The sequence below is a fragment of the Kribbella albertanoniae genome (assembly GCF_004348455.1).
Classification (GTDB): Bacteria; Actinomycetota; Actinomycetes; order Propionibacteriales; family Kribbellaceae; genus Kribbella; species Kribbella albertanoniae.
Genome location: NZ_SMKA01000006.1, coordinates 55,410 through 104,822 on the forward strand (window position 1 = coordinate 55,410; position 49,413 = coordinate 104,822).

The window sequence follows — 49,413 nt, forward strand, 5'->3', positions numbered from 1 at the left end:
AGTTCCAGGCCGGCCGTGATGAACTGCTCTGCATCCGCCGCCCGGAACTGATCGAGCAGGTTCCAGGCGATGTTGACATAGATCCGGCAGGCATCCTCCTTGGCGCCTACATCGAGGGCGACCTGCAGTCCTTCTTCCAGGGTCTGCATCGAGTCCGGCATTCCCAGCTGCCACAGGGAGGCGCCCAGGTTTGTGAGCGCGTGTGCCAGGGTTGCGGGGTCCTCGGTCTGCCTGGACATGGCAACGGCACGCTCAGCGGTCGGCATCGCCTTGGTCGGGTTGTAGGCGAGGATGTCCAGCTGAGCTTGGTTGCTGTAGGCCCGGGCCAGTGATCGGGACGGTCCCAGCGGCTCAAGGACTCCGATCGCCTCTTCCGCCACTTGTTCAGCGGTCAGCCGATCTCCTCCCCACCAGTGCATTCGCGAGAGCCAACGCAGCCCTTCGCCGACGGCGACGTGATCTCCGAGCGATCTGCGCAGGTCGATCGCGCGCCGCTGTGCGGCTACCGCCTCGTCGCTCGCACCGATGGTGTACGACTCGATGGCGTACTCCTGCAACAGTTGAGAACGCTCGATGGGAGGGAACGCATCGGCGTACAGGAGGGCCGCTTGATAGTGGGCGACGGCCTGTCTGTGCGCACCACCGCTAGCCGCATCTCGAGCGGCTGCTGGGGCGAAGCGGACGATCGCCTGTTGATCGCCCGCGGCGACCGCGTGGTGGACGATTCGCGCGACATCGGCATCGCTGCGAGCGACCAGCGCGGTGAGAACGTTCTGATTGAGTTCCATGTAACGCACGACTGGTAGCGAATCCGCAATGGCCCGCCGGGTGAGCTCATGCCGGAAGGAAACTCGTCGCGGTGTCACCTCGAGTAGTCCAGCCTCCTCAGCATCCGCAAGCGCCCTGATGCCGCCAACCACGATTTCGTCCAGCAGCCAACGGTCGATGACCGTCGGTACGACGGCAAGCTGCTGGACGGCGGAATGGACTTCAGGCGACAGCCTTTGCAGCCGGTCCCGTACGGAGTCAACGACTGTGCTTGGTACTTCAGTAGCGGTGCCTGATGCGAGTACCTCGCTGACAAAGAACGGATTGCCGGCTGTCGCGGCAAAGACGGCCGCCGCATCGAGTGAACTGTTCGCCGCGAGTTCGGCGACGCCGTCGGGTGTCAGCCGGTTGAGGGGTAGCCGTCGGCAAACGTCGCTCCCGCCGGTCACCCCCAAGAAATGCAGCAGAGGGCCGAGGGACAGGTCGTCGTCGCGATAGGTGAGCATGAGCACCACGGGCAGTTGTTCGATTCGCCGTACCAGGTATCGCAAGACATCCAGTGTGGCTTCGTCGGCCCAATGGATGTCTTCAACAGCGAGCAGGGTGGGGCGGCGGCTGTCTCGAAGCTCCGCCAGGAGCGCGGTCAGGAGCCGATCCCGGTCGGTGCCGATTTCCAGCTCAGTGGCCAGACCTGCGCTCACCTTGTCGGCCAGGTCACGGAACGGACCGAGAGTCCGCGCGGTCTGCAGATCGTCGCAGTGACCAACCAGTGTCCGCCCTTCCGGGGGCATCCACGCAGCCATCGCTTCTACCAGCCTTGACTTGCCGATCCCCGCCTCGCCCGAGATGAGCACCACGGATCCGCTGCCGGACGCGGCCAGGCGGACCGCGGCGGTGAGCTCATCAAGCTCACGCTCACGCTCGACGATCCGGCGATTCACCTGCCGATGATCTCACGCCGAACAGTGTCAGGACCGCAGGTTCCCTCCGGCGACATCTGTACGTTCCGCTCCCTGGCACTGGATGGAACGCCACATCTGAGGAAAGGTTGCGTCGATGTTCTTGGAGGAGTTATGTCTCGTACCTCACGTCGAGGCACTCGGACTTGCCTCGCGCTTGCGGCCGCAGTGTTCGCGGGGGTAGTGGTCGCCGCGCCGGCCTCGGCTGCACCGTCGTCCGTCGAGGTGGAGGTCCACACCGACATCGCCTATGCACCGGCGCAGCCCAGTACCAGCCGAGGTCATCTGCTGGATCTCTATGTGCCTGGCAAGTACGGCGGGACGAAGCGGCCGCTGCTCATCTTCACGGGTGGTAGCGGTTGGCTCGAGGACGATGGAAAGGAAGTTGCCCAGGACATCGCGCCGTACTTCAATGCTGCCGGGTACGTCGTGGCGGGGGTATCGACTCGATCGAGTGTGCAGGCCACGTTCCCTGCGCAGGTGCATGACATCAAGGCCGCCATTCGCTGGTTGCGAGCGAATGCTCTCACGTACGGGATCGACTCTTCGCGCTTTGCGGTGATGGGGGACTCGTCCGGAGGCTGGACAGCTGCGATGGCGGGGGTTACCGGCGACGTGCGGCATTTGGAGGGCACTGTGGGGGTAACCGGTGTGTCGAGCAAAGTTCAGGCCGTCGTGGATTTGTACGGTCCCGCCGATTTCCTCCAGATGGACGAGCGCATGCTGCCGGGTGCATGCGCCGCGTTCAATCAGATCTTCGGCTTGAGCAATTGCCACAACGACCCGCGGTCGCCGGAGTCGCTGCTCGTTGGGTGCGCCATTCAAGAGTGCCCTGACCGCGTCCGCGCGGCCAACCCGATCGCCTACGTCTCTCGCAACGATCCACCGTTCCTCATCGCACATGGCCAAGATGACACGATCGTTCCGCACCACCAGAGTGAACTGCTGTTCCGGGCGCTGAAAGGCGCCTGCGTCTCGGCGACGTTCTACTCCGTGCCCGGCGTCGGCCATAGCCCAGAAATCGTCTCTCCGGACAACCAGCCTGCCGCGGTTACTTCGACGCGAAACTGCCGTGTCGTTGATCCGCACAGGCAGCCGAGCCAGCCGACGTTCGACACAATCCGTGCGTTCCTCGACCGGGCACTCGGCTGACTCCTCGCCTGTTCACTGCGCCGCTGATCACAAATTTGAGTAGCCGTTACTCAGGCGGACCTCGGCCAGAATCGGCACGGTGGAACCTCGACCGGAGAGCAGGAGTGGCTCGGGGAACGTAGTGGAGATGGTGATGGCTGCTGGCCTGACTGACGACCTGACGGCGATGCTCGCAAGAGGCTTCGACGCCCTTGTGTCCGAGGGGGATCTGCTGATCAGCAGACGACTCTTCGAGGCGGCGTACCAGACCGCGCTGACGACCGGTGACCATCAGGCGATTGGGTTGGCAGCCATAGGCGGAAGTGGGCTGTGGGGCAACGAAGTTCGGGACGCACAGGGCTCGGCGAAGGTCCGGGCCAGGCTACGCAGGGCGCTCTCGATGGTTGATCCGCAGTCAACGCTCGGCTTGAGGCTGAGAGCAAGACTCGCCGGTGAGGATGACTATCGGACCGGCGACAGCGCGAAGGTTCTGGCCGTCCTCGACGAGGCTCGGCACCGGCCGGATTCGGAGGCGTTGGCGGACATTCTCAACGTCGCACACCATTGTCTGCTGGGACCTGATCACCGAGTCTTGCGGCGAGAGCTCGCTGCCGAGCTTCTCGAGCAGAGTAGCCACACCATGCGCCGCGGAGACCTACTGATGGGCATGCTGTGGAAGACGGTCGACTTGTTCCTGGATGGTGATCTACGGGCCGAGCGCAACCTCCTGGAAGTGCGACACCTTCTGGAGCAGAGGGGCCACCTGGCTATCGGCTTTGTGCTGGACGCGATGGACTGCATGCTTGCGATCCGGAGCGGCGATCTGGACCACGCCGAGAATCTGGCTCAGGTCTGTGCGCAGCGTGGCAGGGATGCCGGCGATGCGGACGCAACGGGTTGGTTCGCCGCGCAGATGGTGGCGATCAGGTGGTATCAGGGTCGCATCGCAGAGTTGCTGCCGATGTTGCAGGAGGTGGTGCATTCACCGACCCTCAGCGTCACTGATCATTCGTTGTTCGCTGCCGTTGCTGTGTCGGCGGCAGCCGCCGGTGATGTCTCCAGCGCAGAATCTGCGCTGGCAAAACTGACTGGCCGCGATCTTGCGGATCTGCCACGCTCCAGCAGTTGGCTGGTGATGATGAACGGTGTTGTCGAGGCGGCGCACCTACTGAAGGACAGCCGAACCTCAGCGCGTGCGTACGAGCTGCTCAGCCCTTTCGCGGATCTCCCGATGGTGGCCAGTCTCGGAGTCGCCTGTTTCGGATCGGTCCATCACGCCCTCGGTGTCGCCGCACTCACGATGGGCGACGTGGACAAGGCGATTGCTCACTTCGCGACGGCCGCCGAGCAGAACCTTGCCCTGGCGCACTGGCCGGCCGTAGCCGCGTCACGACAGCGGCATGCTCTTGCGAAAGCGACAGCAGACGTCGAGGGCAGCCAGATCTCCGATCTCACCTGTATCAGATACGGGCAGGCATGGAAGATCGAGTCGGGTGATCGAAGCATCCTCCTCGCCCACAGTGTTGGCATGCTGCATCTGGCAGTTCTGATTGCCAACCCGGGCCGGGAGATCTACTCCGCTGATCTCGTCGCTGGGTTGTCTGAGCTCAGTCGGGCCGATGCCGGTACGGCGCTCTCGTCACAGCCGTTCCTTGACCGAGTGGCTGTTCAGAACTACCGGACGAGGCTGGCGGATCTGCGGATCGAGATCGAACAGCTTGAGTCGAAGAACGAGTTCGACGAAGTGGCGCGGGTGAAAGCCGAGCAGGCCTGGATCATGAGCGAGCTGTCTGCTGTTACAGGGATCGGTGGAGCTGTACGCCGCTTTCCCGACGGTCACGAGCGGGCTCGTATCGCCGTAGGCAAGGCCATTCGCCGGGCGCTGGCCCGGGTGACCGAGTCGGATGCGGAGATCGGTGCCTACCTGCGCCGGACCATTCATACCGGAGTCCGCTGCTCCTACCGGCCGACCTGATGCTGCGGGTTAATATTCAACGAAAGGTTCCGGATCCACCGGGGCGGCTCACCTGATCGGCGGCAGGCGCAGTGGAAACTGCTGTGGTGCGTAAGACGCTTACGACACCATGAGTGGACACGGCCCGCAATTGGGGTTCAGGATCCTCGGGCCGCTCGAGGTCCTGCGTGACGGCATGCGCGTGGAACCGCGCGGCGCCAAACTGCGCACGCTCCTCATCGACCTGCTGCTGCACCGAAAGCAGTACCGAACTGGTCCACAACTGATCGACGATCTCTGGGCCGGACACCCGCCGGCCACCGCGCCCGGGATCTTGCGGAACTACTTGTCGCAACTGCGGGAACTGCTCGGGCCGGAAGTGCTGATCCGGCGTGGGGCCGGGTACGGCGTCGACATTCGCGCCGAGGAACTGGACAGCGAGCATTTCGAGCAGCTCTCGGTGCGGGCGCGAATCGCGGATCGCGATGGCGACCTCGCCGCGGTCCTCGACTCGACGACGGCAGCGCTGGCTTTGTGGCGTGGTCAGGCGCTGAGCGACGTCGTCGCTACAGAGTTCGCTCAGCCGCATATCGCTCGGCTGGAAGAGCTACGGCAAGCGACAACCGAGCTGCACCTGGAAGCGACGATCGCGACGGGTCGACCGCAGGAGGCGATCGCTCCGCTGGAGGAATTGGTGGTCGTCGAACCGATGCGCGAGCGGCTCTGGTGGCTGCTGATGCTTGCGCAGTACCGGTGCGGCCGACAGACGGACGCCCTACGCTCCTACCAGCGTGCACGGGCCGAGCTGGCAGCCCAGCTCGGCGTCGATCCCGGTCATGAGCTCCGCCAACTCGAAGTGGCGATCCTCAACCAGCGCCCTGAGCTCGACGACCTGCTCCGCCGCACCCCGGCACCGGCCGTCGTCTCGGGGTTACCGATCTCCGGTGTGCGTCCACTCCATCGCTACCGAAGTGCGCTGGTAGGACGGCAGGCCGAGTTGGACATCCTGGCCGTCCGTGTCGAGGCCGGAGCGGTGCTGACCCTGACCGGGATCGGGGGCGCAGGCAAGACGCGGCTAGCCATCGAGCTGGCGGAACGGCTGCGTCGCCTCTGGCCCGATGGGGTGGCGTTTGTGGATCTCGCGCCCGTGATCGACGAGGGGATGGTTGCCGCTGCCGCGCTGCTCGCTTTGGGGCTTGACGAGGAGCCGATCCGGCCTCCGCTCGACACCGTTGTCCGTGCGCTGCGGGATCGCAGGTTGTTGCTCGTGGTTGACAATTGCGAGCATCTGAGTGACGCGGTCGGGCGGCTCACCGGCGCCGTGGTCGACGCTGCACCAGGCTGCGCGGTGCTGGCCACCAGCCGCACGCCGCTAGGAATCCCCGGTGAGCGGATCTGGCCTGTGAGGCCGCTGGAGACCGACAACGAGCGGTCAGACGCGGTGCAACTGCTGGTGGAGCGCGCCGTTGCGGTGAATCCAGCTTTTCGCAGCGACGATCACACCGTCGAACTGGCTCGGCGGCTTGGTGGCCTGCCCTTGGCGATCGAGATGGTCGCGCCGTGGACTCGCACGCTGTCGACGCTCGATATAGCGGATCGGCTCGAACAGTTGGTCGCGATCGGTGATCACACCAGACCGGAACGACAGCAGCGGATGGCGGCGGTCTTCGAGTGGAGCGACCGCCGCCTGGATGCGGACACCCGTCGGGTCTACCACCGGCTCGGCGTGTTCGTCGGCGACTTCGACCTCGCTGCCGCCGAAGCAGTCGTCCCGGCCGACGACGCAGGGCGGCCGGCCGTACTGGTGTCGCTCGGCCAACTGGTCGATCACTCGTTGGTCATGGCGGAGACGTCGAGCGGACGGGCCCGATACCGGCTGCTGGAGCCGGTCCGGCAGTTCGCGGCAGACAGACTCGTCGATGACGGAGACGACCTTGCCGTTCGTGATCGCCACCTGCGGTACTACCGGTCGGTCGCGCTCGGGGTCGGCAAACACGCAGCCGGGCCGGAGGCAACGACCTGGCTCGGCCGCGCCGACCAGGAGATCGCCAATCTGCGCGCCGCGCACGACCATGCGCTACGGACAAGGCGCGCAGACGATGCCACGATCATGGCCGGTGGGTTGTATTGGTACTGGTGGATCCGGGCTTCTAGCACCGAAGGGATTGACCGCCTGCGACGTTCCCTCGAACTTCGGCCTGGCCCCGGCCCGCGTGCTCGCGCCCGAATCGGCCTGGCGTCGTTGCTCATCCAGGCCGACCGGCACGATGAAGCTGCGGAACAAGCCGAGGCGGCGCTCGAGGACGCACGCCTCATCAATGACCCGCGGCTCGAGGCACTCGCGGTCGGCACCGTCGGTCGGATCGCGGCCGATCGCGGTCAGTACGACGTGGCTGAGACAATGCTGCGGAGTGCCCAGATCCAATTCGAGGCATTGGGCCACCGTGGGGGAACGGCATGGTGCCTGTTCGTCCGTTACGTCGCCGCCGCATCGCCCGTTGCCCGTGCCCAAAAGCTACCCGGTCTGCGACGGGCCCATCGGATCTATACCGAGGACGGCATGCGGTGGGGCCAAACGTGGACGAGAAGCATGCTGGGCCTGGCCGCGATCCGGGAGGAACGGCTCGACGATGCGGCCCTCGAGCTGACTGCGGCGAATCGCCTCATCGACGAGGACGGTCTGCGCGACGAGCTCGCGGTCTACGCGAAATCCTTTCTGGGCGTGGTCAGCGCCAGGTCGGGACAGTTGCGGCTCACCGCCGATCTCCTCGCACAGTCCTTGACGATCGCGGAGGGATTTCCCGACCGGAGGCCGTTCGCTGCCTGGCGCTGGGCACTTGCTGAGGCCGCCGCTGCCGCTGGGGCCTCTGAGTTGGTCGCGCGCTCGCTCGGTGCCGGACACCGTCGTACCGATCCAACCGGGAACATGGTCGACGCTGTGCGACTCGCCGCTCTTCGCGCAGCGGTGGTCTCGGCGTTGGGCGAAGAACGCGCTGAAGTGCTGGCCAGTAGCGGGGCCCACGAGCAAGATCACCACCTGCTGGCTGCGCTCGAAGCCGCGCTGAGCAGCCGCTGAACAACGACTGAACGGTTCGCGGGCACGCTGATCACTGTGACTGCTGGACGCCGTGGGGTGGCACTGACCCCAATGGAAACCCGCGAAGACATCATCAGGCGCACTGCTGTGCTGGCAGACGACCTGGGCTACGAGGCGTTCGCCCTGCCGGAGGCATGGGGCATCGACTCAACCGTCCTGCTCACCCAGATCGGTCTGCAGACCCGACGGATCACGCTGGTGGCCGGTGTCCTGTCCGTTTGGGGCCGTACGCCAGCCACGCTCGCAATGACCGCGACCACGCTCTACCGCGCGAGTGACGGCCGATTCGTGCTGGGGCTAGGAACCAGCACAGCCCCGCTGGTCGAAGGATTCCATCGCATCCCGTTCGAGCATCCCGCTGCGCGGCTGCGCGAGGTCACCAGCGAGGTACGCCGCCTCGTCAACGGAGGACGCGCCCAGCACAACCCCGAACTGACGGCTCGCCCGCTCGCACTGGGTGTTCCGGCGATCCCCGACCTACCGATCTGGATCGCCGCAATCGGCGAACGCACCATCGAGGTGGCAGCGGACCTTGCCGACGGCTGGTTCCCGCTCTTCCAAACCCGTGCAAGCATCGCTGATCGGGCTGCACGATTCACCCGCCCGGTCACCGTGGCGGCCGGTCCGTTGACCGTCGCCGCGGCCGACCCTGAAGCCGCGCGGTCCGCAGTCGCCAGCGGCCTCGCCTGGTACCTGTGCGCGATGGGATCCGACTACGCCGCATCCGCAACCAGGCAAGGCCACGGTGCAGCGGTGCAAGCTGTGATGGCTGCGAACCCGAGGCCCAGCGTCCTTGGAGGCGTCGTCCCGCTGCAGGCCCAGGCGTTGCTCGACGAGTTCGGCGTCTGGGGAACTCCGGACAACGTCCGATTGGCGCTCGCGGACTGGGACGAGGCCGCCGACATTGTCATGCTCGGGCTGCCGCCAGGCCTGCCCTGGGCGCAGATCGAGGCGACCCTGCACGCGGCGGCACCAGGCAGTCACGAGCGGTCAGCTCGACTACTGGATCAGTCGGCCGGGGCCGCCTTGCCGGCGGAGAGCCCGTGACTGTGCAGGAGGGGCGCCATACGTCGGCACTGGAGTTTCTGGATGATGGCCCGACCTCCGAGCGGGATCGTCCGTTGCTCGAGCGGGTGTATGAACTTGCCGTACTGGCCGAGTCAGCGCGGCAAGCAATGACTGGTCGTGGCCAAGTGGTCCTGGTGTCGGGTGAAGCAGGGATCGGCAAGTCGAGACTGGTTGAGGCTGCCCGCGAGCAGCTCTCCGGTCGGTGGCAGGTGCTGATCGGACACTGCGATGACCTGGCGATCGCGCGTGTCCTCGGTCCGTTTCATGACTTGGTGGGCAGCGTTGGGTCCGAGCTGACCAATGCACTTCGAGCTGGGGCGGATCGCGATGAGGTTCTTTCCGCTCTCAGAGCTGAGCTGAGCTGGAGCGGACGGCCGACCCTGCTGGTGATCGAGGATGTGCAATGGGCTGATGACGCGTCGATCGATGCGCTGCAGTATCTGGTGCGCAGACTAGGTGATCTTCCGGTTGTCCTCGTACTGACGTATCGCGACGGGGAACTCGCCGCCGGTCATCCGGTACGGCGATTGGTCGGGTCTGCATCCGGTGTCGAAGGCACCCGGCATCTGCCACTCCGTGCGCTGAGCATTGCCGCCATACGTGAACTCTGCAGATCGAGCGTGCTCGATGCACGACAGGTGTATGACCTGACCGGCGGCAACCCGTTCTACGTCAGCGAGGTGTTGGCGGCCGGGTCGACGAGTGGGGTGCCACGGAGAGTCGCGGACACTGTGCTGTCCCGGATTCGGGATCTCGACAGAGTCAGCCGAGAGGTTATCGAGCAGTTGGCGTTGGTTCCCGCAGCCCTGGACAAGCAACTCGCCGATCGGTTGGTTGGTGACACAGCTGCGCTGATGGCCGCGGAGGAGCGAGGACTTCTTGAGGTGACGGCGAGCACCATCTCGTTTCCCTACGAGCTGGTGCGCCGCGCGATCGCCGACAGCATTCCTGCAGTACGTCGCTCGCGTCTCCACGGTGAGGTACTCAAGGCACTTCTCGAGCGTACGGACGCAGACCTACAACAGATCATGTATCACGCACGGGAGTCCGGCGACGGAGATGTCATCCTGCGGTATGGCGGATCTGCGGCGCAGGCAGCTACCCACCGAGAAGCGGCCGGCCATTACGGCCTGATGCTCGAGTACGCATCAGCGCTCCCGGCGGCTGCGCTGGCCGGCTTGCTCGAGTCGTATGCAAACGAGTGTTACATCGTCGGTGACGGACAACCGGGGATCGAAGCCATCCGGCGGGCAATCGACCTGCGACAGGAACTTGATGACCCAACAGCCGTGGGCGAAGACCTCTGGTTGTTGTCGCGGCTGTACCGGTCGTACGGAGTCTTCCAGGCGGCGACATCATCGGCTGTCAGTGCGGTCGCAGTTCTCGAACCGCTCGGAGCGTCGCGGTCACTGGCCCGCGGCTATGCCAATCTCGCAGGCATGCACCTGGCGAGCCTTCAGCCGTCAGACGCATTGCGGTTCGCCGAACGGGCGGTCGCGATGGCGCGTTTGACGGTTGACGAAGCCGTCCTGCCCGAGGCGTTGAACGCACTTGGATCTGTTGCCTGGGATCTGCCTGACGTCGATGCGCAATCGCTCTTGAAGGAGGGGCTCGAGGTCGCCGTTGCGACCGGCCATGTCGATGCCGCATGCCATGCATTCGCCATTCTCGGGCGGGGCCTGGCCGACAGATTCAGGCTCGACGAAGCGGAGTCGTATGTTCATGCCGGCCTGGAACTCGCGCAGGTCTCGGGCCATCTCGGCTGGCTGGCTCCGCTGCGCACGGAGCTTGCGATGATCGAGGCCAGCGGCGGCGCGTGGGACAACGCGGTGAGTCTGGCTGAGGAGATTTCGGCGGATCAGCCGGCCCAGCAGCGGTCCGCACTGACCGTGCTGGGGCGTGTCGCCGCCAGGCGCGGAAGTCGGGACAGCATCGAATTGCTCGCCTCGGCGGCTCGATCGGCACGTGACCTGGGGGACATGCGCAGCGTTGCTTCCGTGGCTGCTGCTGAGGCGGAAGCCGCGTGGCTCCGGGGTGATACCGCCGAAGTAGTGAGGATCGCCAGTACGCCGTTCCAGCAGGCTGTCGAGGAGCAGGCCGCCACGGTATGGCCCGAACTGGGGTACTGGCTGACGTGTGCCGGACGACAGGTGGAGATGCCAGCATCGGACAACCCGTATGCGCTCCTGGCCAGCGGTCGTTGGCAAGAAGCAGCAGGTATCTGGCTGGCCGGCGGGTGCCGATACGAGTACGCCATGGCGCTGTGCGAGAGCTCGGAAGCCAAGCAGTTGCTGCTGGCGCTCGATGACTTGACCTCGCTAGGCGGCAGACCGTTGGCAGCGATCGCTCGCCGCCGCCTACGGGATCTTGGAGTGTCACAGATTCCACGTGGGCGGCCGTCCTCAACGCGAGACAATCCGGCGGGTCTTACGTCGCGTCAACTCGAGGTCTTGCAGCTATTGGTTGACGGGCTGGCCGACCAGGAGATCGCCGAGCAGTTGGTGATCTCCGTACGCACGGCCAGCAACCACGTCGCCGCCGTACTGGACAAGCTCGGAGTCCACAGCAGATCAGAGGCAGCAAGGCTCGGAGTACCGCTCCTCCTGACGCCAACCGCCCGCTCACGCTAACGATCGGGGCCGAACTCGTCGTCGAGTCCGGCCCTTAGCCCTGCAACAACCTTGGCCCGGGCCCGCAGCTTCGTGGCCGTGTGGGCGGCGCGGTCGAGTGCTGCCAAGTGCCTTGCGACGGCCAGCGCGTCGTCGGCGAGGTTGGCTGGTTGCGCGACGCGATCAAGGATGCCGGCCGCGACTGCGAGATCCGGTGAGTAGGACTCGGCCAGGTTCACGACGCGGTCGAAGTGCGGTGGTGGCAGGCGGTATCGGCAGATCTCGACCGCGGCAAGGGGCAGAGTCAGGCCGATCGCGACCTCGTTGGCGGTCAGTTTGAACGGTCCCTGCGCGCCCACTCGGTAGTCGCCGCTGAGCGCGAGGAACAGCCCCATCGCGATGGCATGTCCGCTCACGGCGATCACCACAGGAGCGGGAAAGGTCAGCAGCCGCTCCGCCACTGTGAACCCTGCGCGGAGCATGGTCACGGCATCGGCTCCGCCACTACCGAGCGTCCTGAGATCGAAGCCGGCCGAAAAGTAGCCGCCGGTGCCCGTGAGCACCACGGTGGCCTCATCTGTTCGAGCCCGGTCCAGTGCCTCGTCGAGCTCTGCCAGCATCGTCGAGGACAGGGCATTCACCTTGCCGTCGTTCATCGTGATCGTCGCAACAGCATCGTGGAGCCGATAGCTGACGGCTGACCCGCTCGTCATGGGTATCCCTTCAGCGGATCGGTGCGTTGGGGACTGTGATGGCGAGGGAGTTGCTGAGATCTGAAACGCGGCCGGCGGAATCGATCGCGGCGATGGTGATGGCATGAGTGCTGCCGGGTTCCAGGACGCAGTCCAGGTTGACCAGGTCCCAGATCCGGAGGCTGGTTGCGCCGGTCAACGTGAACAAGCCGAGATTCGACGAATAGACCTTGTAGACAACCGCTTGAGTGTGAACGCTCGGCGTCCACTCGAGGCTGTGCAGCACGCCATTGACGAACACTGGGCGGAGATTGGCCGGTGCAGTTGGAGACGGCCCCGGCACCGAGGCTGTGGTGACGTTCAGGCGGACATCCGGAGCGCGGTTGCCCCGCGCGTCGAAGGTGGACAGGGTCGCGAGGTACGTCGTACCCGGGCGAAGGTCCTGGAAGACATGCGTCGTGCGGCTACCTGTGTCGTCGGAGTGGTGCGGCGTGTCCAGCGAGACGTGATAGCCCACCCCGCCGAAGTTGTCGTGAGCCGCGTCCCAGGCCAGGGACAGCGTATTTGCGGATGACGATGTCACCCGAAGATTGGCAGGCGTCGATGGCGGCTGGGTATCGCCTGCAGCGACTGCGGTGGCTGACGTGGCGAAGGCAAAACACAGAAGTGAGGCGAGTACGGCGATCAGAGAACGCGGGCGGATGAGCATGAGACGGACCTCCTCGTGAGCGGGGATTCCGCACCCAGTATCCGCACGCTGCTGGGAAGACGCTGGGAGGAATTCCGGACGCACCGGCGCACCCGGATTCGTTCGGAGGCAGGCCGGGCTCATTCGAATTCAGCAGTCGGGAAAGGTGTGCGTTTGCTCTGTGTGCGGAGACGGCGGTAGAAGTCATCCATAGTGATGGAAGTCGCGGCGTGCCGATCGATGATCCTGGCCATTTCAGGCGACACGCCATCGGGCTTCCGGCCCGGGATCCAGTCGCTGAGGAAGGTGTCGTGCTCGGATTCGCTCCGGATGCCGTCGGGCAAGTGGTAGCGGAGCAGATGGGCCGCGGCGTAGACGCGGTCGTAGCAGAGGTGTCGTGAGAGGAACTCGGACTCGGCTGCCGACAGGTCGAAGCCGCGGTACAGGGCAAGGCCGAAGTCAGCGAAGTACAGCTCCTGACCATCGGTGAGAAGATTGTTGAAGTGGGCATCGAAGTGGACCAGACCCTGGGCGCTCATGAAGTCGGCGCCGCTCATAAGGGCATTGTCCAGCCACTCGTACGACGCAGGGTCTGGGTGCTTGTTCAGCCAGCCGTCGAGTGTCGATGGTACGAACTCCAAGAAGACGACCAAGTTGTGCGAGGACCCGCCGATTGCCTCCAACCGTCGACGGACAGCCTCTGAGCCCTCCCAGTGCGCGACCATCGGATCGATGCCGCCGAACCCATCGGCGAAACCTTCCGGCGCCGAATCGGGCTGGATCCGCCAGTGATACATCAAGGGGAAGCCCGTGAACTCGTTCGCGAGCACCCAGTTGGTGGTCATGGTGTGCACGGCCAGTTCACGCCACGCCCCGAACCCGGCCGAGCCCACGCCGTACTGGTAAAACAGCGGAAGCTCGAACAGATTCGCCGTCGACCGTACGTTGCCCGGTTGTAACTCCAGATCCGTCAGCGGGATCCGTTTGACGAAGACTCGTGTCCCGTCGACATCCACCTCCGCCAACCTACCGCCGATGCCGGACTCCAGCGGATGTCCGGCGGCAACGACAGACCTGAGTTGCTGATCGCTCAGTAGCGACAGCTTCGTGGACACGGCGGCGTAAGCGGCACGTCGTGCTGCAAGACGGGGCGTCACCGGTCGAAGAGCTGGGCGGCTCGGCTGACGGCGTCGGCGCGGTTGCGGACGGCCAGTTTGTCCAGTACCGCGGCCACGTGATTGTTGGCCGTGCGCACGGAGATCGCCAGTCGTGAGGCGATTTCGGCGTCCGTCAATCCCTCCACGAGCAGTTGCAGGACCTCGAATTGACGTGGCGTCAGGCCTGCGGGATTCTGTCGCGGTGTCCGGGCCGAATCATGACGGATGCCCAGAGCACGCAGCCGTTGCCGCACAATTCTGGCAAGTGGCTTCGCTCCCAGGGTATCCAATTCCTCCACTGCTGCGACTAGCTGCTCGGGACTCCCACTCTCTGACAGAGCCAGCGCCGTTTCGTAGCGGCACCCGGCTCCTTGCCAGAGAGTGGCCGCCTCCAGCCAGTTGCCTACAGCAAGCAGTTGGTACGGGCCTCCGGTCTCGCTCATCTCGACCGGATGACCTGACTTTGTCAGCCAATAGCCAAGCTCCGGCCAGACGGTCCAGAGGTCCTCGTGGTAGGCCTTGCTGAAGGTGTCCCGCACGAGATCAGGCACGGCAACCCCTCTCAACCAGGCGGACTCAGCGGCTATCCCTGCCGCCCAACCCAAGTATCGTAGGTCCCCGATCTGGCGGCTGAGCACAAGGGCCGCGTCCGCGTGTTCGATGGCCGTGCTGTCGCCGCGTCTGTTGCCCACTCGCCCCAGAACGCCCAGCGCCATGCACCGATTCAGGCGCGAACTGGCCGGCATGATGGTCTTCGCTACCTGGACGGCACTGTCCCACGCTCCCCGACTGAGTTCGATCTTCGCCCGATGAACCCGCAAAGCGTTCAGCCATCCGTTCGCATCCGCCTTTGCTGCCAGCTTCAGCCCAGCCAGAACATGATGCTCGGCGTCATCGAACCGGAATCTGTCGATCAGCCGGGCTGCAATGTTGTCGTAGGCGCGGCAGGCAGCATCGGCCTCGCCTGCTTCGAGTGCCAGTTGCAGGCTGATCTCCATCAGCTTCTGGCCGTCGTCGTCGCCGAGCCCCCACCTGCACTCACCCAGATTGTTGAGAGCGAACGACAACGTGGACTTGTCTCCGCTGGCATGGGCCAGTTCAACGGCACGCTCAGCAGCCGGTACGGCGCTGGCCCAGCGATGAGCGAGCGTGTCGAGCTGTGCTTGGTGGCTGTAGGCAAGGGCGAGCAGGCGGGCCTCACTCAGCGGCTCGAGAACAGCTACTGCTTCTCGGGCCGAGACCTCGGCTGCCCGGCGGTCCCCATGCTGCCAGTGCATCCGGGACAACCAGCGCAGACCAGCACCGACGGCAGGTTCGTCCTTCAGCGTCCGGCGAAGGTCGATCGCTTGCTGTTGGGCCACCACAGCCGCCACCCCGGCATCGATCGTGTAGCACTCGATCGCGTACTCCTCGAGCAGTCCGGCGCGCTCGACCGACGGGACCAGGTCGGCGTGCTCGAGTACCAATCGATAATGACCGACCGCCTCTCGGTGTGCCCCGTCAGATGCAGCATCTCGTGCCGCAGCTGATCCGTATTTGATGGCCGCGGTATGGTCGCCGGCCGCGGAAGCGTGATAGGCGATCTGACCCGCATCGGCGCCGTCGCACCGTACCAAGGCGCCGAGTGCTCGTTCGTTGAGCATGAGCCGTCGCGAGCCGGGTAGCGCGCCGGCGATTGCCTGGCGAGTCAACTCATGCCGAAACGACACCCCGGCTGGGGTTACCGTCAGCAAGCCTCGCTCCTCAGCCTCGGCCAGGTCCGTCGTACTGCCGTCGGCGAGTTGCTCGACCAACCGGCGGTCGACTGCGCCAGGTAGGACCGCGAGCTGCTCGACCGCTGCGAGGGCTCCAGGGGACAGATTGCGGATCCTGCTCTGCACGGCGTCAACCACGGTGTCCGGTACTCCGTGCGTCGCGCCGTGGGTCAGCATTTCGCTGACGAAGAACGGATTGCCTGCTGTCGCCGCGAACACCTCGTCCGGATTCGATGAACTGCCGACGCAAAGCTGTCGGACGGCCTCGAGCGTCAGCCGGCGCAGCGGAAGGTGCCGAGTTCTGACACTTTCGGATGAGGCAGCGAGTAGCCGACGTACCGGATGGCCGGCTGCCAGGTCATCGCAATACGTCATCAGCAGTACGGCGGGCAGAGCCGCGATCCGACGTACGAGGTAATGCAAGATGTCGAGTGTGGCTTCATCAGCCCAGTGGACATCGTCGATCGCCAGCACAGTCGGGAGGTACCCACGACTGAACTCAGACCGCAAGGCGACAAACAGTTGCTCTCGATCGGTGTTCCGTCGGACAGCCGTAGCCAGATCCGAGCTGACATCGCACTCGATGTCGTGGAACGGCGCGAGAGCCCGACGCCTTGTCAGGTCGTCGCAGCGCCCCACCAGCATGCGGCCTCCCGTTGGTATCCGGCGTCGTGCTTCGTCGATCACGGTCGATCGTCCGATCCCGGCCTCACCAGAAACCAGAACTACACTGCCTCTACCCGCAGCGGCCGCAGCGGCTGCATGACCGATAGCAGACAGCTCTCGCTCCCGCTCAAGCACCGGCCGATTCGTTTCCCTGACCATGCCAGTGACACGGAGCACGCGTACCAGCGGTTCAAAGAGGCCTGAAAGACACAGAACTTTGTGGCCTGTGGCCCACTGCCGTCCCGGTGCGCAGCCGTCTGTCATGAGGACGGAGACTGGCGCGCGGTTCCGAATCCAGTGGGCGTAGTCACGCCAACTTGTCGGTTAGAGCCGGGTGTGATCGATCTCCAACGTGATGCCGACGAGATCACCGTGATCCTTTCCTTCCCTCACCCGGGCCGGCACCGCCAGTAGCCAACCAGCGGTCTTGTCCCGCCAGACACTGGTCGCCCAGGTGTGCCCATCGACTGTGGCGACTACTGGAACGCGCCCGAACGGACTGATCATGTCGGGTGCGTACTCCGCCGGTATTGGAGCGAACACCCAGCCGCTCGGTCCCTGCCAGCGGACGAGGGCGGTTGTGAATTCGGTCAAAGCTGGGTTGAGTGGGCTAGCTCGCCGGACTCGGCCCACAACATCTCGCCGACCAGGGAGTGCATCTCCGCGAGCAGCGGTAGCTCGGCTGCGTGCTTCATGAGCTGTTCTGGTCCATCTGGCTCGCTCCAGATCAAAATGTCCAACCAGACATCATCATCGAGCCGCACCAGCTCCGCCCGTACCAGTGCCTGGCACGCGGCCTGAGCCTGAGCGATGGCCGCCGGCCGTACCTGGAGCAGGTGCGCCACATTCTCCGGGTCGATCTTTGCCCGGAACACCTGTACTACGTTCGGCACGTCTGTTCTCCTCTGCGAGTCGTGATGCTGAGGCAGGTTGTGTCACGGACTCCTTCGGGCAGTCTGTGGTTGTGCTGAGGCTCGGGGGCGGCGCTCAGGCCGACATCTCGAGGCCGTCGGCTAGTCGCCGACGTTGGCAAGGCACAGTACGAAGCCCTTGTTGCTGGTGCCCTCCCAATAGACCTGGGCCACGTCCTTGAAGGCGCCGCAGGTACTCAGGGTCGCGTCTTCGCGGGGCTTGTCAGCCACTCGGCCGACGACCTTGAACTCGGCCTGAGGGTCGTTGCAGTCCACTTGTTCGAGGCCGTTGGAGCCAGACGCCCTGACGCAGTCGCCGACCTCGGCGTTAGCTGCGTTGTTCCTCGCGAGGTAGAGGACTCCTCCGATGACGAGGAGGATGACGATCACCGCGGTGGCGTTGGTGATCCGCTGTCTCTGGCTCAGCTTCGTCGCTGGGCCGTCCGTCGGGCTGCCTGATATCTCTTGGCTGGTCATTACGAAATCTCCCTGGCTGTGTGCGTCGAGTTGGCGACGATCGGAACATTCGTCCGTTCGAGTGGAGTGAGAATCAGGTGAGTTCCCGTGCCCTCAGAGCACCCACACGGAACCAGAAGCAGCCGCTGGCGCAATGAGTCCAGCCGCAGGCGGCAGAGATCGCGCGCAGGAAGGCAGCTGGGGGAGTGATGAGAACGCGGTACGGCGTACTGGGTCCGCTCGAGGTCTGGCAGGGCGAGCGCCTCCTGCCGATCGGCGGACCGCAGCAGAAGGCCTTGCTCGCGATCCTGCTGATGAACGCGAACAAGGTTGTTTCGACCGACCGGCTGGTCGAGTACCTGTGGGGTCCGCGGCCTCCGTCGACCGCCAGGAGTCTTTTGCAGGGTTGCATCTCACAGCTGAGGCGCGCCCTTCGGCCCGACGGCGCTTCGGTGGTTGAGCATCCGCTGGCTACCCGTCCGCCGGGCTATGCCTTCCGAGTCGAGGAAGGGCAACTGGACCTCCTGGTCTTCGAGCAGCTCGTCCGCACGGCCGCCGGCGTCGCCGATGCCGCACGTCGTACGCAGCTGTTCGCCGACGCCCTCAGATGCTGGCGGGGCCCGGTCCTCGACGGATTGGATCTGCCGGCTTGCCGCGAGCAGATCGCCCAGCTGGATGAGCGCCGGGTTTATGCGGTGGAGCAGAAGATCGAGGCGGATCTCGCGCAAGGTGCGAGGGTCGACATGATCGGCGAACTCAAGATGGAGATCCGCCGTCAGCCTCTCCGGGAACGCCTTTGGGGTGTTCTGATGGCCACGCTCTACGCTCTGGATCGGCAGGCAGAGGCTCTGGCCGCGTATCGGGATCTGCGGGTGTGCTTGATCGAGCAGCTAGGCATCGAGCCAGGTCCGACTCTTCAGGAGCTGCACCGCCAGGTGCTCGTCGGAGCCTCTGTAGACGATCTCGTGATACCGGTAGGCAGGCGCCCAGCCGGCCGCCTACTGCCAAGCCCGCCCGCCGCTCATCCGGCCCAGTTGCCAGCGGCACCAACCACCTTCGTAGGCCGCAGACGACATCTTGAGCGGCTCAACGATCTCCTGGTGGACGCGTCGATCACGATGGCGCTAGCCGTTGTCAGTGGGACTGCAGGCGTGGGCAAGACGGCGCTCACCTTGTACTGGGCGCATCAGGTCAAGGAGCAGTTCCCGGCCGGACAGTTGTATGTCGACCTTCGGGGCTACGGGTTGTCTTCACGCTTGCGTCCGATCGAAGCCGTGGCCGGGTTCCTGAGCGCCCTGGGAGTTTCGCCCGAACGAATACCGGTCGAGCTGGATCACGCGGCTGCGCTCTACCGGTCGTTGGTGGCTGGTCAGCGATTTCTGATTCTGCTCGACAACGCCTACGACGCGGCGCAGGTACGGCCCTTGCTGCCGGCGACGCCTGGCTGTCTCGTGCTCGTCAATGGTCGGGGTCGGCTGGACGGGCTCGTCGCGCGAGATGGCGGACAGCTCATGACCCTGGATGTCCTGGATGCGGCAGAGGCCACGGCACTTCTGACCCGCGTTGTCGGGGAGGTCCGGGTCGAAGCCGAACCGGAGGCCGTAGTTGAGCTGGTGAGGCTCTGTGCCCGTCTCCCGTTGGCCTTGCAGATCACGGGGGCCAACCTGATCCGCCGGCCACAGCGTCGGCTCGCAGACCAGGTCAAGGAGCTCCGCACCGGCGAGCTGGACGCGCTGGTCATCGATGACGAAGGCCAATCGGCAGTCCGCGCTGTATTCGCCCAATCGTATGGCGCACTCGAGCCTGAAGCCCGCCGGATGTTCAGTCTGCTCGGCCTGGTGCCAGGGCCGGGCTTCGACGCCGCCGCAGCCGCCGCACTCGCTGAGGTTCCGCTGCCTCTAGCGCGGACGAGTCTGAACCGGCTGGTCGGCTCCCACCTGCTCGACGAGACCGAGCCGGACCGATTCGCCTTCCATGAGTTGCTTCGGCTCTACGCGCGGGAACAAGCCCACCTGAACCATGACACGCTTGAACGGAATCTGGCGCATCAGCGGTATATACGCTGGATGTTCGAGATGGCAGACGCCGCAACGCGGCTTCTGTGTCCGCAACTACTCCGCATTCCCTCGGACAGCCGATCTCCAGAGCGCCATCAGGATCCTGCGGCCGCACTGGCATGGCTGAATACCGAGCGGCTGAACCTCGTTGCCATCGCGACCGTTCCGACATCCGGTGATGACCGGGCGATGGCATGGATGGTCGCGGACGCGCTCAGAGGCTATTTCTGGCTGCGACGGCACCGCGTCGACTGGTTGGCGGTCGCGAGCGCCGGACTGGCCGCGGCCGAGGCGGAGGGTGACCTGCAGGCCCAGGCCGCTGCAGAGTTCAGTCTGGGCATGGCCAAGCTGTGCCTCAACGAACACGCGGAGGCGATGGAGCATCAAAGCCGGGCACTCCAGTTGTGTGAAGCCGCCGAGTGGGAAGAGGGTTGCGCCAATGCACTCGGCAATCTCGGCGTTCTGCACTTCGAGATCGGTGAGATCGAGACGGGGTTGGAACTTCACGAGCAGGCTCTGATGCTGAACCGCCGGACAGGCTCGCAGCGCGGCGAGGCTGTCAATCGGGAGAACCTCGCGCAAGTGCATCTTGCGGCCGGCCGGCTCCGAGAGGCAGGACGGCACCTGTGGCGAGCACTCGTCCTGCATCACCAGACCGACTACGCAAGCGGGAGCACTCTCGAGCAGCTCGGGATCTTGTTCGGACGTCGCGCGGAGCACTGCCATGCCGTGAACGCCCTCCGCCGTGCCTTTGACCAGTATCGAACCATTGGCAACGTGAACGGGCAGGCGATGACTCTGGCGGCTCTCGCCGTGGTCCGCACCCAATCCGGGTCGGCCGACGAGGGACTCGAAGAGGCGCAGCGAGCCTACGAGCTCGTACAGGAAACGGGCGACCGCGTGACCGAGGCCTGTGTGCTGATTCGGCTCGCATCGGTCCAGATGGATCTCGGCCGGTACGCCGAGGCGGCTGAGAACCACAGCGAGGCGCTGAGCCTCGCGACCCAGACCGGTGCAAGGATGCCGCAGACCGAGGCACTGCTCGGTCTGTCGGACGTGCACCTGGCCCTCGGTGAGCCCATCCAGTCCCGCAGCTACGCAAAGCAGGCGTTGCTGCTCGCCGACAACATCGGGTACCAGGGCCTGTACGGTCAGGCACTGGCGCAGATTGCGGCCGTACACCGTGATCTGGGTGACGGCATCGAGTCTGCGAAGCACGCCCGCCGCGCCTATGCGGTCGGTATGGAGACTGGTGATGAGCTCCTTCGACGCCGGGCGCTCGGACTTCTCGGGTCGCTGGAAGACACCGCATTGCCACCAGAGTAGGTAATCGTCTGCGGACGGCAGATCTGAGTAGGCAATCCTTGGATCTGAGTAGTCTCCACTCACGATCTATGACGTCGTTTCGCCGTAGAAATCTCTCAGGACAAGGAGAGGAATGACTATGGCGATCAACGAGGAAAGCTTGACGCAGTTTCTGGGCCGGTTCGTGGCTGACCTGGGCGCGACAGTTGCCGCAGGCAATGTTGTGATTGGTGATCGGCTTGGGCTGTACCGGGCCATGATGGCCGGCCCGGTGAGCCCCGAGGAGCTGGCTTCCAGGACCGGGACGGCGCGGCGGTATGTGGAGGAGTGGCTCCGCGGTCAGGCCGCCGGAGGGTACGTCGAGTACAACGCAGAGACCGGGCAGTACTGGTTGACCGAGGAGCAGTCGTTCGTGCTCACCGATCCGGAAGGCCCGGTGTTCGCGCCGGGAGCCTTCGAGCTCGCGGTGGGTGCCTTGCGTGCCCAGGACAGAATCATCGAGGCATTCCGGACCGGAGACGGTGTTGGCTGGCACGAGCACCATACCGATGTCTTCACCGGCTGCGAGCGGGCGTTCAAGCCCTGGTACCGCGGCAGCTTGATCGACGCCTGGTTGCCGGCCCTGAACGACGACGTTGTGCAGAAGCTGAAGGCAGGCGCGTTGGTTGCGGACGTCGGATGCGGGCATGGAGCATCGACGGTGATGATGGCCGAAGCTTTTCCGAACTCGACCTTCCGAGGGGTGGACGGTCATCCCGCATCGATCGACCAAGCTCGTGAGCGCGCCAAGGACAACGATCTGGACGGCCGGGTCACGTTCGACGTGGCAGTTGCGCAGGACTTTGGCAAGCTCGGTCCCGAGTTCGACCTGGTCACCACCTTCGACAGCCTTCACGACATGGGGGATCCACTCGGCGCGGCCCGCCACATCCGCGAGTCGCTGACCCCGGATGGCACCTGGATGATCGTCGAGCCTTATGCCGGCGACGAGGTCTCCGACAACCTGAACCCTGTCGGCCGCGTGTACTACTCGTTCTCGTCGTTTCTCTGCGTTCCGAACGCGCTGTCGCAGGAAGGCGGCTATTCGCTGGGTGCCCAGGCCGGTGAGCGACCGATCCACAGCTTGGTCCTGGACGCGGGCTTCACGAGGTTCCGGCGGGTCGCCGAGACACCGTTCAACATCGTGTACGAGGCCCGGCCGTGACACCGGTGACCCAACGCTTCACGGCCGCGATCTACGACCCCTTCTTGTGGATGGGCGAACAACGCGGCATGCGCCACCGCCGAGCGGCGTTGTTGAGCAACGGCAGCGGACGGGTGCTTGAGATCGGTGCGGGCACGGGCCTCAACCTGGCGCACTATCCCAGTGAGGTGGACGAACTGATCCTCACCGAACCGGTTCCCGCGATGTACGAACGCCTGTGCCGCAGGGCAAGGGGAGACCGGAGAGCAACGGTGCTGGCTGCTGCCGGCGACTCGCTTCCGGTTGAAACCGGGAGCGTCGACGTCGTGACCTCCACGCTCGTTCTGTGCACTGTGCCCGAAGTCGACCCGGTCCTCGCGGAGGTCGCCAGGGTGCTGAAGCCAGGCGGCCGTCTGCTGTTCTGCGAGCACGTGCGCTCTGAAGGCCACCGAGCTGGACGTCATCAGGACCGGTGGGCCGGCGCCTGGGCGAGGTTCGCCCAGGGATGTCGCTGTAACCGAGACCTCCTGGCAGCGCTCCAACGACATTTTCGCGTCGAGCACGTGCAGCACGAGCAGTGGATGGGCATGCCGAGGCTCGTCCAACCCTTGATCTTGGGCACGGCTCACCAGCTCGGGTGAGCACGAGTCGGAACCACATTGAAGCGAAATTTCTGGGGGGCGCAAGATGATCGAACTGTGCGATGTCGTGATAGAGACCAACGAAGAAGGAATCGCAGGACGCAACCGGGTGCAGCAGGTGCCGATCGACCCGCAGGTCACGGCAATGAGCGCGAGTTCCCGGCTCGCCAGGGGGGACTGGCACGGAGCCACTGGGGAGCTTGGCAGGCTGACCAGCGGGGATGGTCCTCTTGCTGTTGAGCTCTCCTGGCGTGCCGGTCTCGCGGCGTGTCAGCTGGGAGACCTCAAGACGGCGGAGCGGGTGCTGGGGCGCGGCCGCCGCGGTACAGGCGAACTCGCGAATGAGGCGATCCATGCTGCCTGCACGGCGACTGTCCACGCGGCCAGAGGTCGGCACGCTGAAGCCCTGGAAATGGCCGAGCACGCGACACAGTTGGCGGCTAAGGCATCCTCGCTGCAGGCGACTGCCGCAAGTCATACGGTGCTGAGCGAGGTGGCGGCGAAGGCTGCCGACTGGCGCGGGGCTGAGAGCAACTACCTAGTAGCCGTCGCGGCGGCCGAGCAGTCGCGCGACATCATCAACCTGATCCGGCTAGGGATCGGGCGTGGTGCACAGCTCACCGCGCAAGGGCTGCCGGCTGAGGCCCTCGAGGAACTGGGACAAGCGCTCGCCCTCGTCGATCAGTCGGGCTATGTCGTCCTCCGGCCTTGGGCGCTCACCGAGATCGGAGATGCCCATGTGCTGCGAAGCGAGTACGACGAGGCGTCTCGGCGGTACGGTGCAGCCCGCGACGGCTACCGTTCAATGAACTCTGCCGAGGTTGCCCGGCCAATGGCAGGACTCGGCTTGATCTACAGGTTGCAGGGTCAGGTCGAACAAGCCCGAGCTGCCTATGAGGACGCGATCCGGACCGCCCAGGCCGGGGGTTGGCGGGACACGGTGATGTTAGCGTCTGCTGGCTTGGCCCGCGTTCGGGCAGCTGACGACCTCGGCGCCGCGGCTGCGATGGCCGAACTTGCCACCGACGATGGTCCCAACCAGGTCGGTGCTCTTCTGGCGCGGGGCTGGATCGGCCTCCTGAAGGGTGACCATACTGGTGCGGAGGTCCAGGCAAAGTCAGCCGCAGAGGCTGCACGGTGCCGTTGGGACCAGGCGGGACTGGCTGAGGCGCTGGAACTGATGGCGTGTGTGCGCCCGGACCTGGCCGCCCGGCGGCTTGCGGAGGCTGCTGCGATCTGGACCGACGTCGGCAATGCCTTCGGGGTTGCACGGGCCGGTCTGTTGGCGGCAACGCTGCGCGCCGACAGAGCAGGGGCGCTTGGAGAAGCCGAAAAGCTTCGCCAGTTGGGCGCCCGGCGAGAGTGGACCGGAATCGCCGATGGCCTGGCGGTAGCCAGGCTAGCGCCGGCCTTGCGGATCGATGCTCTCGGCAAGTTTCAGGTCGTACGCGAAGGAGCTGTGGTGGCGGCCACGGAGTGGCAGTCGAAAAAGGCGCGCGACGTCCTCAAGATTCTGTTGTCGCGGCGAGGCGGCCCTATCACGCGTGACGAGTTGCACTCGTTGCTGTGGCCAGAAGACGCGCACCTGGCGTCCAACCGGCTTTCGGTAGTTCTCACGGTGCTCCGCACCGTCTTGGACGGTTCGCGCGCCGATCGAATCAGCAACCCTGCGGTGGTATCTGATCGCAACATTGTCCGGCTGGACCTGACAGTCGTTGATACAGACGTGGAGCGGTACATCGAGACCGCCTCGGCTGCACTCGAGTCATGGCGCCGGCAAGGCTCCGATGCTCTCGTCTCCCTGCAGTCGGCCGTGTCGGCGTACACCGGAGTCTTCTGCGCAGAGGATACCTACGAGTCCTGGGCAGAGCCGATGCGCGATGAACTGTCCGCGTTGCACGCATCGGTGCTTCGCGCGCTGGGTGCTGCGGCCGAAGCAACCGACGAGGTCGATCTGGCTGTCTGGTCGTTTCTTGCACTGCTTCGACAGGATCCGTACGACGAGTCGACGTACCTCGATCTCATTACGCTGCTGCAGGAATCCGGTCGGTACGGCGACGCGCGCCGCCATTACCGGCAGTACATCGAGCGCATGGAAGAGATCGACGTGCGGCCGACGCCCTTCCCAGCTGGGATGAGCGTCGGCGACGGTCCGCGAAGGCGCCGTGTGGTGGCTGCCGGCTGACGCTGATGTGTCAGCTCGCAGTTGTCGTCCCCTGGATGGAGTATGACGAGCCACTCCGCGCCCTGGGGCATACCGAGGAGCGTAAGCATGAAGAACTCCCTTCCAGAAGTATGTGCTCGGGACGTAGTCATCGTGCGCCGAGGCGATGGGGAACTCCTGGGCACGGCGGCTAACAGGCTGCGCACATCTTTCCCGAAGCCGGCTGTGACGGAATGGGAGACGGCGCCTTGAAGTGCAGTCTCGGCCCGGGCGACCACGCAAGGGCCGGACCGTGCCACCTGGCGCCGTTGTGGGCGGCGAGCCGGCTCCCCTCCGCCCCGGGCGGCGGTCGTCCACCCGCTGGGGCCGCCCGACCGACGCAGACCCCACCTGCTCGCTCGGTCGAGTGGCGGCCCCAGCGGCACCGGCCGACTGTTGAGATACTGGAGGTTCGTTCATGACCGTGCATCCTGACCTTGAGTCCCTTACCCAACGTCAGCGGGTGACTTGGGCAGCTGGCGACTTCGGCCGGATCGGCTCGCTTGTCGTGCTGCCGCCAGAACTCCTGTGCGAGGCTCTGGACATCCATCCTGACGAAAAGGTTCTCGATGTCGGCGCAGGCAACGGTGCCGCCTCCTTGGCGGCAGCGCGGCGATGGGCTGATGTCACCGCACTGGACTTCGTCGAGCACCTGCTCGAGTCGGCCCGGAAGGCGGCCGCTGTCCAGAACCTTCGGCTTCGAACGAAAGTCGGCGACGCACAAGCCCTGCCGTTCAAGGATGGCAGCTTCGACGTCGTGCTTTCGACGTACGGCGCGATGTTCGCTCCTGACCAGCAGCGAACGGCTGATGAACTGGTTCGCGTCTGCAGGAGCGGCGGCCGGATCGGTATGACCAACTGGACGCCGGACTCTTTGGTGGATGGGATCTTCAAGACCGTTGCGGCGCACGTTCCACGCCCGGCCGGTCTACGCTCGGCCAGTGAGTGGGGCACGCGCCGGCGACTCGAAGAATTGTTCGGCGATCGGATCAGCGCGCTACAGATCCTCGACCGTGAGTTCGTCTTCCGGTTCCCGTCGGACGAGTACATGCTGGAGTACTACCGTGCCTGGTACGGCCCAACCCTGGAGGCCTTTGACGCGCTGGACCGTGAGGGCCAGGCAAGACTGTCTGCCGACCTCTTGGACCTGTACCGTCGGCACAACCGTGCGACGGACGGCACCTTGGTTGCGACCAGCCACTACGCCGAAGTCGTCGCCGTCGTGGCCTAGTGTTTCACCAGCAATGCTTCAGACCCGACCGGTATGAAGCCGGCGGCGAGGAACGCGCGCAGGGACGCGGCGTTACCTGGCGTCACCTGCGCCCACACATGCGAGCCAACCGGTACCAGAGCACGCGCAGCACGAGCCAATGTCCTGCCGCGCCCTATGCCCCTGGCTTCCTCAGGAACCTCAACAGCACACTCGAGGCGCCCGGCGACACCACGGCCAACGAGTACGAGCCCACCCGCGGCATGACCGAACACTCGCACTTCATCCCGATGCAGCTGGGCGCGCCTAACCCGCGGATGCTCGGGATCTGCGAGGTCGACCAACACCGACAACAACTCCTCCCGCTCGTCGTCAGCGGCTAAGGCCGGGGCAAGCAGCAGCGCGTCAATCGCATTCACCCGCCGCCCAGTAGCTTTCTCCAGCGCCGACAGAAAAGGCGGGTTCAGAGGAGCGGATGGATCCTGGCTCGGTAGCAGGCTGTGAACCCACGCGGAGGAGACGTCGGCTGCGACGACGATGTGAGCAGTCAGACCGACGACGCAGGAGTCCCGCTCGGACGGGGCCGCGACAACGCTGACGCTGAGATCCGGCGCAGGGAACACGCCCAGTTCGACATTGCGAAGGATGCTTCCGAGAGTGGCCGTCACCGGCTCGATTGATGCGCTGTGTTCATCCACGCCCCTATTGTCCCAAGGCGGCCTACCAGCAGCCTGTGAGCTCGCTTTGGGCCAAGCCCCTTTGGTGGTTCGGGGTCTGACGGAGGCGAGTGGCGGTGTCCCCGGTCCGCCGCCACTCACCTTTCAGGGGTGGCTCACGGGCAGCCGGACTGCTTTTCGACCTTGCACGTGTCGGTTCCGGCGTCGCCGAGACCGGTGTCGAAGCCGGCGTCGCCGATCAGGATGTCGTTGCCCGCGCCGCCGCGGAGAACGTCGTCGCCGCCGCGGCCCTCGATGAGGTCGTCCCCCGAGGATCCGTCGAGGTCGTTGGCGCTGTCGCTGCCGATCAGGGTGTCGGCCGCGACTCCACCGAGCAGGTTCTCGACGTCGGCGCGGATGTCGTCCTTCTCACCCGGAGCACCATCGTTCGCGACGTTGTCGATGCTGAGGCTCAATGGTGTGTAGCGCAGCATGTAGTGGGCTGCGTCGATGCCAGGCCCTCCGGACATCACGTCGGCGCCGGCATCACCGATGAGGATGTCGTCACCGTCCAGTGCCAGCAGCTTGTCGTTTCCTGGACCGCCGTCCATCCGGTTGGGCGCCGCGCTACCGACCAACAGGTCGCTGCCCTGACCGCCAGTCAGGTTCTCCACGTCGGAGTGAATGTTGCTGTTTTCACCCGCGGCGCCATCATTCGCGAGGTCGTCGAGACGGATCTCCAGGTCGGCGATCGCGCCGTAGGTCACTCGGTCATTTCCGGGGCCGCCGACCACATCATCGGTGCCACCCAGTACCTGAGCGACGTCATCGCCTGGTCCAAGGTCGATCCACTCCGGCGAAGCGCTCCCGTTGACGGTGTCGCTACCGGAACCGGCCACCAGCCGGGCCGGAAAATCGGTGCGGTGATTGATCGAGTCGTTGCCATCACCAGTCTCGACAATCACCTCGGTGACTGCCTTCAGTGGACACTCGACCCGGCTGCTGGTCCCGACGGTCACGCACGGCGCGCTTGTGACGAAGTCCCGTCCGAGTTCGTCCACCACGACCCTGGGCGGTCGATCTGCCGGAAATGCCGTCACGTAGATCGTCGGATGGTCGTCCTGCGGTCCGCCGAGAACCCGCAGTACCCCGTCCTCGAGGGTCACCTTGATCGGGGTCGTCACACCGGCCGCCGGTGAGTGGACCGCCAGCGCGATCAGTACGCCGACGACCACTGTCGATAGCTTGAATCTCCGTGCATTCCTTGTCATGGCCATTCCTCGAAGGTTGCACGTCAGCCTGGGCAATTGATGGGGATCCGTGCCGTTCCCTCAGACCTGCGTCGTAGCCTCGCCGGTCTGGGGCGCGGCACGGGACCGGCCGGCCCTGGTGTTGGAGCAGACGTCACTGGTGACGCAGGGGATCGCAGTCGACCGGCTTGTCTTCAGGGTCGATGATGCAGCTGTTTGTCCCCGGTCCTCCGTCTGCGATGTCGCGTGGTCCGCCGTCGCGGACGATGAGACGGTCGTCGCCGGCGCCGCCCGTGAGGGCATTGCCCACCACGGCGCTGTCGGGTGCGGCGATGCGCAGTCTGTCGTTGCCGTCCCCACCGTGGATGGCTTCCACAGTCTGGCGGACGTTGTCCTTCTCGGTCCCGGCACCGCCGCCGTCGTCGAACTGGCCGTTGTTGTCGGCGGTGATGTCATCGGGCCGTCCGGAGTACGACACGGAATCCGTCCCGTCACCGCCCTCGAAGAAGTCGGAGTCTGTACCGCTCCCGCCTTCGAGGAAGTCATCGCCCTCGGCCCCGAACAGCTCATCGCTTCCTGGGCCGCCGTTGAGAGAGTCACTGCCAAGTCCGCCGGTCAAGGCGTCGTCGCCCAGGTCGCCGAACAGGCGGTCGCGTCCGGGACCGCCGTCCAGGTTGTTGTCGCTGTGGCTCCCCGCCAGCACGTCATCCGACGAACCACCGATCACGTTCTCGACATCCGTGTGTACGTTGTCGCGCTCGCCGGCCGCGCCGTCGTCCTGAATGTTGTCGATGCTCACCACGATTGGTGTCTCCCGGCTTCGATAGTCGGCGAAGTCGACGCCGTCGCCCCCAGTGAACTCGTCCGCGCCTGCCCCACCTTCAAGGAAGTCGGACGCCCGCCCGCCCTTCAGCACATCGTTGCCCTGTCCACCGAACAGATGTCCGGTAGTCGCGTTCGGTCCGAGGACGAGGACATCGTCGCCCGGGCCGCCGATCAACCTGCCTGTCAGCACCTCGAACTCATCGGCGGCGTCGAAGGTGATCTCGTCGTTGAGGTCGCCGGCGTCGATGACGACCTGGAAGATGGCCCTGGCCGGGCAGACCACTGTCTGCGGATCGACTGCATCGCAGGTCGCCGAAGCCCGCACTGTGTCGCGAGAGTCGTGAATGATCAGCCGGTTCAACTGCTGGGTGACGGAGATACTGTTCACCCGTCCAGGCTGTGCTCTGACAGTCAACATGCCCAGATTGGGGTTGGCCTCGACACTCGTCACGGCATGAGCCGCTCCACCCAGACCTCCGACGGCAGCGAACGTGGCCGGTGTCACCAGCGCCACACCTGTTGCCAAGCGCAACAACCTACGCCACCGCGAAATACGGCGTACCGATTGATCAATTCTGGGATCTTGCATGCTTCTTCTCCCTCGTCCGGTGAGTGCTATACGGTTCCGACGTACTGGCTGACGTGGTAGGCCGTCGTCCGCCCGGCGAGGGTGCGCCTCCAGGTCGAGACGAGCAGGTGCAGCTCGTTCGGCTTCGAGCTGGACCAGGGGTGGATGAATCCGCCGTACAGACCCGGCTCTTGAGCCCAGGTGACCTGGGCTCTTTCCGCGGACCACGTGCAGTTCGGGCCGGCAGCGGTGCGGGTGACGATCGTGTTGGTCGCGGCGTTCAGGTAGGACATCACCCATGTCCCGTCGCTGAGCCGACGGACTGAGGGCTCGCCGAATCGGCCGGTCAGGATCGGCGTGCAGGCGCGGTTCCAGTACCAGTTACGGCCGTTCCAGCCCCAGCCCTCGTACTCGGCAGGGTGGAGCATCCGATCCCAACGGACTCGACGCAGCATCATCCCACCGTCCTGCCGGCCGGCCGCGACCGAGAAGACATAGACCCAGTCGCCGTCGCGCTGCATCGTCCAGAGCTGGTACGGATCGGAGTTGTCCGCGTTGTTCCACCACTTGAGGTTGGTGCGGACGAAATCCTTGCCGTTGTCCGAGTAGGCCAGCCCCGAGTAGTTCGTCTTCCACAGTGAGTTCCGCGGGCCCGGGGCGCGATGCTCCACACTTGAGTATGAGATCAGCTGGTGGCCGTCCTCGGGGAAGCTGATGCCGTCAGTGGGAACGGCGGCTACCTCCCAGACGCCGTCGATACCGAGCCCGTTCTGGCCGCTGTGCATGACGGCAGGGGCCAGACCGTTGCCGCGGAGGCCGATGGCACCGTTGAACACCAAACCATCCTTGGCCGCCGGATGGACCGTCGACTTCAGAATGACCGGCGAACGCCAGCCCGCGCCGGACTCGGGTCGCGCCGCACTGAAGGTGTGGCCGAACAGGTACCCGACCGAGCCGTTCGCGAATGCGTAGGGGATGCCAAGTTCTGTCCCGGCCACCTGCCACCGGCTCGCAGTGTCCAGATCGGTGCCGGTGAGCCGCTTCCGCCACGCTGCAGCGCCCTGTGCTCTGGCCACCCCAGGAGCCGCAACCGCCACCCCGACTCCAGCCATCGTTGCGAGAAACGCCCGACGCCTCAGCTCCATCTGCTGACCCTTCCGTTGATACTCCGAGACCACACGGCTCTGGCCAGCCTCGCCGTACACGGTGGGCATGCACTGGGGAACAGGCAGGCCATGGCCTCCTAAGGGCATTGCTGGTTCCTGAACTTGTCAGGCTTCGACCAGAACCACCTCGTACTGATCTGCGGTGGGTGGGACGCCGGTGTCGAACTTTGCGTTGACGGCACCGAGGGTGTTGCCGAACAGGGCAGCCGTGGCTGGGACCTGGAAGAGGGGACTCGTGATGGTTTTCTTGGCCACGCCGCTGGACAGATCGCTGTTCAGCGTGATTCGGGTGATCACGTTGGAGAAGGCTTGCACCGTCCATAAGCGGCTGCCGGAGAGCACGATTCCATCGACGCCCGGCACGCTCACACCGGTGATGTGCGCACTACTCCCGCTGGTGGGATTGACCGTGTAGAGCTCGCCGTTGCCGGTATGAGCGACGATCAAAGAACTTCCGTCGTCCGTGGCGGCAATGCCGTTGAGATTGACGTCGTCGCCGATGTCGGCTGCTGGTCCGCTGAGCGTCAATGTCCTGGCCGGTCCGAAGCCTCCCTTGGAGTTGATCGGGACGAAGTGCAGCCTGGCGTGCAGAGTGTCCGTGAACCAGGCGCCCTGAGGTGTGAGCGCCACGTCGTTGACCAGTGAGGTTCCGGGGTCACCGAGTTGAAAGCTGGCTACGGTCGCGCCCGAGTTGGTGTCATAGGCGTATGCCTGGCCGGTGAATCCGCCGGCCACGAAGAGCAGATCGTGCCGGGTGTTGACGGCCATCCCAACGGCCTGTCTGCCGATCGGTACGTCGATGAACCGGGCTGCTGTCCGGTTCTCGACGTCACCGCGGAAGATGTCGCCGGTGAAAAGGTCCCCGGCGAAGAAGGTGGTGCCTTCTCCGGCGGCGATACCCTCGGCGGAAGTGGCACCGGGAAGCACGATCGACTTCAGCACCGATGCGGGCGAGGCGTGTGCGTCAGCCGGCGGCGCAAAGGTGCTCGTGCCGGCAAGCAGCATCAAGGGCAGTGCGGCGGACCACAGCACGCGGGACATCAGCGGGCGTCTTCCGGCAACGTCGTACATCAGTTGTCCTCCATTGAGTTCGAAGAGTGACCGTGCCTCGATCGCGCGGCAGGCTCCAACGGTGAGTCAGCCAGGAACATGAGTCGCTTGTGGCACGACTTCAAGGTCGGATGATCGGTCGCGACGACGTCCGTCAAGAGCGTGATTGCCTCTCGTAGGGATGTGATTGCCTGGCTGACCAGGCCGAGCTCGGTCTGTGCACAGGCAAGGTTGTGGAGGGTGATGGCGAGATCGGGGTGATCCGGACGGAGCGCAAGCCGTTTGATCTCCGCCGAGCGATCCAGGTTCGCGGCTGCCGATTGGAAGTCGCCTGCGCGGTGCTCGAGCGAGCCAAGGTTGTGCAGAGCGACCGCCACCTCGTAGTGCTCTGGGCCGTACCGCCGTTCGAACACGGCGATCACGTCGGCAAGCAGCTCGTGTGCCTCGTCGGTCTGATGCAGGTCGACGAGGATGGCTGCGAGCGCGGCACGGTCTGCCGCGAGATCCAGTGGGTTGGTGGCCGCCGATCTTTCCCGAAGCGCGATGCCTTCTCGTGCGACGGATTCGGCGGCCACTGCATCTCCACGAGCGTGAGCGAGGCCGGCGATGTTGTGCAGGAGGCTTGCTCGCAGCTCCACTTGGCCGTCCTCGCGCTCGTTCACGATCCGCAACGCCCGACGATAGGCGGACTCGGCCTCGTCGAAGTCGCCGCGGTACTTGCCGATGACACCGATGTCGTTCAGCAATGGCACGAGCTGCAACGGATCTACCGTCGGTCCCTGTTCCGCGAGGGCGAGCGCACGGTGAAACTCGTGGCGAGCCTCGGCGAACTGGCCCTTCTCGCGCAATTGCGAACCCCGGAGGCGGGCATCTGCGGCCTCTGGTGGAAGCCGAGTCTGGTCGGGCATAGTGGTTCGCTGGGTTAGAGAAGCACCTGGTTGTGATTGCTGACGACCCGGTCGCTGGCATCGGCCTGGGCGACAGTGGCCGAACCCGCGAGCACTCCGGCGAGCAGGGCAACCGCACCCAGCGTCGCTGCGATCAACTTCTTCCAACCAACGCGTGACCTTGCACCCATCGTTGTTCTCCCATCATTCCTTGGGCGAAGGCCGACCTTCCCCCAACTGCCCGCAACTGCACCAACAGAACCCACGGCTGCCCTGTGGGTGGGATGAGTCTCTGGCTGCCAGACGTCTGACTGGCGACTCACAGCTGGCGCAAAGGACACCAGAAGCCTTGTGGGGCGAGATGGTGCGAGCACATTTGATTGGTAGGGGAGGAGCTGAGGATGGGTGAGCGTCAGCGGGTCGAGAAGCTGTTCCGGCGAGGGCGGGAACATGAGATGCGGCATGAGGTTGCTCCTGCTCGCCGCTACTTGGATCAGGCGCTGGCGGAAGCCGCGGCGGCGGGATTCACGGATTTGGTGCTCAGCGTCCATCTGACGCTCGGTGTTGTCAGCCACAAGGCGGATGACCTTGTGGCGGCGCGGCCTCATCTCGAGACGGCTCTTGCTATGGCGCTAGAAGCTGGGAACGCCAAGATGGAGGCTTACGCGCGGCAGGAACTCGGCTTCCTTCTGCTTGGCGAGGGGAAGCCTGAGGCGGCACGTACTGAGTTCCTCCGCGTGTTGGGCCTGGCGCCGGCGGTCGGCATCGTGAACCTGACCGGGAACGGGCTCAGCGGGCTAGGGGTGGCCCTCCTTGCTCTTGGCCGGACGAAGGAGTCCATTCCGTTTCTCCTCGGTGCCCTTGGTATCCGCACCGAGATCGAGGATGTCGAGCAACAACATCTCGACCTGGTACATCTGGCTCATGCCGCGCTTCTGCTCGGGAACGGACCGGTGGCTGCTCGTGTAGTCGGCCTCCTGACAGGTAGCCCGGAGACGAGCTCCGGACTATATGCCCACGACCGCCGGACCTTCGACACGCTCGTCTGCGAGTTGGGTGCCGGCCCGGCAGCGGTGGGATTCGACGAAGCCCGCACCCTTGTTGCTTCCCTCGCCGTGAAATAGTCCCAGCGCATCCACCGCCTATCCTTTCTTGCAGCCGTCGTGTGTCTGGCCGCGGTGCTGGTCCAGCCAATGGTGCATCACGGCGTAGAACTGTTCGGGCTCGTCCAGCCACGGGAAGTGCCCGCTGTTGTCGAAGACGACGACGTCGGCGCTCTTCATCCGGCGGGCGATCCGGCGCGACTGTGCCGGAGAGCAGACTGGGTCATGTTCTCCGGTGAGAAGGAGTGTCGGTGCCTTCACTTGGTCGAGCCGGTCGATCACGCTCCAGGTCCGCATCAGCGAGACTGTGGCGTGGAAGGTGGCAACATCGGCCACGGCCCCCGCGGTCAGGCGACTGAAACCGCTCGGATCGAAGCGGTGAACGTAGTACGGCAGGATCTCACGGAACATTGCCGCGAACTTCTCGTCGGTGTCGGCTTCGGTGACCATCTTGCCGATCATCGCCGCTAACGCCGGCGATGGTGGCGGCCCAGAATCCTCATCGATTCGGTCGGCATCACCGCGCTGCCCCGCAGTGGTGCCAGCAAGCACCAAACCCGAGACCAGATCGGGATGGCGTACCGCGAGCTCCTGGGCGACGAACCCTCCGAAGGAATGGCCGAAAACCAGCACCTGCTCGGCACCGAGCTGTCTGGCCAACTCCGCCGCGTCGTCGGCCAGCTGAGGCATGGTCAGCGTGTTCAGCGGCGGCCGGCCAGAACGCCCGGTACCACGCTGGTCGAAGTACACGAGCCGGAGCCGCTCGCCCAACGGATCCAGTACGCGGTACATCGTGTGATCGGTGCCCATGCCGCCATGCAGTACCAGACACACCGAACCTTGACCGACCTCGTGATAGGACAACGTCGTGCCGTTGACCGCCGCGATCATCGGCATACCCCGATCGTCCCCAGCTGTAGCCAGCCCGGCACCGTCCTGTGTTCTACATGCCTCATGATCGAGTCTCCTTCACCGCGTCGAGTGGATCAGTACTTCTCGAGTGCCGGCGGGGTGCCCGGGGAGCCGGACTTGCCGAGGGTCTCGTCGTAGATGGCCTTCCAGGTGCCGTCGGTCGCGGACTTCTCCAGGATGGTGTTCACCTGGTCGCGCAGCGCCTTGTCGTCCTTGGGCAGGCCGATGCCGTACTTCTCGGTGCTGAACGGCTTGCCGACCACGCGGAGCTGGTCGGGTGCGGTGGCCGCGTAGCCCTTGAGGATGGCGTCGTCGGTGGTGACGGCGTCGACCTTCTTGTCGAGCAGTTGGGAGACGCACTCGGAGTAGGTCTTGAACTCGGAGATGTTGCTGGCTTCGGTGAGCTGCTCGTCCTTGACCCGCTGGATCGGGGTCGAGCCGGTCGCGGAGCAGACCTTCTTGCTCTTGAGGGCGGTCTTGCCGGCGTCCATGGAGGTGTCGGCCTTGTTGACCAGGAGGTCCTGGCCGGCGACGAAGTACGGGCCGGCGAAGGAGACCAGGGCTTTGCGCTTGTCGGTGATCGAGTAGGTGCCGACGTAGTAGTCGATCTCGCCGCCGCCGATGGCCGTCTCGCGGTTGGCGGACGGGATCTCCTTGTATTCGATCTTGTCCGGGTCGAAGCCCAGGTTCGCCGAGACCATCCGGGCGACCTCGATGTCGAAGCCGCAGCGCTTGCCGTCGGCGTCCTTGTAGCCGAGGTTCGGCTGGTCGGCCTTGACGCCGACGATGAGGTTGCCGCGGGTCTTGATCTTGGCGAACGCGGGGCTGCCGGCCACGTCTACGCCGGTGGCGGTCTCGAACTTGTGCGGGGTGCCGCAGGAGTCGGACGCGGTGTTGCCGCCGCCTCCGGCCGCGGGTTCTTCCTTACCGCAGGCGGTCGCAGTCAGCGCGAGCGCCGCGACGCCGAGTCCGGCGACGAGGTGACGCATTCTCATTTCAGGTTCCCCTTCAGGTGCAGCCGTTCAGCTGCTTCGATTGCTGAGTTCTGGCCGACGGTAGGTTCCGAGGCTTCTTGTTGAGTGAAGGTTGCCTGTGTGCGGCGACGCCAGTAACGCGATGACCGCTAGATGTCATCGAGACCGGTCGCGACGCCGGTCGCGGTGGTCGACAGTGCCGAGTCGTCCTGGGCATCCGCTGGAGGCGCCGGACCCATGGCCGCCGAAAGGCTGCGCTCAGGGAAGCACCACGGGGACGTGGCTGGATGGGTTCGACTGTTGCCGAGAGTTGGGAGAGGTTCGTGATGTCGGAGACACCGGCCGCCACGCCAAGCGGAAAGCTGAGCCGGGAGCAGAAGATCACCAATGTCGTCGGGCTGGGGATCGTGCTCATCATCCTGGCAGCAGCGCTCTACTTCGCCCGTGACAACGGAGTGAATGCTGAGGTCGGCGAGTGCGTGAAGGGCACCGGATCGAACGACATCAAGCAGGTCGCCTGCGACAACCCGGAGGCGCAGTACGAGGTCGTCGGAAAGATGAAGGACAAGGATCAGAGCGAGGCAACGCTCGCCTCCTGCCGGGATTTTGCCGGTGCCACCGACGTGCACTGGGAGAAGAACAGCACGGGCTCCTTCCTCCGCTGCCTCGCCGGCGTGACCCAGTAGTTCGTCCACCCACAGCCTGCCTTCAGGTGACTCGAATCGACAGCTGGACAGTTGTTTCCAGCCGTCGCCCGGGCCCAGTTCTTACTGTCTCGGGCTGACATCTGGATCGAGAGAGTGGGGGTCATATGAAGGTGGGGCGTCGAGCGTTCCTGGGGACAGCATCAGGTGCCGGACTAGCAGTGCTGATGCCGCAGATTGCGGTGGCACAACCTGCAGGAGATGCGGTCCTGCGGGCGCGCCTGACCGGGTTGGGAACTCGTGCGGCGCTGCGGTGGGGCGTGGTCGGGTCCGAGCTGGGGATCCCGTACGCCGTCGACCGTCGGGAGGTGCGGTTCCTGTTCGGCGATACATTCGGGACACCGTGGCCGCAGACGGGTCGCGAGTCCACACCGGCAGTCATGCTGAGTTCGCATGCCCAGCCCGGCGACATCATGTTCGACAGCGGCCGCTCGGCGGGCAGCATCGCGAGTGGACGCGCCGGTCTCGGCGTCGACGGGATCTGGGAGGAGACCGTTCTGCCGACCGACGGGATCTGTCTCCCGGACGGACGCCACGTGATCTCGTACGTGAGCGTCTCAAGGCGGGAAGGCGCGTCGTACCGAACAAGCTACGCAGGCTTGGCGTTGTCGAACCACGGCACCGACTTCCGTAGAACCAGCACCAAGTGGTGGAACAACCCGACCCAGGACGACCCGTTCCAGCTGTCCACCATGCAACGCGACGACGACTGGGTCTACGTGTTCTCGGTGCCTTCTGGGCGGAGCACCGGCGCGATGATGCTGCGCCGAGTTCGGTGCGACCGAATCCTGGACCCAGCGATGTACGAGGGCTGGAACGCCCACGACGGCACCTGGGGCAGGCCGTGCACCCCAATCCTCCGCGGTGCCTTCGGCGAGCCGTCAGTACGCCGCCTGATCGGCGGCTGCTGGGTCATGTCGTACCTGAACTCCACGAGGAACCACATCGTGACCAGGACGGCCACCCACCCAACGGGCCCGTGGTCGCACGAGAAGGTCCAACTCACACCAGCCCAGGAGCCCGGCCTGTACGGCGGCTTCATCCATCCGTGGTCGACGCCCGACAGCCTTCATCTCATCGTGTCGGCCCGGCACTCGGTTGCCGGTGTGTCAACGGCGTACCGCGTGAGTCAGTACATCGGCTCGGCCTGATCCCAAGGAGTACCTCATGATCCCGAACCTCGGCATGCCTCAGGGCGGCGAGTGGCTGGTCATCCTCGCCATCGTCATCCTCCTCTTCGGCTCGGCCAAGCTCCCCGGCCTGGTTCGCCAGCTCGCCCGATCCAAAAAGATCTGGGAGGAGGAAGTTGTCACCAAAGGTCAGGAAGTACGTGAACTGGCCGCCGAAGTGACTGACACGTTCGATCTGCAGAAGCCGGCGACCGCGCCGGCGGCTCAAGCGGCGCCGCCGAAAACCCACATCTAGTTCGAACTGCACCCGAAGCCTGATGCGGCGAAATGGTGCGCTGACCCATCTGAAAGATTCGAAGCGGAGCTGATCTGCATGGTCGCGATTTTTGCCGGGAACGGTCTCGGCTTGTTCAATGCGTCCCCGAAGGTGCTGGGACCGGCCGGTGTGCACGGACTTGGGGCGTTGGGGCAAGCCGGCGGTACGGCGTTCGTGAACGCTGCGAACGGGAACCTGGTGCTGAAGGGTTTCGACGAACGTCTTTCCGGCAGAGGGACGGATCTGCGGCATCTGCGGACGTACAACTCGCGGGGTGGGTTGGACGACGGTGATCAGGACGGCTGGCGCTGGGACGGCGAGCGCCGCGTGGCGCTGTCGGGGGAGAACAGCAAGCCGGGGAGTACGGTCACCCGCACCGACGCCGACGGCCATCTGACTGTCTATGCGTGGAACGACCCTCGGTACACCAGTCCGGAGGGCTCGGGCGCCCATGACAGCATCCAGTTCGACTCCGGCCCGAAGCAGTGGGTCTGGACCGACGGGTCGACGCGGCTGGTCGAGAAGTATGCCGACAGCGGCCGGCTGCTCAGCCAGCAAGATGCCAGCGGCAACATCATCACCTATGCCTACGACGCCTCGGGCCGTCTGGCCGAGGTCATCGATGCCTCCAGCAACCAGCGTCTCCTGCTGACTTATGCCTCCTTCGGCACCAACACCCGCCTCCAGAAGGCCGAAACTCGAGCCTTGGGCGTCGACACCACGGGTCAGCCGACGGGCACGCTCGATGCTGCGGTCAAGCAGGTCGAGTATGGGTATGACTCGGCTGGGCGTCTGACGTCGGTCCAGGCCGACCTCACTCCGTCGACCATCGGTGATCAGGCGACGTACGCGACGACGTACACCTATGACGGGACAAGCTCCAGAATCACTAGTGTTTCCCACAGTGACGGGACCCGTGCGAACTTCGACTACGAGAACGAGAGGATCAAGCGGGTCACCGACGCGAGCGGTGTCCAGGTGTTCACGTATGTCCAGCTGGCCGGTGGGGTTGTCGAGGCCAACGTCACCGTTGATGTCGGCGACGGCAGCCCGAAGCTGTGGACGTATGTCAGTGACGCCAAGGGCCAGCTGGTGGAGATCAAGACACCTCCGCCGGCCGCCGGTGCTGCACGGCTGTCGACGCGGTTCAGCTACGACAACGACGGCAACGTCAAACAGATCATCGATGCACGTTCCAACACGATCGACTACGAGTACGACGGTGCGGGCAACCGCAGACTCGAACGCGACACCCGCGGCAACACCGTGGTTCGCACATTCGACGTACGAAACCAGGTAATCACCGAGACCCGACACGGTGTGCCCGATCCGGACGGCCCCGGTCCGCAGTTGCCGGGTGCACCGGTGACGAATCGCTTTGCCTACGACCCGCAGGCCCGCCTTCGGTTCGCGGTAAGCGCTGAGGGCGTTGTCGTCGAGAACCGGTACGCCACAGCCGGCAACGGCAAGGGTCTGCTCAGCCAGACCGTGCGGTACGCCGGGGCCCGCTTCAACGTCGGCCCGCTGACACCACAGCAGGCGCTGACCGAGGGCGAGCTGGCGACGTGGGCCGGCCAGCAGGACAAGACCCAGGTCGAACTGACCGAGTACACCTATGACCTGCGCGGCGATCTCAGCAAGGTGACCGCCTTCGCGACGACGAATGCTACAGGCGCCGGCGTACTCGATGCGGCGGCCGAGGTCACCGAGTTCGTCTACGACGCGCATGGCGACCTCTTGGGATCCGTCGCGCGCCGCGCTGCCGGACGCGTCCGCCGGGCCACCAAGTCCACCTTCGTTCGCGACGGGCTCGGCCGGGTCATCACGTTCGTCGGCGCAGCCGGCACCGTCTCGACGTCGTACGACGATGCCGCCAACAAGGTGACGGTGACAACGGCATCAGGCCTGGCGGAGAGCAGCTCCTTCGACGATCGCGGCCGACTGGTCGGCGTGACCCGCAGCGGCGACGGAACCAACCGTACGACCAGGAGCGTGTACGACGCGGCCGGGCGGCTCCGCATGGTTGAGGACGCGCTGGGTGGGCGGCGATTCCTCTTCTACGATGCGGCCGACCGGATCCGCTTCACTGTGGATGCGACGGGCGCGGTCGTCGGTCTGGAGTACAACGCCAATGGTCAGGAGATTGCCCGGACCAGTTATCGCAAGCTCGCGGACACGAGTGGCTGGTACAACGCGGGCACTGTTACCAAGGATGCGCTGACTGTTGGGGGCGCGGGTTCAGATGTCGTGGTTGACGCCCTCAGGGACCGGGTGGTCCGTAACGACTACGACGACACCAATCGCCTCGCGACGTCGACCGATGCGATCGGGACAGCGTCGACGACGGCCTACGACGGCAGGTCACTCGTCAGGCAGCACCAGATCGGCAATCGCGTCTCGCGGTTCTTCTACGATCGCGATGATCGCCAGGTCGGTGTCGTGGATCCGTTGGGGTTCCTGACCGAGTTCAGGTACGACGCCGCCGGTCGACCGGCGGAGACGATCCGCTACCTCCATCGGATCGCGACTCTCGCGAATGCGTCCCAGCCGGTGTGGATCGGGATCACGAACCAGATCGCGTTCGCCGGGAAGCAGTTCGAGTACCGGATGCCGGCGTACGATCCGGATGGCGACGAACTGGTGTACAGCTTCGTCGGTACGCCGCCGTCCTGGCTGACTCTCGACACGACGTCGGGCATCGCGATTCTCCGCGGGAAGCCGCCGGTCGCGATCACGTCGTACGACGTGACGGTGAAGGCCGACGACCAGCGGGCCAAGTCCGCCACTGCGTCACTCACGATCACGGTCGGCAACACCCCGCCGACGTGGACCGCGCTGCCCGACAGTACGGCGCCGAAGGGCAATCCGGAGTACCGCATCGTCCTGCCGCCGGCTACCGATGTCGAATCGGCCGCTGCGCAACTGTCCTACTCGATGGTGTCGCCGCTGCCGGCCGGGTTGTCGTTCACGGCGACGGAGCGCAGAATCAGCGGCACTCCCACGACGCCCGGCGTCTACACGCTGACCGCCCGCGTGACCGATCATCACGGTCTGTCTACCGACCGATCGTTCACAATCACAGTGACCCACAACGGACCGACCTGGGCAGGGATCCCGAACCAGACGACGTTCCGGTTTCAGAGCTACAGCTTTCCAGTGCCCCCGGCAACGGAACCGGACGGTCGGCCACTCGTCTACAGCGTCGTGGCGAAGCCGGCCTGGCTGACGTTCAACCCGGTGACGCGTGAACTGAAGGGCACGGCGGGCGACACGAAGCTCGAGACGGTCGTACTGCGCGCCGAGGATCCGGAGGGCCGGGCCGCGAACCTGCAGTTCAGTATCGATGTGCGGAAGTCGCCGGTCGAGTTCAACGGCGACACCAACCGCCCACCGACACCCACGAAGACAGCGAACCTGGCTGCGGCACCCGGCGACGACACACTCGCGGATTGGCGGCCGGCCGATACCGCGGCCTTGCGTAGTTACCTGTACTACGACGGTCAGGGCCGTGTGGTCGGTGCGGTTGACGAGCAGGGCTTCCTGACCGAGTCGGCGTACAACGCCGAGACGAACATTCGCCAGGAGATCCGCTATCGCACGCCCGTTGCGGTGCTGTCGACCGACACTCTGGCCACCTTGAAGGCCAAAGCCGGGACCGCGAAGCTGATCTCGACCGTCGAGTTCGACGATCTCGGCCGGATCAGTCGCACAGTGGCCCCAGACGGCACGGTCACGCGACCTGAGTACGACGGCGCGGGCAGGCTGGTTCGCGAGGTGCGCGCCGACGGGTCCGATGAGTCGCGGGCAGGGCGGATCCGGCTCAACGCGTTCGGTGAGGAGACCGGCGTACTGCGTGGCGAGGGCGACGCGACCTTACCGGCGAATCCGACCAAGGCTGCCATCGATGCTGCGGTTCTGGCCCGCGGTGCGCGGATGGACTACGACAGCCTGGGCCGCCGGACAAAGGCCCTCGGGCCGACCCACCGGACGACGCTGTCGTTCTACGACGCCGAGAACCGGCTGACCCACACAATCAACGGGGCGTTGGAGGTCGCTGAGACGACGTACGACGCGAACGGCCAGATGGCCTCAGTTCGTCGCTACGCGAACCCGATGCTTGTGGAGAACATGCTCGACCTGTCCGGCGGCCCGGCGACTCAGTTGGCCGGCAAGCTTCCGGCCACTGATACGAGGGATCAGCTCACCACCTACGAGTACGACCGCCGTGGTCTGTTGGTCAAGCAGACCGATGCGGAGGGGTTCATCACCCACCGGACGTACACCCAGTTCGGGCAGTTGGAGACCGAGACCCGTGAGATCAGCAAAGTCGCTGGTGTCACACGCTCGGTGACGAACCGTTTCGACTACGACCTGCGCGGTGGTCTGCGCTCGCAGACGGCCGATGCCGGCGGGATCAACCTCAGCCAGGGAACGTCGTACGACGGCCAGGGTCGGCCCATCCGCTCGGTCGACGGCGCGGGGAAGATCACGACGGCGGCGTACGGCGACGGCGGACGATCGATGAGCGTCACCGATCCGCTGGGACGTACGACGCGTTCGGAGTTCGACCTGCTGGGCCGGGTTGCGCGCCAGGTCGATGCGTCGGAGGCGGAGACGACGTACACGTACGACGATGCCACCCGGACGGCGACCGTGACGTCACCGGAGGAAATTCAGGTCTCGACCCGGAAGACCCGGCATGGTGAGGTCGCCGAGGTGACCGATGGATCCGGCGGCAAGACCAAGTACGAGTACAACCAGGACGGACAGCTGTTGAAGGTGTTCGACGAGACCAACATCTTGGTCCGGGAGAACACCTACGATCCCAGCGGCCGGCTCGAGACGACGACCGACGGACGCGGGATGGTGGTCCGGTTCGGCTACGACGACGCCGATCGGGTCAGGGAACGGAAGGTGGTCTCGGACAACAACCTGACCACGGAACACCAGTTCAACAGCCTTGGGCAGACTGTCACCGTCGTCGAAGGCAAGGGGACGATCGCCCAACTGGTGACCAGCTATACCTACGATCGGATGGGCCGTCTCAAGCAGGTTGTGGTCGACCCGGACGGCCTGAGGTTGCTGACGCGCTACGACTACAACGGGCTCGGCGAAGCGGTCACGATCCAGCGTGGCACGCTGGAAACCCCGAACCAGCAGGTGACGAAGTTCGAGTTCGACAACCTGGGTCGCAAGACGAAGCAGATCGAGGCACCGAGTGCCGTCCTGGGTCCGGGGCCCGCCAGTGCCCGCGACCTGACAACGGAGTACCGCTACGACGGCGCCGGCCGCATCAGCCGAACAATCGATGCTGATGGCAACAGCAGCTGGACCGTGTACGACGCGGCCGGTCAGATCACGCATCTGATCAACGCCGAGGGCGAGGTGACGCATCACCGCTACGACGTGAACGGGCGCCTGCTCGAGGCTCGCCGCTACGTCAATAGGCTCCCGGCAGCGACGCTGGCCGGCTTCGGTGATATCGCCGGCGCTGTCCTGCCTGCGTCGGATGTGAACGACCAGCGCAGCATCCTGTCGTACGACAAGGACGGCCGGCTGCGATTCACCGTGACTGCGGTCCGGGACGACAAGTGGGCGATCAGCGAGAACCGGTACGACCCCAACGGCAATGTCATCGAGACCCGGCGCTACGACAAGTTCCTGCTCGAGGCGCGAGTGACTGCCCTGGACACCGCTGCGTCACCGGGGCTTTCGGTGGCTGAGATCAACGCTGAGCTGACGGCGCTCGGGTACGGCGGTGACGAAACGCTGACCAAGATTCAGCGGACCAGGTTCGCGTATCACGCGAACAACCGGATGCGGTTCACCGTTGATGCGCAGGGGGCGGTCAGCGAGAACGTCTACGATCCGATGGGCGCATTGGTGGCGACCGTGCGTTATGCGGTGAAGCCGGTGCTGACGGCGTACACCCAGAACGCGATCAGCGCCGCGGTGGATCGGAAGAACCGGAACAACCGAGTGACTCGGTTCTCCTACGACTCCCAGGGGCGACTGCGATACACGCTGCGAGTCTCCGCGAACGACGCTGAGGGCGACGCCACTCAGCATGTTGTCGCTGAGCAGACCTATGACCCAGTCGGTCGGCCCGGCCAAACCATTCAGTACACGACCCGAGTCGGCGTACTGGCCAACTATCAGGTCGCTACCATCGCAGCCGCGGTGGTGACCAGCTCCGAGGACCGGCGACAGGTCTCCGTGTACGACGTCGCGGGCCGGCCGATCTACACCGTCCGCGTCCTCGCAGCCGGTGCCCAGGGCAAGCATGTGGTGTCCAAGACCGACTACGACGCGCTCGGGCGCGTCACCCAGACGACGGCGTACGCGCTCGAGATAGGGTTGGCGAACTTCGCCAAGGCAACTCTCGACGCCGCGACCAACACAAACAAGACCGCCAAGGACCGCACGACCACGTTCGTGTACGACGTCCTGGGCCGGCAGCGGTTCGTAGTCGCCCCCGATGGAGCGCTCAGCGAGACGATCTACGACGCGATGAGCCGTCCGAAAGAACGACGTCGCTATCACCTCCTGGTCGATGCGGCGACGCCCCGCACCGAGGCCGCCCTGGTCCAGCGCCGGGGGAGCCGTGCGCTCGGTGACGGAACGACCCGAGGTGAGCGATTCGGCTACGACAAGGCTGGGCGTCTGCGTACCACCACGGATGCCAAGGGCACCGCCGAAGTCAGCGTGTACAACGGGGTAGGGGACCGGACCAGCCATACCGACCGGAACGCGGCTGTTTGTACCTACGTGTACGACAGGCTCGGCCGGGTCCGCCGAAAGATCAATCCGGCGATCGAGGTCCAGTTGACCGGTCAGAGCGTGCAAACGCTGGCGTTGGAGGACGTGACGTCGTACGACGCACTCGGCAATCTCGACAGCACCACTGAGAGGGCCAACACGGTCGACTCCAGGACGACCGACTTCGATTTCGACAACGTGGGCCGGCTGACCACCACATCGTTGCCTGGCTTCTTCGCCGACCCGACGGCCGCCGGTGCGGATCCGGCCCTGGTCGGCCGCGTGTACAAGGACAACGCGCCAGGTCGCTTCCGTCGTACTGTCACGCTGACCTACGACGTGTTCGGCGGTATCGTGCGCACCCAGACCAAGACTGGTCTGACCACGACCCAGTCGGAGTACAAGACCTACGACCTGCTCGGGCGCGTGGTACACGACATCGATGCGCTCAACAACGTCACATCACTCAGCTATACGGTCTTCGATGAGCAGGAGAGCATTACCCGGCACAGCATCAGCGTTACCGGCACGCCGGCCAACGGGAGCCACTGGACCGCCGCAGAAATCGCCCCGAAGCTCACCGCCGACGCCGACTCGCGAACCGTCACGACGATGTATGACAACGCGGGTCGCAAGAGCGAGGTCAAGGAACCGTCGACAGGCTACTTCCACGGCGACCGTGCAGAGCGGAAGAACGCTACGTCGGTGACTTTGACGACCGACCAGGCGACGATCGGATACGCCTACAACGCCTTCGGCCAGGTACGGCGCGAGTCCCGCAAGCTCGACACGACGAGGTGGCAGGACACCTGGCGGTACTACGACACCGTGGGCCGCGAAACCCGCACCGTCGACGCCCTCGGTCAGCACGCAACCAAGGCGTACGACCCGTTCGGGAATCTGACTCGCATCGTCGAGTTCGAAGCGCCAGGCCTCCAAGGCGGCGACGGCCTCAACGAGCCAGGTGTGAACGACGGGGACCGCGACCGAATCATCGAGTTCAAGTACGACGTCCTCGACCGGCGCACTGAGATCCGCCGCCTGGGCGCCCACTACACGCAACTGGACGGCGACAAGTACGTCGACGTCGAGAACCCCCGTGACCTGGCAACGGCAATGCAGACATTCACCTACGAGCCGACGGGCAAGGTTCAGACTCAGAAGGACGGCTTGGGGAACATCACCCAGCTGTTCTACAACGCCCTCGGTCAGCTCACGCGGACCGTCGAACCGGCCCGCGTCTACGCGGCGCAGAATACGATCGACCCGTTCCGCAACGCCTCCGCGGGCGGCGTCGCAACAGTCTTGCTGACCCCGGACGCGTTCGGTAACGTCGCCAAGCAGTCGCGGATCGCCAGCACCATCGGAGAGACGCTGGTCACTCAGCACTCCTACGACGCGGCCGGAAACTTCATCAGCACGACGGATGCCAAGGGCAACGTCAGCCGACGGCAAGTGGACTACGCCGGCCGTGTCGCCAAGGAGATTCAGCCGATCAGCGTCGCGCAGGGTGGCGATTTCACCTACTCCCACGATCTGGAGCGGCGCTACTTCTATGACGTAACAGGCCGCCAAACCCACACGCTGGACGTCTTTGGTGATGGTCCTGTGCGGCAGCAGGCCGGTGTGCAGTCCCTGTTCAACGCTTTCGGTGAGGTGACCGAGGAACGCAGGGTCTGGGGCCTGGCGTCGACCCCGCTGTCGGCGCTGTCCAAGGCGAAGACTGCTGTCCACAAGTACGACAAAGCCGGTCATGTCATCGAGACGACGGACGGAGACGGCAGGAACTCCTTCGACTACAACATTGCCGGTCAGGTGACCAGACACGAACAGCGTGGTCAGCACCCCAACACCCCGAAGGAGCAGTTCCGCGTCACCGAGACCGGCTACGACGAACTCGGCCGTCCTCAGATCCAGCGCCTGCCGGCCTTCACGGCACTGGTGAGCGGTGCGGCCACCCTGGTCACGCCGCTGGTCACTCAAGATCACGATCGCTGGGGGAACATCACCGTACGAGAAGAAGGCAGATTCGTTCGCAACGACACGGGCGTCGTGCTCGGCCAGGCATCGACCACACGCTATGAGTACAACGCGGACAGTCAGCTCACTGCCGAACGGTTGCCGCGAGCCATGGTTGCGAATGGCTTGTCCGAGAGCCAGGTCGATGTCCGCCACGAACTCCGCTACGACATCGTCGGCCGCGTCGTTCAGGAGTTCGACATCTCGAGCCTGCCTGCGACGCCGCAGTTCTGGCAGGTCGAGCGAGCACGCAGCAAGAAGTACGACGCCGTTGGGCAGGTGATCTCCGAAACTGACGGCACTGGAGTCACCACTCAGTACGCGTACGACGCTCACGGCAACCGTGTCGCGGTCCGCAACGGCCTGGGCATCATTCACTTCGATACCTTCGACCCGAACGGCAACGTCCTCACGCAGGGCGTCCTGAGACAGGCCGGCGGTGCGGTGTACGACGGCGGCACCGGGCAGACACCTGTTCGCGTCGTGTTCAACGACTATCGCTACGACCAGGCCAACCGCCGAGTGGGCACTGGGGAAGCGAAGAACGGTGACGGCAGCGCGATGGTGCGATCTTTGACCAAGATCGACGATCGAGGCTTCGCCCGTATCAACGTGAACGCAGGCATCCGGACGACATCCGAGTACAGCGTCCTCGGCCACAAGATCCGCGAAACCGATGCGAACGGTCAGGCCCACGATTGGGTCTACAACCTGCAGCCGGATCCGGACGTCTCCGATCCGCTGGCCCCCCACATCCATAAGTTCGGACGGCTCCAGAGCAGCACTGTCGGCGGGAACAACACGACGTCGTACAACTACAACAACTTCGGCGAGCTCTCGGGCGAGGCTTACACTGTGCCGGGCGTATCCGGCGACTCACCGGAGCCCCGTCGTATCCGGACCTTCCATGAGAACGGTCTGCTGAAGCGAGTATCGGAGACTCTGGCCGCCGGCGCAGGCTCTGAGGACGAGGGGTCGTGGTCGACGAACGACACGACCGACTACGTGTATACGCCGCTCGGTCAGCTGACAAAGGAGAGCTTCAAGCACACCGGCAAGAAGACGATCAAGAAGACCGTAGGAGCACCTCCCAACCAGGAGGTTGTGTACGAGCAGAAGCCGTTGCCTACGGTCGAGCGGATCACCATGACCACCTACGACGTCCGTGGCAGGCTGGGCACTGTCTCCAGCACGCCCGGAATCCCACCGGATGTCGACTCCCTGCGACGTGGTGCGGTGGAGCTCGGGTTCGGCTACGACGAGCTGAGCAATCGGCGCCGGGTGAAGGCGAACTTCACCCGGCCTGGCTCGACCACCGCGGAGCAGGAGCGCATTCTTTTCTACGACTACGACGCCGAAGGCAGGATGACGGTCGTAGAGGGCCTGGGAGCGAATGGGACGGTCGTCGCGGGACGCCAGGGCACGACGATCAAGTACGACAAGATCGGCCGGCGTCTGCAGGCGGAGAAGTTCGTCGATACCGGCCAGGGAACGACCGCCAAGGGCATCGGTGTCAGCTTTGCCTACTTCCGGGAGGAAGGATACGGCTACGACGACCGCAACTTCCTGATCGCGGTGTCGCAACGCATCAACAAGCGCGAGTACAAACCTTTCGTTGTCAGCACCCCTCCCGATCAGATCCCGCTGGAGGAATCGAGCGCTTGGACGAACGCCGAGATCCGGCAGGTCGATGGCCGCGGCGCCTTGCTGAAGAACGACATCTTCACAGCCATCATCTCCACTGGGGCCAAGGCGAATGAGGTCACGACGACGAAGCCCAAGGCGACTGTGGAGAGGACCTACTACGACCACGGGCAGCTCAAGGATCAGAAGACGACCGATCACACCGGCCTGCTGCCTGATTCGAACTCCCACCATGATTACGACGCCGCAGGCGTCCTCACGTTCCACACCTTCCATCAGACCAAGAACCCGGGCAACTCCAGCTCGAAGGAGTTCACCAACCAGTACACGCATGACTACCTCCTGCGGTTCGGCGGCTACAAGGAAAGGCTCGTCACTGTCGTCTCGAGCGATCCGGATCTGCGGAGCGGGGAAACGATCAATCGTTACGACCCGAGCGGTCGTCTGGTGCAGCAGAACATCACCCAGCCCGGCGGCGTGATCAAGGAACGTGGTCTCCTCTACGACGTCGACGACCACGTGCTGGCCAAGGACGAGTTCAGCACCATCGGAGCGGCTGGCCGTGGAGCACAGGACTTCACCTACGCCCAAGGCAACCTGGTTGCAGTCGTCGGAAGCGGCGTACTCAAAACCGAGGAGTTCACCAGCGTCTTCACGCCGATCAGCGCCTCCTACCCGGCGCCGAATCCGGGCAGCCACGTGGTCAGCGCCGGCGACTCGCTGGCCACCATCGCCCAGCTTTACTTCGGCGACAGTTCGCTCTGGCACCTCATCGCCGACGAGAACAACGTCGCTCAATCACCCGCCGATGCCTTGCCCACCACCGAGGAAGGCAAGACCTACCGAATCCCGAACGTAGTCGGCAACGTCCACAACACTGCCACGACGTTCATGCCTTACAACCTCACCGCCATCATCGGGGACAGCACGCCGTACCCTCG

At 64.9% G+C, this 49,413-nt stretch carries 32 protein-coding genes (1 of these 32 cut by a window edge); 15 read left to right on the top strand and 17 right to left on the bottom strand.

The features are described 5' to 3' along the window. Positions 1–1,709: the 5' portion of an ATP-binding protein gene (locus E1261_RS03275; RefSeq protein WP_132401564.1), read on the bottom strand. 880 nt of this gene lie to the left of the window's left edge; 1,709 of the gene's 2,589 nt are visible here — the first part of the coding sequence; its start codon is at positions 1,707–1,709; the stop codon falls past the left edge of the window. A gap of 201 nt (positions 1,710–1,910) precedes the next feature. Here E1261_RS03275 and E1261_RS03280 point away from each other — a divergent pair, with 201 nt between their 5' ends. The 5 genes from E1261_RS03280 (at position 1,911) to E1261_RS03300 (ending at position 11,607) form a co-directional block, all read left to right on the top strand. Next, positions 1,911–2,879 (top strand): alpha/beta hydrolase, encoded by a 969-nt coding sequence (locus tag E1261_RS03280; protein ID WP_202874264.1) that lies wholly within the window; start codon positions 1,911–1,913, stop codon positions 2,877–2,879. A 133-nt stretch (positions 2,880–3,012) separates the two neighbouring features. Further along, positions 3,013–4,833, top strand: coding sequence for a hypothetical protein (locus E1261_RS03285; RefSeq protein WP_202874265.1), 1,821 nt, complete (start codon positions 3,013–3,015; stop codon positions 4,831–4,833). Positions 4,834–4,942: 109 nt separating this feature from the next. Continuing rightward, entirely contained in the window at positions 4,943–7,888 is a 2,946-nt protein-coding gene (locus E1261_RS03290) for an AfsR/SARP family transcriptional regulator (RefSeq protein WP_132401573.1), read from the top strand. Between the two features lie 36 nt (positions 7,889–7,924). Then, positions 7,925–8,956: an LLM class flavin-dependent oxidoreductase gene (locus tag E1261_RS03295; RefSeq protein WP_202874266.1), complete on the top strand. Its 1,032-nt coding sequence runs from the start codon at positions 7,925–7,927 to the stop codon at positions 8,954–8,956. Continuing rightward, positions 8,953–11,607, top strand: coding sequence for an ATP-binding protein (locus E1261_RS03300; RefSeq protein ID WP_165952339.1), 2,655 nt, complete (start codon positions 8,953–8,955; stop codon positions 11,605–11,607). Before E1261_RS03295 ends, E1261_RS03300 begins: the two co-directional genes overlap by 4 nt. Here E1261_RS03300 and E1261_RS03305 read toward each other — a convergent pair. The 7 genes from E1261_RS03305 to E1261_RS03330 form a co-directional block, all read right to left on the bottom strand. After that, positions 11,604–12,299: a crotonase/enoyl-CoA hydratase family protein gene (locus tag E1261_RS03305; RefSeq protein ID WP_132401578.1), complete on the bottom strand. Its 696-nt coding sequence runs from the start codon at positions 12,297–12,299 to the stop codon at positions 11,604–11,606. The two genes, E1261_RS03300 and E1261_RS03305, sit on opposite strands and share 4 nt — an antisense overlap. Positions 12,300–12,309: 10 nt before the next feature. Continuing rightward, positions 12,310–12,987, bottom strand: coding sequence for a fibronectin type III domain-containing protein (locus E1261_RS03310; RefSeq protein ID WP_165952340.1), 678 nt, complete (start codon positions 12,985–12,987; stop codon positions 12,310–12,312). A 119-nt stretch (positions 12,988–13,106) separates the two neighbouring features. Continuing rightward, complete coding sequence (locus tag E1261_RS03315) at positions 13,107–14,081, bottom strand: protein kinase family protein (RefSeq protein ID WP_202874267.1); 975 nt, start codon at positions 14,079–14,081, stop codon at positions 13,107–13,109. Positions 14,082–14,119: 38 nt separating this feature from the next. Then, positions 14,120–16,807, bottom strand: a complete 2,688-nt coding sequence (locus E1261_RS03320; RefSeq protein ID WP_132401584.1) for an ATP-binding protein — start codon at positions 16,805–16,807, stop codon at positions 14,120–14,122. A 60-nt stretch (positions 16,808–16,867) separates the two neighbouring features. Beyond that, the gene (locus E1261_RS45085; protein ID WP_272948545.1) at positions 16,868–17,176 is read right to left on the bottom strand and encodes a DUF1905 domain-containing protein; all 309 of its coding nucleotides are present in this window, start codon (positions 17,174–17,176) and stop codon (positions 16,868–16,870) included. Then, complete coding sequence (locus tag E1261_RS45090) at positions 17,134–17,436, bottom strand: hypothetical protein (protein WP_165952343.1); 303 nt, start codon at positions 17,434–17,436, stop codon at positions 17,134–17,136. The genes E1261_RS45085 and E1261_RS45090 overlap by 43 nt, the downstream gene beginning before the upstream one ends. A 120-nt stretch (positions 17,437–17,556) precedes the next feature. Then, positions 17,557–17,931 (bottom strand): LppU/SCO3897 family protein, encoded by a 375-nt coding sequence (locus E1261_RS03330; protein ID WP_132401589.1) that lies wholly within the window; start codon positions 17,929–17,931, stop codon positions 17,557–17,559. 188 nt (positions 17,932–18,119) lie between these two features. Here E1261_RS03330 and E1261_RS03335 point away from each other — a divergent pair, with 188 nt between their 5' ends. From E1261_RS03335 to E1261_RS03355, 5 genes are all read left to right on the top strand, one after another. Beyond that, entirely contained in the window at positions 18,120–21,293 is a 3,174-nt protein-coding gene (locus E1261_RS03335; protein ID WP_132401592.1) for an AfsR/SARP family transcriptional regulator, read from the top strand. Between the two features lie 112 nt (positions 21,294–21,405). Then, positions 21,406–22,476 (top strand): methyltransferase, encoded by a 1,071-nt coding sequence (locus tag E1261_RS03340; protein WP_238175981.1) that lies wholly within the window; start codon positions 21,406–21,408, stop codon positions 22,474–22,476. 50 nt (positions 22,477–22,526) lie between these two features. Continuing rightward, positions 22,527–23,096 (top strand): class I SAM-dependent methyltransferase, encoded by a 570-nt coding sequence (locus E1261_RS03345; protein WP_132401595.1) that lies wholly within the window; start codon positions 22,527–22,529, stop codon positions 23,094–23,096. 46 nt (positions 23,097–23,142) lie between these two features. Continuing rightward, a complete protein-coding gene (locus E1261_RS03350; RefSeq protein ID WP_132401598.1) occupies positions 23,143–25,281 on the top strand; it encodes an AfsR/SARP family transcriptional regulator in 2,139 nt (712 codons plus the stop codon). 481 nt (positions 25,282–25,762) lie between these two features. Further along, positions 25,763–26,530 (top strand): class I SAM-dependent methyltransferase, encoded by a 768-nt coding sequence (locus E1261_RS03355; RefSeq protein ID WP_202874268.1) that lies wholly within the window; start codon positions 25,763–25,765, stop codon positions 26,528–26,530. Here the strand turns inward: E1261_RS03355 and E1261_RS03360 are convergent. The 7 genes from E1261_RS03360 to E1261_RS45095 all read right to left on the bottom strand — a co-directional run bounded on the left by E1261_RS03360 (position 26,527) and on the right by E1261_RS45095 (position 33,102). Then, positions 26,527–27,207: a GNAT family N-acetyltransferase gene (locus E1261_RS03360; RefSeq protein WP_238175982.1), complete on the bottom strand. Its 681-nt coding sequence runs from the start codon at positions 27,205–27,207 to the stop codon at positions 26,527–26,529. The two genes, E1261_RS03355 and E1261_RS03360, sit on opposite strands and share 4 nt — an antisense overlap. 134 nt (positions 27,208–27,341) lie before the next feature. Next, positions 27,342–28,436, bottom strand: a complete 1,095-nt coding sequence (locus tag E1261_RS03365; protein WP_165952344.1) for a calcium-binding protein — start codon at positions 28,434–28,436, stop codon at positions 27,342–27,344. Between the two features lie 133 nt (positions 28,437–28,569). Continuing rightward, positions 28,570–29,628, bottom strand: coding sequence for a calcium-binding protein (locus E1261_RS03370; RefSeq protein ID WP_238175983.1), 1,059 nt, complete (start codon positions 29,626–29,628; stop codon positions 28,570–28,572). A 227-nt stretch (positions 29,629–29,855) separates the two neighbouring features. After that, positions 29,856–30,953 (bottom strand): DUF4185 domain-containing protein, encoded by a 1,098-nt coding sequence (locus E1261_RS03375; protein ID WP_132401609.1) that lies wholly within the window; start codon positions 30,951–30,953, stop codon positions 29,856–29,858. Positions 30,954–31,079: 126 nt separating this feature from the next. Further along, positions 31,080–32,045, bottom strand: coding sequence for a YncE family protein (locus E1261_RS03380; protein WP_238175984.1), 966 nt, complete (start codon positions 32,043–32,045; stop codon positions 31,080–31,082). Continuing rightward, on the bottom strand, positions 32,045–32,932 hold the full coding sequence (locus E1261_RS03385) for a tetratricopeptide repeat protein (RefSeq protein ID WP_132401612.1): 888 nt from the start codon (positions 32,930–32,932) through the stop codon (positions 32,045–32,047). The genes E1261_RS03380 and E1261_RS03385 overlap by 1 nt, the downstream gene beginning before the upstream one ends. 14 nt (positions 32,933–32,946) lie before the next feature. Next, a complete protein-coding gene (locus E1261_RS45095) occupies positions 32,947–33,102 on the bottom strand; it encodes a hypothetical protein (protein WP_165952346.1) in 156 nt (51 codons plus the stop codon). A 210-nt stretch (positions 33,103–33,312) separates the two neighbouring features. Between E1261_RS45095 and E1261_RS03390 the strand changes: the two genes are divergently transcribed. Beyond that, positions 33,313–34,035 (top strand): hypothetical protein, encoded by a 723-nt coding sequence (locus tag E1261_RS03390; protein ID WP_132401615.1) that lies wholly within the window; start codon positions 33,313–33,315, stop codon positions 34,033–34,035. An 18-nt stretch (positions 34,036–34,053) separates the two neighbouring features. On the opposite strand, the gene E1261_RS03395 is transcribed toward E1261_RS03390, so the two are convergent. Together E1261_RS03395 and E1261_RS03400 are read right to left on the bottom strand one after the other, a co-directional pair. Next, complete coding sequence (locus E1261_RS03395; protein ID WP_132401618.1) at positions 34,054–34,911, bottom strand: alpha/beta fold hydrolase; 858 nt, start codon at positions 34,909–34,911, stop codon at positions 34,054–34,056. Between the two features lie 89 nt (positions 34,912–35,000). Then, the gene (locus tag E1261_RS03400; RefSeq protein WP_132401621.1) at positions 35,001–35,921 is read right to left on the bottom strand and encodes a glutamate ABC transporter substrate-binding protein; all 921 of its coding nucleotides are present in this window, start codon (positions 35,919–35,921) and stop codon (positions 35,001–35,003) included. 266 nt (positions 35,922–36,187) lie between these two features. Here E1261_RS03400 and E1261_RS03405 point away from each other — a divergent pair, with 266 nt between their 5' ends. From E1261_RS03405 to E1261_RS03420, 4 genes are all read left to right on the top strand, one after another. Beyond that, on the top strand, positions 36,188–36,586 hold the full coding sequence (locus E1261_RS03405) for an LppU/SCO3897 family protein (protein ID WP_132401624.1): 399 nt from the start codon (positions 36,188–36,190) through the stop codon (positions 36,584–36,586). A 185-nt stretch (positions 36,587–36,771) separates the two neighbouring features. Continuing rightward, entirely contained in the window at positions 36,772–37,755 is a 984-nt protein-coding gene (locus E1261_RS03410; protein ID WP_238175985.1) for a DUF4185 domain-containing protein, read from the top strand. 16 nt (positions 37,756–37,771) lie between these two features. Continuing rightward, positions 37,772–38,029, top strand: a complete 258-nt coding sequence (locus tag E1261_RS03415; RefSeq protein ID WP_132401627.1) for a twin-arginine translocase TatA/TatE family subunit — start codon at positions 37,772–37,774, stop codon at positions 38,027–38,029. Between the two features lie 78 nt (positions 38,030–38,107). Next, on the top strand, positions 38,108–49,413 hold an 11,306-nt coding region (locus E1261_RS03420; protein ID WP_238175986.1), incomplete at its 3' end, for a putative Ig domain-containing protein.

Coding starts and splice junctions, on each gene's coding strand:
- E1261_RS03285 (WP_202874265.1), top strand. CDS start 3,013: ATGGCTGCTGGCCTGACTGACGACCTGACGGCGATGCTCGCAAGAGGC.
- E1261_RS03290 (WP_132401573.1), top strand. CDS start 4,943: ATGAGTGGACACGGCCCGCAATTGGGGTTCAGGATCCTCGGGCCGCTC.
- E1261_RS03305 (WP_132401578.1), bottom strand. CDS start 12,299: ATGACGAGCGGGTCAGCCGTCAGCTATCGGCTCCACGATGCTGTTGCG.
- E1261_RS03310 (WP_165952340.1), bottom strand. CDS start 12,987: ATGCTCATCCGCCCGCGTTCTCTGATCGCCGTACTCGCCTCACTTCTG.
- E1261_RS03320 (WP_132401584.1), bottom strand. CDS start 16,807: ATGACAGACGGCTGCGCACCGGGACGGCAGTGGGCCACAGGCCACAAA.
- E1261_RS03330 (WP_132401589.1), bottom strand. CDS start 17,931: ATGACCAGCCAAGAGATATCAGGCAGCCCGACGGACGGCCCAGCGACG.
- E1261_RS03335 (WP_132401592.1), top strand. CDS start 18,120: ATGAGAACGCGGTACGGCGTACTGGGTCCGCTCGAGGTCTGGCAGGGC.
- E1261_RS03340 (WP_238175981.1), top strand. CDS start 21,406: ATGACTATGGCGATCAACGAGGAAAGCTTGACGCAGTTTCTGGGCCGG.
- E1261_RS03345 (WP_132401595.1), top strand. CDS start 22,527: ATGGGCGAACAACGCGGCATGCGCCACCGCCGAGCGGCGTTGTTGAGC.
- E1261_RS03350 (WP_132401598.1), top strand. CDS start 23,143: ATGATCGAACTGTGCGATGTCGTGATAGAGACCAACGAAGAAGGAATC.
- E1261_RS03365 (WP_165952344.1), bottom strand. CDS start 28,436: ATGACAAGGAATGCACGGAGATTCAAGCTATCGACAGTGGTCGTCGGC.
- E1261_RS03375 (WP_132401609.1), bottom strand. CDS start 30,953: ATGGAGCTGAGGCGTCGGGCGTTTCTCGCAACGATGGCTGGAGTCGGG.
- E1261_RS03380 (WP_238175984.1), bottom strand. CDS start 32,045: ATGTACGACGTTGCCGGAAGACGCCCGCTGATGTCCCGCGTGCTGTGG.
- E1261_RS03385 (WP_132401612.1), bottom strand. CDS start 32,932: ATGCCCGACCAGACTCGGCTTCCACCAGAGGCCGCAGATGCCCGCCTC.
- E1261_RS45095 (WP_165952346.1), bottom strand. CDS start 33,102: ATGGGTGCAAGGTCACGCGTTGGTTGGAAGAAGTTGATCGCAGCGACG.
- E1261_RS03390 (WP_132401615.1), top strand. CDS start 33,313: ATGGGTGAGCGTCAGCGGGTCGAGAAGCTGTTCCGGCGAGGGCGGGAA.
- E1261_RS03395 (WP_132401618.1), bottom strand. CDS start 34,911: ATGCCGATGATCGCGGCGGTCAACGGCACGACGTTGTCCTATCACGAG.
- E1261_RS03400 (WP_132401621.1), bottom strand. CDS start 35,921: ATGAGAATGCGTCACCTCGTCGCCGGACTCGGCGTCGCGGCGCTCGCG.
- E1261_RS03405 (WP_132401624.1), top strand. CDS start 36,188: ATGGGTTCGACTGTTGCCGAGAGTTGGGAGAGGTTCGTGATGTCGGAG.
- E1261_RS03410 (WP_238175985.1), top strand. CDS start 36,772: ATGCCGCAGATTGCGGTGGCACAACCTGCAGGAGATGCGGTCCTGCGG.
- E1261_RS03415 (WP_132401627.1), top strand. CDS start 37,772: ATGATCCCGAACCTCGGCATGCCTCAGGGCGGCGAGTGGCTGGTCATC.